The organism is Pontibacillus salipaludis, assembly GCF_014642405.1.
Lineage (GTDB): Bacteria > Bacillota > Bacilli > Bacillales > BH030062 > Pontibacillus > Pontibacillus salipaludis.
The window spans coordinates 1-57,671 of record NZ_BMIN01000004.1; the positions used below are offsets into that span (position 1 = coordinate 1).

The window sequence follows — 57,671 nt, forward strand, 5'->3', positions numbered from 1 at the left end:
CCAAGATCAAACTCTCCATAAAGTTAGAGTTTGCCTAGCATCAAATAAATGATTACTGGCTTTAAAAAAATAATTTAAAGACATTGACGTTACATGTTGTTTCGTTCAGTTTTCAAAGATCAAATGTGGCTTGTCCTCTTGTCGAGGAAAGTAATTATATGTTATCACATGTCTTAACATGGAGTCAATAAAAAATTAACATTTCCTTAATATTTCTTTAACTCGATGCTGACTTCGCTGTGCGTTATCGCGACAGCAAAAACAATATTACAGCATTAACCTGAAAAGGTCAATAATATAATAGCATTTTTTTAATTTTATTTTATTTAATACTACATTATCGTTATTTCATTCAATAACATGGAGTTACTACACCACACGATAAGGGTACCCTATCTCTTAATATCCATCATCACGATTCTAATACACTAGTTTTTTTTCTATTATTCTACATTATATTTAAAGGGTCGCTATCTTTTTACAGATAGCGACCCTTTTGCTTACATAGGTTGAATATAATAAACAGATTGATGTTTCTTCTTTCGGATCATTTTAGCAGCCATTCTAACTCCCCTAAGATCGTCACTAATGAGCACGATCTCTTTAGTACATTCAAATTGCTCCTTCAATGCTCTGGGAAGGTAGGAGAGTGGAATATTTTCCGCTTTCGGATACGGACAACGATGGGCCGACACATAGTCCCTTACATCAATCAAACAATAGTCATCAGAAACAGATTGCTGATCGATTTTCTTCATATAAAGGAGGGGTGCAATAAACTGTTTCATAATAAATAAAGCCAATAGAATAAATAATGCAATAAGACCTATAATTTCCATGCTGTAACCCCCTTGCAATTTATCATTTAACTTCTCCGTTCCAATCTAGCATTCCTCCGGCTAAATTCGTAGCCGTAAAACCATGCTGAGCTAGGAACAAACATGCATTCATACTTCGAACTCCGGCGCGGCATACAATAATATATTCTTCATCTTTACGAAAGTAATCTAATGAATCAGGAATTTGTTGAAGAGGAATATGCTTAGCAGAAGGAATGATACCTTGTGTAACTTCCTCATATTCGCGTACATCTATAATATGTGGTCGATCATTTTGATTTAGCATTTTCTCTAATTCTATTGCTGTAATTTCTTGCACTTCGTACACGGCTAGCTCCCCCTTTTTAACTTATGCACTGCCTTATTTTATATCATTTTTTATTGAAGTCAAGAGATACGTTTATGGGTATTTATCCCGATCAGAATACTATGTTTTAAAGCCTTTTCACAGTTATTTTCTATAAAAAAAATAGAGGCTGCTTATATAAGCAGCCTCTTTCGCAATTAGTTTGCAACGATATTTACAAGTTTGCCAGGAACAGCAATTACTTTGCGGACGGTTTTACCCTGGATCCATTCCTGAATCGTTTCATCTTCCATCGCAAGTTTTTCAAGTTCCTCTTTAGAAGCATCTTTTGGAGCACTTACTTTAGAACGAACTTTACCCATAACTTGAAGGACAATTTCAACTTCATCATCAATTAACTTCGCTTCATCGTGAATCGGCCAGACTTCATAACTAATTGTATCTTCATGGCCTAGTATACTCCATAATTCTTCAGCTAGGTGCGGCGCCACAGGAGAAAGCAGCTTCACAAACCCTTCTGCATATTGTCCAGGGATTTCACTAGCTTTGTATGCATCATTAATGAAGACCATCATCTGTGAAATAGCTGTATTAAAGCGAAGTGCCTCAAAGTTTTCAGTTACTTTTTTAACTGTTTCATGGTAACTACGCTCAAGATCTGTATTCTGACTATCATATTTAACTTTGTCAGAAAGACTACCGTTATCAGTAGCGAAAAGGCGATGCACACGATCTAAGAAGCGTCGAGCTCCATCTAAACCATTTGTAGACCAAGCTACCGATGCTTCTAGTGGACCCATAAACATTTCGTAAAGACGTAATGTATCTGCTCCGTGTGTCTCGACGATATCATCTGGGTTCACAACATTCCCTTTGGACTTACTCATTTTCTCGTTGTTTTCTCCAAGGATCATACCTTGGTTAAATAAACGCTGAAACGGTTCTTTTGTCGGTACAACACCAATGTCGTAAAGGAATTTGTGCCAGAAGCGAGCATATAGAAGGTGAAGAACCGCATGTTCTGCTCCACCGATATACATATCAACCGGTAACCATTCTTTTAGTTTTTCAGGATCTGCTAATTGCTCGCTATTGTCTGGATCAATGTAACGTAGGAAGTACCAACAGCTTCCTGCCCATTGAGGCATTGTATTCGTTTCACGACGACCTTTCATGCCTGTCTCTGGATCTACGACATTCACCCAATCTTCAATGTTCGCAAGCGGGGATTCGCCAGTGCCTGATGGCTTAATATTTTCTGTCTTCGGAAGTTCAAGAGGAAGATTTTCAACTTTCTCAGCCGTTACAGAGCCATCTTCCCAATGAATAACTGGTATTGGTTCTCCCCAATAACGCTGGCGGCTGAATAGCCAGTCACGAAGACGGTACGACGTTTTCTTCTCACCTTTACCTTCTGCTTCAAGCCATTCAATCGCTTTTTGTATTCCTTCTTCTTTATCAAGACCATTGAGGAAATCAGAATTAATATGTTTTCCATCCCCTGTATAGGCTTCTTCTTCCACATTTCCGCCTTCAACAACGGCACGGATTGGAAGATCAAACGTTTTGGCAAATTCATAATCACGTTCATCGTGAGCAGGAACAGCCATAATTGCACCAGAACCGTAAGACATTAGAACATAGTCCGCTACCCATATCTGAATACGTTCTCCATTTACAGGGTTGATCGCATAAGCTCCTGAGAAAACGCCTGATTTCTCTTTCGCAAGGTCCGTACGCTCTAAGTCACTTTTCTTAGTCACTTCATTTATATAAGCTTGAACCGCTTCTTTTTGTTCAGCAGATACAATCCGTTCAACAAATGGGTGTTCGGGTGCTAGGACGGCATACGTTGCACCGAACAAAGTATCTGGACGGGTCGTAAATACGGTGAACGTTTCATCGTGTCCATCTACTTCAAAGTGAACATCTGCCCCTTCAGATTTACCAATCCAGTTTCGCTGCATATCTTTAATACTCTCAGGCCAGTCTAGGTCTTCAAGGTCTTCTAATAAACGATCCGCGTAAGCCGTAATTTTAAGCATCCACTGTTTCATCGGTTTACGAACAACAGGGTGTCCACCACGCTCACTTACACCGTCTACGACTTCTTCATTCGCAAGAACTGTACCAAGTGCAGGGCACCAGTTAACAGCAACTTCATCTACATAGGCTAAGCCTTCTTCATACAGCTTCGTGAAGATCCACTGTGTCCACTTATAATAGTTTGGATCTGTCGTATTTACTTCACGATCCCAGTCATAAGAGAATCCAAGCGCTTGAATTTGACGACGGAAGTTATCGATATTTTGCTGTGTGAAGACAGCCGGGTCATTACCTGTATCAAGTGCATATTGTTCAGCAGGAAGTCCAAATGCATCCCATCCCATTGGATGAAGAACTTCGTACCCTTGCATGCGTTTCATGCGAGAAACAATGTCTGTCGCTGTCATCCCTTCAGGGTGTCCAACGTGAAGACCAGCTCCTGATGGGTATGGAAACATATCTAGTGCATAAAACTTTTCTTTATTACTACTGCTGTCAGCTTTAAATACTTTGTCACCAACCCAGTAATCTTGCCATTTCTTTTCGATCGATTTGTGATCGTATGCCATTGCTTTGACCTCCTAGAACTTGTGCTGAATAACGTGATTTGATTATAAAAAAATAAACCTCTCGCCCCAAACTCTGGGACGAGAGGTTTCGAATACCCGTGGTACCACCCAAATTAACGCCAATTGACGCTCACTCGAATCCTTAACGCGGAGAACGGCGAACCCTACTCTTACGTTCAGGTGCGCAACATCAAAGGTGAGTTCATAAAGGTCAAGGATAGCTTCCACCAGCCGCTATCTCTCTTCTTGCTTGACACTTTTATTACTAGTCCTTATCACAGTTATTCAGACCGTTAGTTATGATAGTAAATTGTAAGCAATTCTTCTAACAATGTCAAGAAGACGGGTACCTGATCAAACCGCTATGTCACGTTTCTTAAAGGAAGTGTACATAAGTACATGAAAAATGACCAAATACACAAAAATGACAATTAGCGAATATAAGGGTGTTACGTCGACAAATGGTTGACTTAGGTGCATTGAAAACTCGTTATGTGCAAACAAGATGTACTTGGCCCATTCATATTTTCTCAACATCATCATTGCAGGTAACGTAGCGAAAGATAAGAACATGGTAATCCCAATTGCCAAACCGCTTGAACGAAATAGTGCCCCTATCACAAAAGCGATCGTCCCCATTACTACAACGTTTACCATCGCATAAAGATAGCTTTGTAAGATCCAGAATATCGCAGGCCACTCTGAAACCGCCTCACCATTCCAAGTTAAATGGGTATAAGAATCATACGGAAAGTATATGAGTGATGCAACTAAAGAGGAAACAAGTAAAAGCAAAGCAATCGCAACAGAGAACAGAAGGACGGTAACATATTTACTGTAAAGCAGTTTCGTACGCGTAGCCGGTCGAATAGCCAGTAATTTAATTGTACCTTTTTGAAATTCATGAGCTAGAATACCTGAGGCCACAATAATGACAAATAAAACGATTAAAGAAAAGAAGTTAGAGGATGTATTCATAACATGCCAGAAACTCCCCACTTCAGCAGGCGCTAGCCCTTCATCAAGACGATATTGGGCAAGTTCAATTTGCTCAACAGCATTCTTATACTCAAGAGATGATGGTTCCGCTTCTGATTTCTGAGCTTCGTATGTGTTAATTTGTTGCTGTAGTCGTTGTTCAGAAGTATTGGCTCCTACTGATTCTTCCCGGTGGCTGTAATCCCATTTCAAAACTCCAAATATACCAAATACAGCAATTATAAGAATAATAGACATAATCCATGTACTCTTTCTTTGCATTAACTTCATCCATTCATTACGAACTAAATTAACAAAACTACCCAACTTGCTCACCACCAGTTACTTTTAAGAATTCGTCTTCTAATGTTGATTTCGTATTTTCAATTCCATAAACAAGAATCCCTTGTTCCACTAACACTTTATTATACTCGGGCACTTCTTCTTGGGAAATTGATATTGAGATAGATTTCTCACCTGTTTCAATGTCTACTCCTTCAAACGATTGCTCTAAAACATCTTTCGCTTGAATAGGCTGATTTACGGTAAATGTCCACTTCGTTTCCTGTGATTCCTCTTTAACCGTACGTATATCAATCAATTTTCCTTTTTGAATGATTCCAACTCGATCACACATTAATTCGATTTCAGATAAAAGGTGACTAGAAACGAGAATACTCACGCCTTCTTCTTGAGCAATTTTACGTAAATATGTACGAAACTCTCGAATTCCTGCAGGGTCTAATCCATTCGTTGGCTCATCCAAAATTAGAAACTTTGGCTTATGCAAGAGTGCCTGCGCTAAACCTAAACGCTGCCTCATACCAAGAGAATAGGTTTTCACTTTCTCACCAATCCGAGAAGTTAACCCAACTTGCTCCACCACTTCTTGAATGCGTTCTTTTGTAATTCCTTTGTGCATTCTAGAGAAATGAATCAGATTCTTGTATCCAGACATGTAATCATACAATTCCGGGTTCTCTACGATTGCCCCCACTTGACTGATTGTTTTCTCATAATTCTCAAGTAAAGAAGTTCCCCCAATAATTACATTTCCGGCAGTAGGTTTCATAAGGCCAACCATCATTCGAATGGTTGTTGTTTTACCCGCTCCATTTGGTCCAAGGAAACCAAACACCTCTCCCTCATACAAGTCCAGATCGAGGTCATGAATAATCGTTTTGTTCTTAATGTCTTTCCTTAACCCTTTAAGTTGCACGACTGATTTAGTCATGTATTTGTACCTCCTCATATAATTGTTCCATCCATCCTACAACGTCCTTCCCATCACACCTTATATCATCTACTAATTGATGACCAAGAACCTTACCATCTCTAATGACAAGCACTTCATCTAATACGGGCTCGATTTCTTTAATTTCATGAGTAGTAATGATTAAAGACTGAGTTTCCAGGTCGACAAAGCGAATAAGACCTTTTACAATCGCACTTCGAACCATTGGATCTAATCCAGAGAACGGTTCATCCAATAAAATATAGGGTACATTTCGAGCTAACGTAATCGTCATTTTTAATCGCCCTTTGTTTCCTTTGGACAATGTTTTTACTTTTTGTTCTTTTTGTAGTTTCATAAATGACAATATTTCTTCTGCTTTCTCTTGATTGAAGTCGTTATATTGGGAGGCAAAAAAGTCAATCGCCTCTCCTACCGTAAAGAAAGGATAAACGTGATCTAATTCTGACATATAGGCAACACTGTAGCTGATTTTTCGATCCACATTACTCTGTCCATCTACTAAAACCTTTCCTTTCGTTGTACGAAGGAGGCCTGCTATTAGTTTCAAAGTTGTGGACTTTCCACTACCGTTTTCACCAACTAATCCAATGACCTTCCCATTTTCAAGGTTAAAGGTCACGTCATTTAGAGCTTTATGCTTAATATATTGTTTAGTTACGTTTTCAAATGAGATCATTTAGTTTCCCTCCTCTTTTGTTTTCGCTTGAAGACCTAGAATCATTTCCTCTTTTGAAAAGCCGAGCTGTTTCATCTCTGTAATGAACCGGTCAATCTGCCGTTCTTTAAGCTCTTCACGTAATTGATTTAAGCGCATACGATCTTCTGTCACGAACGTCCCTTGCCCACGCCTTGATTCCACAATCGTTAATTGCTCCAATTCTCGGTAAACGCGGGATACAGTATTCGGATTAACACCAGTATCAACTGCATATTCTCGAACAGATGGTAATTTGTCTCCAGGCATACGATCTCCCCTTACGATTTCATTTGATAAGCGATCCATGAGTTGTTGATAAATTGGTCTGTCTTGTTGAAACTCAATGGGCATAGGTTACACCTCAACTTTTCGATCAAGAATATAAGCAGCAATAAAGTAATATAAAGTACTGAACAGTATATTCACAACAAATTCACCGTAACTAAAAGGGATCTCATCCATTTCAGTTACGTTATAGTTATCATTCACAAAATTATATATAGAAGGGAAGAGCTCTCTTAAATCAACATTTATTTCCATACTGGAATATAAAGTTACCATGAATCCGGAGTCTAATATCCAAGACTCCACTATCATAAGACCGATAGCGAGCGCCAAGATAAGCAGCAAACCCCACTTTCCTGTGTATTGATTAATTAAACGATAGACACTCCAAAGCAATAAAACAAATACACCAACTAGTATAGCCTGATAAAAGATAAGCCCATTTGCTAACAAAGCTCCCTTTAATAAATCAGCGAAAATAGAGCTTAATTCTTCAGCAGAGAAAAAGAGCAGGATCAAAAGGGTGGTAAAAATAATCATAGAACCTACCATAAACAATGCCCCGTTTAAGAATTTAGCTCCAAGCAGTTTGTGTATGGATTGAGGAGAATGGAGCCAAATATGTAACTTAGCGCCCTCTTTATTTAAAGAAAACAGCAAGTAACCAGCCATATAAAAAATATGAAGCGCAAGAATGATGATGAGCGGGATCGTAATAAACGGCTCCTGACCTTTACCTCTGAGCCACCAATAAATGATCGCAGTCACCAACATTCCTAGTGAAATAACTATTGTATGAAACACCCAGGATAACTTCCATTCCTTTTTCCAAAGTCCTTGAAATGCCGTCATGATAAACTTCCTCCTTTAGCGTCCTTGTGTACTAGTTAAATAGTACACTAGACCATTAAGGTGAGTCAATCTCTAGTTGGAAATTTTTAAAAAATAAAAATCCTGCACAATTGTGCAGGATTTTGAATCTTCATTGCTGCTTATATTCCCCTAGATCCTCGTGATCTAAAATCATATCGTTTAAAACTTGTGTCACTTGCAGATGCAAACGGTGAAGCTCATCTTTCTGTTGATGGTTGGCGCTATGCATAAGCTTTTGAATTTCAGTTTCTGCTTCTTCTAAACCAAGTTGAGCCTGGCTGTACTCATCATTTGGCTGATAACCGACTTGGTTCGCCTGTTCTAATTGTTCTCTGGCAGCTTCCATCTTTCTTTTTGCTACTTCTACCATGTTTTCTATGGAGTCACGTGTCGCCATGATTATCACCTCACTCCTATAATGTGCATCAGACCTATTCCTATGCATTTCAATTCACTTTTGCTATTTGTACAGACATGCTACAATGCTTCATAGGAAAAGCTTCGAAACACATCTCAAGAAGGAGACCTTACCTATGTTGTATCGTATCTTAGATTATGCACACCATTTGTTAGAACAATCGATCCACCCAGGCGAAACAGCCCTTGATGGTACAGCCGGAAACGGGCATGACACTGTCTTTTTAAGTAAACTCGTTGGAGATAAAGGAAATGTGCTATCCTTTGACATTCAGGAACAAGCGATTGAATCGACGCATGACAGACTTGTCGAGAATAACATTCATAATGTCAATCTTATCATGGATAACCATGCACACTTTGAAAAGTATATAGATGAAGAAGCCATTCTAGGCGGGGCAATATTTAACCTTGGATACCTCCCAGGCAGCGATAAAACGATTGTCACTGAATCAGCTTCAACACTTGAAGCCGTTCATGGAATTCTAGAAAGACTCAAGAAAAAAGGCCTATTAATACTCGTTGTATACCACGGTCATGAAGGTGGGCAAGAAGAAAAAGAAGCCTTACTCAAATCCCTTTCAAAGCTAGACCAAAAACAATACAACGTGCTTCGATACGGGTTTTTGAACCAAGTAAATACCCCTCCATTTATTCTGGCAATCGAAAAGAAGTAACACATTAACGCACAAAAGCGTGCCAGACACCCTTTAGCTTGATAAAGGGTATCTGGCACGCTTTACTATAAGAAAGCAAACGAAAACCCGTCCTCTATGCGAGGGCGGTTTTTAGTTTGTGATAAAGTTTTGAGTTCATGTAGAAGAATTTGGCTTTGGTGCCACTTACACTTAATAATTCTTTCACTAACGGACGGGCTCCTTGGAGCTTTTGAACTTTAGAGTCGGCTAAGTAAAGACCGACAAGTCCTTTTTGTACCATATGGTGAAAAGATGCATGAGGTAGCGGATTAACATGGAGCTTTGTTTGATCAATAAAGTACAGGAAGCGTTCTTTCATATGGTCTTCATGATCATAATATGTACAGAAATTTAGGTCTCCTTCTTCGAGGTCTTCCTGCTGATCAATATAGTAATCCAATAATATATGAAGCCCCTGCATATATGGGAAATATCCATTATAGACTTGCGACGCGACTTCCTCAGTCAAATGTTCTCCGTGAGCGTAAGATACGAGGCAAAAGATCCCAAGTGTTGAGCCAGAACAAGCAGAAAACTCATACCAGCTAAGATCTCCCCAGCGCTTCTGGTAGTCATTAAACCAACTCTTCAAACGAGGTACACGTTCATCCATTTTTACATGCTTATGAACTTGCAAATCACAATACAAATCCGCTAATTCATATAGGTAACCCTTTATCTGTGAATAATTAGAAAGTTGTCCAAGTAGATTCTGACACGTTTTCACAAGGTCTTGTAAGTATCCTCCATCATCTTTCTCTTCACGTTCTGCGTAATAATCACCGATAGGATTCCCTGGTGTTAATGCATCCTTCATAGAGGTGTGCAATGTTCGAAAATCCTTAGGATCTAAAGATGTACTTCGATCACACAAGTTATCTAAGTAGTCCGAAATCGTTTGATACGCAACGACAAATTGGATGGCTTTATCACGATTATCCCCTGCCAAAATCGCATAAATCGACCCTCCTTCACAATGGAACGTTTTGTCTTCTATTGAATCGAGAGCTTGTCTACGAAGCTCTTGGTTGGGAATTTGATTTGCTCGTCCCTTCCAGTAACTTAATTCCTTGTGAACCTGGGGGAAAATCTTCCGATATATTGTAGCCATTAAGGGAATGGCCCGTCTTGGTATAGAGCCCAAAAGAAGCAACCTCCTTTTTTTTACACTATTCTATAGATGCATCTCCAGAAATGATTTAGCATACTGAAATACATCGTCTTGTTCGGGATCATTAAAGATCTCATGGTATAATCCTTCCCATTCTTTATAAAACTTTTCATGAATATGAAGTGAATTAAACCATTTTAATGTAGCATCTTTATTTACTATTTTATCATCTCCAGCTTGCATCACAAGCGTCGGTACATCTTGGTACTTGTCGATATGTTTAAAGGCTAGTTCAATTCCTTTCTCAAACTCTTTATACCAGCGTACAGAAACTTTCTTTAACATTAAACGGTCGCCATGATCCCTCTGCAACACACTAGTGTTCCTTGTTACGTGCTCTGGATTTAAATTCCCTTTTAGCTGTAATTTAGGCGCAACTATGTTTAAGCCCTTCGCAACCACCTGAAGAGGCTTAGGAGGAGGGTTTTGAATCCCTAATCCCGGTGAGGAGAGTACTACGGCTTTAATAGGTAACTCCTTCTCCTCTAGTAAACGAATAGTAGCAAGCCCGCCCATACTATGGGCTAGCAAAAATATGGGTAGGTTCGATTTCTGAGCTTCTTCCACCCAAGTGCTGATCTCGTCTAAGTACTCTTCAAAACGATCAATATGGCCTTTAACGCCATCGTATTCACCGTGAGCAGGAAGATCACCATATATAACTTCATATCCTTCATTGACCCACCGATTCGCCAAGGCATTATATCGACCAGAATGTTCAAAAGCCCCGTGAATAATCACAACGAGCCCTCTAGCACCTTTTACTGTAATATGCTTCATACCATCTTCCTCTCTCCTATAGTCTTCTCCCTTTTGTTATACTTATAATATCAACACAATCGAATGGAGGATTCAAATGATCTACCCTTACAAAGGACATATGCCTACTATTCATGACACAGCTTATATCGCAGATGATGTTATTATTACAGGAGATGTGGTCATAGAAGAGGAAGCAAGTATATGGTTTAAAACTGTCATTCGTGGAGATGTAGACCGAGTACATATTGGAAAACGATCCAACATCCAAGATCAGAGCATGCTGCATCAAAGTCCGGGATCCCCCCTACTTATTGAAGATGATGTAACTATAGGACATCAAGTTATGTTGCACTCAAGCATCATACGACGAAATGCTCTTATTGGAATGGGTTCTATTATATTGGATGGAGCTGAAATCGGTGAAGGAGCTTTTATTGGGGCAGGTAGTTTGGTCCCACCAAATAAAAAAATCCCCCCAAAAACACTTGCATTTGGACGTCCTGCTAAAGTTATACGAGAATTAACCGATGAAGACGTTAGAGATATGGAACGAATAAGAAGGGAATATGTTGAAAAGGGGCAATATTATAAAACGGTAACGCCCAGTCGTCCCGATCTCTAAACTTCTCCCGCTGAAGGGTCTCATTTACTAGGAGGGATATGCATTTATGTATATTGTACTTTTCTCAACCTCTGTGGTTATGGCTGTGCTACTTTGGACGTTCAGCCTTAGACCAAATCTACGAAACTCTTATAAGCAATTACTTAAATGGTATAGCGTTCTTTTTATTGCATGCTCTTTATTTACAGGAATAATCACGGCTCAAACACAGAAAACAACGCTTCAAAATTTATGGAACGAACCATCAAACGTGAAACATGTTTCCGCGAACCAGAAAGAAACTGTGGAACAGCCCGGCAATGCACCATTAATCGATGAGTACCATCTAAAACAAGAAGTCCACATAGAAGTCCCTACCGTTAAACAATATCCAGAACTGCCAAGAGGATGCGAAGTCACCTCTTTGAGCATGCTCTTAAACCATTATGGTTTCGATGTTGATAAAATGACGCTAGCTAAAAAAGTGAAGAAGTCTGAACAAGTGTATCAAAATATAGACGGCCAAATTCACTATGGTGACCCTAACGAAGGGTTTGTAGGAAATATGTATAACCTAAATGAACCTGGATTCGGAGTATATCATGAACCCATTGCTTCACTCGCTCGCCAGTTTGCTACAGATCGTGTTCATGACTTCTCAGGCGGAAGCTTTTACGAAATTCTTGAGCATCTCGATAACGGACAACCTGTTTGGATTATAACAAACACCTTGTACAAACATTTGCCTAGTGAATTATTCGAATCTTGGATAACTCCAAACGGTTCACAAAAGATTACGATGAAAGAGCACTCGGTTCTAGTTACGGGGTATGATTCAGAATATATGTATTTTAACGATCCTCTTACGGGCCAACAAAAAAAAGCACCCAGAAACGACTTTAAAGAAGCCTGGGTGCAAATGGGGAAGCAAGCAATTGCCATTAACTAATGGTTAGCTTGCTTTTTGTTTGGTCTTCACTAATTAATTCTTCAAAAGAATATTTCCGCTCAACGAAAATTTGGTGCCATAACATAAACATAAGAACGGTCCAAATCTTTCTAGAGTAGTCGCCTTTTCCTTGAACGTGATCTTCAAGCAACTGAGACACAGCTTTCTTCTCAATCAGATGATCCGTTTCACTTTCTTGGATAAGTGTCTTCGCCCAAGTGTTTAATTCGTCTTTTAACCAATGACGAATTGGAACTGGGAAGCCAAGTTTCTTTCGGTCGAGTACATGATCAGGAACAATCCCTCTCGAAGCTTTACGTAAAATGGATTTCGTCGTACCATCTGCGATCTTCATATCAACCGGAATTTCACGGGCAACATTAAAGACTTCTTTATCCAAGAATGGAACACGAAGTTCAAGAGAGTGAGCCATTGTCATCTTATCTGCCTTCAGTAAGATATCTCCACGCATCCAAGTATGAATATCAACATATTGCATCTGGTTTACAGGATGATAAGCTTCTGCATTTTGATAAAGTGAACGCGTTAATGATTGGTAAGAAGATTTACTATGATAATCCTTAAGTAATTGTTGCTTTTCAGCTTCTTCAAACATCTTTGCATTACCGATGTAACGGTCACGTAAAGGTGTAGTACCTCTCTCTAAGAAACTCTTACCTTTTACACCTTCTGGCATAACCTTAGCTACTCGTTGAAGCAAACTCTTAGCTACACCAGGCATAGAATCAAACATTTTTAACGATTGGGGCTCACGATAAATATTGTAACCACCAAATAATTCATCAGAACCTTCTCCCGATAGCACAACCGTAACGTGTTTACGTGCTTCACGCGCTACAAAATAAAGAGGTACACATGCTGGATCTGCTAAAGGATCATCCATATGCCACATAATTTTCGGAAGCTTTTGGACGTACTCTTCAGGAGTAATGATATAGGAGTGATTCTCAACCCCAAGTTTCTCTGCTGTTTCTTTCGCTACGTCTACTTCAGAGAATCCATCACGTTCAAAACCAACTGAGAAAGTTTTTAAGTTGGGATTAAACTCACGTGCCATAGCAACGATAATGGACGAATCAATTCCTCCAGAAAGGAAAGATCCAACTGGTACATCACTACGCATGTGTTTGTTCACAGAATCATACATGACATCTTGAATACGTTTAATCCATTCACTTTCACTACCAGCCACTTGTGTAAAGGTAGCATGCCAATAACGAGTAAACTTAATGGATTGCCCTGGCTTCTTAACGAAATAATGTCCAGGTTCTACCTTAGAAATCCCATCTGTTAGGGTTAGAGGTTCCGGAACATATTGATAGCTTAAATAATGTTGCAACGCTTCTGTATTGACTAGTTCATTTTCCTGAAGCAACGTAATACTCTTCTTCTCTGAAGCGAAATATGTCCCATTATGTTGTTCACTATAGAATAATGGCTTAATGCCGAATGGATCACGAGCTCCGTAAAATGTTTGCTCTTCTTTATCCCAAATTAAGATCGCGAACATACCGCGTAGATAAGAGAACGCTCCTTCTTGCTTATCCTTGAACAAGGCCGCAATAACCTCTGTATCTGATTCTGTCTCAAATGTATACCCTTGTTTCTGAAGGTCTTCACGTAGTTCTACATAATTGTAAATTTCTCCGTTAAACACCATCCAAATCTTTTCATCATCATAGCTAAGAGGCTGATGGCCACTTTCTATATCAATTATACTTAAACGGCGAAAGCCGAAAGATATGTAATCATCATGATAATACCCTTCATCATCAGGGCCACGATGAGTGATAATATCGTTTCTTCGCTTAAAAGACTGCTTTTGTTCTTCATCTACTGGAGATGGAACATCTCGAATAACACCAATAAAACCGCACATACGAAGATCCTCACTTTCATTCTCACTTTGCTATTTCAGTTTATCACAAAATGGCTGTAATTGGCAGAGCCCCACGGTACCCTTAAGGTGCCGAGCAGGTTCTCTTTAAATTGTTTCTATACTTCACAGATATTCGTTATACCCGCGAATTTAAAGTCGGTAACGTCTAAGTCAAAGAAACATGATTTTGACAGACTATAATAGTTTATCATGTTTTTACATAAGGGAGGACAAGGATTACAATTCATTAAAAAAAATGCCAATGAAACAAAAAAGAGCACGGAGTTGCTATGCAAATCCATGCTCCTACCTATACTTATAAGTTTGCTAGTTGCTTTAATTCTTCTGCTTTATCCGTTTTCTCCCATGGGAACTCAACGTCTGTGCGGCCAAAGTGACCGTAAGCTGCAGTGTCACGGTAGATTGGGCGACGAAGATCAAGCATTTTAATAATGCCAGCTGGACGGAGATCAAATTTCTCACGTACTGCTTCGACTAATGCCTCTTCTGAAACTTTCCCTGTACCAAATGTATTGATTGAAATCGACACAGGTTGCGCAACTCCAATGGCATAGGCTAATTGAACTTCACAAGAATCTGCTAATCCAGCAGCGACAATGTTTTTAGCTACATAACGAGCTGCATAAGCAGCGGAACGGTCAACTTTAGTAGCGTCTTTACCACTGAAGGCTCCCCCGCCGTGACGTGCATATCCGCCGTACGTATCTACAATAATTTTACGGCCTGTTAAACCAGCATCCCCTTGAGGTCCACCGATTACAAAACGACCTGTTGGATTAATAAAGTATTTGGTTTGGTCATCAAGTAGTTCTGTAGGGACAATTGGAGCAATAACTTGCTCTTTTAGATCCTTTTGAATTTGCTCTAGTGTTATTTCTGGGTGATGCTGCGTGGAGATGACAATTGTGTCAATACGAACAGGACGGTCTTGTTCATCATACTCTACAGTAACCTGGGTTTTGCCATCAGGGCGTAGGTAAGGAACTGTTTCATCGTTGCGCACGTCAGATAAACGTTTCGCCAATTTGTGAGCTAAAGAGATCGGAAGGGGCATAAGTTCAGGCGTTTCGTTATTCGCATAACCAAACATGAGACCCTGGTCTCCTGCACCAATATTCTCAATTTCTTTATCAGTCATTTGACCTTCTCGTGCTTCAAGCGCTTCGTTCACCCCTGCTGCAATGTCTGGTGACTGTTCATCAATTGCTGTAAGTACTGCACATGTTTCTGCGTCAAAACCATATTTGGCACGTGTATATCCAATTTCCTTAATGGTATTACGGACGATTGACTGAATATCCACGTACGTATTTGTTGAAATTTCTCCTGATACGAGAACCAACCCTGTTGTAACTGTCGTTTCACATGCTACACGAGCGTTAGGATCATTTTTTAAGATTTCATCTAGTATGGCATCAGAAATTTGGTCACAGATTTTGTCAGGGTGCCCTCCTGTAACTGATTCTGATGTAAACAAGCGGCGGTTTGCAGCCATTCCCTCAAACTCCTCCTTTAAAATACTCTTATCTTTGAGACGGAACTCATCACCCAGCTATCTATTCAGAAAAAAGTAAACCAGAGTTATGTAAATTCTTTTAATACATGAATTTACACCGATCTATTCTATCGACCTGGAACAGTTTCGTATATTGTAAACGAATGAAAAAAATACATGAGAAAACGTCGAAATTCGCTACACCTAGCAAATGCCGATGACTTTCAAAATACCTTAGAAAGCTTTTAGAAACCTTTCGAAAGTATAAAAAATCCCTTCCCATAACGAGCAAAGGGAAAGGGTCCATTCGCTCTTATCGTTCAAGGAGGCCTTCCTTGCATCAGGTTAGCACCTTTTCATCTAAGGATGACGGTTGCTGGGTTTCACAGGGCCTGTCCCTCCACCTTCTCTGGATAAGATAGTTTCCGTTCGCGACTTATCATAACGTTTTAACCCTTTTATGTCAACTGAATATAGCGTTATCATTGCTTTATGAGATGCTACACGAACCACTTTTCCACTTAAGTATAACCATGTGAATGTTAACGCTCAGATTCCTTGATGAACGGGGTTACTAATCATAATTGATTTTAGAAAGAAACAGTAGACCAAGGAAAAAGGTGAGTTGACATCGAAGTAATATATGATAGAAGTAAAGCACTTGTGCATTTTTCTATCTCCCCATCTCAGTAATACTAATCATGATAATATTTCACCTTTTCTTTTACTTTTACAGTCACAATTTTGCCGTAATTTCATTATAAAATAGTATGGACTAATAAAATGAATGTGTTATACTAATGACACATTGAGTCTGGACCTATTCAAAAGACTGTATAGACTATAAACAAAAAGAAACATAAAGGGTTGGATCTCAACTTGGATACGTCATGAAGAATGATTTTGTTATGTTCACTATCAAAGTCAAAAAATATTAAATAAAGGCAGGTTCTTGAGCATGAATACGGTGAATCAAGCGTCCATAATTAAAGAATTAATTGCACAACCTAATGTATTAACCAATTTGTGTGTGGGAGAACTCGTTGAAAAGGTTCTTCAACGTAACGAGGGTACACTCACGGCTACAGGAGCGATCAGAGCCGAAACAGGACGTTACACCGGCCGATCCCCTCAAGATAAGTTCATTGTAAAAGATGAGGTTTCAAAGGACACAGTTGATTGGGGCTCGGTGAACCAACCCATTTCAGAAGAAATCTTTGAAAACCTATATCATAAAGTCGTAGATTACCTGAAAGAAAAAGAAGAAGTATTTGTTTTTAATGGTTTTGCAGGAGCAGATGAACGATACCGTTTACCTATTCAAGTCATCAACGAATTTGCTTGGCATAACTTGTTCGCCCACCAACTTTTCATACGCCCTTCAGAGGACGAATTGGCCGAACATGTAAGCGAATTCACAGTAGTATCCGCTCCTTCCTTTAAAGCAGATCCCGCTCAAGATGGCACACGTTCCGAAGCCTTTATTATGGTGTCATTTAAGCATCGTGTGATCCTGATCGGGGGAACTGAATATGCTGGGGAAATTAAGAAATCAATCTTTTCTGTTATGAACTATCTTCTACCCGAGAGTGATGTTTTACCAATGCATTGTTCAGCTAACGTAGGGAAAGAAGGCGACGTAGCTTTATTCTTCGGACTCTCTGGTACAGGGAAGACTACCCTATCTGCTGATCCAGAGCGTCGATTAATTGGGGATGACGAACATGGTTGGTCTAACCGCGGCGTCTTCAACATTGAAGGTGGATGTTATGCAAAATGCATTAACCTTTCCGAGGAAAACGAGCCTCAAATCTATAAAGCAATTCGGTTTGGGTCTGTACTTGAGAATGTGATCTTGCATCCTGGCACAAGGGAACCCGATTATGAAGATACAAGTCTAACGGAAAACACACGCGCAGCCTATCCAATCCAGAATATCCATAATATTGTAGAACCTAGTATTGCAGGTCACCCTAATACAATTATTTTCTTAACAGCTGATGCTTTTGGTGTTTTGCCACCGATTAGTAAACTCACTAAAGAACAGGCGATGTACCATTTTCTTAGTGGTTACACAAGCAAACTAGCAGGAACGGAACGTGGCGTTACTAGTCCAGAAGCAACGTTCTCTACGTGCTTTGGTTCTCCCTTCCTTCCAAGACATGCTTCAACGTATGCAGAAATGCTTGGAGAGAAAATAGATCAATTTAACTCGAACGTCTTCCTAGTGAATACAGGATGGACCGGTGGAGCGTATGGAGAGGGCCATCGTATGAAACTTAGTCATACTCGCTCTATGATTCATGCTGCACTTGAAGGTGAGCTTAACTCCACAGAAACAGTAATAGACCCTATTTTTGGATTAGAAATACCAGCCCATTGTCCTGGTGTTCCTGACGATGTGTTGATTCCAAAACGCACATGGAAAGATGAAGCACAGTATGAAGAGAAAGCTCATGAACTTGCTACTAAATTTCATGAGAACTTTAAGAAATTCGACGGGGTTAGTGAAGAAATTCGCAATTCAGGCCCTACATTTAGAAAATAACTATTGCTCCCACATCTCCAAACTTATATAAAAAACGGCTATCCCATATTGGGGTAGCCGTTTCTATTTCTTTAACCAATCTGTTAATTGCTTAACAGTATGCCGATTTACTTGGGGCGGAAAGTAATGATCTAAATCATAATAAATCCAGCTTGTATGGGGGAGGTCGTGCTCTTGTAATTCTTTCTCTAAGAGCCTGGCATGGTCAACAGATACGTTTTGATCCTTAGCTCCATGAATAATGCAGACAGGAGTTTCTAATTTATTTATAGACTTTAGTGGTGTTCTGGCCTCAAATCTTTCTGGATATTTATTAGGACTTCCCCCAACTACACGCTTGAGCATCTTTCTCAGATCAACACGTTCTTGGTAAGTTAGAGCCACATCCGTAACACCACCCCAACAAACGACTTTATGAATACCAGAAACCTCAAGAGCCGTCCAGAGACCCATAACTCCACCACGAGAGAAACCGAACACATTCACTTCTTCATTCACCATAGGATGATTAAAAAGGATCCTTGCCCCATTATGTCCGTCTTTACGATCACTTAAGGCAAAATCTTCTCTACCTTCCCCTCCCATATTGCCACGATAACACGGTGCAAAGACAACGAAACCGTGAGACGCAAATTGAACGATTCTACCAATCCGAACTTTACCAACGCCTTTAATACCACCCCGGAGATATAAAAACCCTGGGTATTTCCCACTCTCTTTTGGTTCTACCAAAAAACCTTTTACCTTCAACCCTTCACTCCAGTACGTGACGAGAAATACATTCAATTTAGGGTGCGGAGAAGGGTATCGTTGTTTAGAAATAATTGTTCCATCTTGCATAAAAAAACTCCTTTATAGGCATTCACACTATTTTGACAGCCACATACGATAACGTATCTATTGAGTTTAATCTTACAGGAGGATTACTCGAAATGAAAAAAATTCGTTTTCTTTTATATGTTTCGTTAGTGGCTTTACTTACATTCCCCTTAGCTGCATGTTCTCAATCACCTACAACAATTAAGGTAGCAGAAGTGACTCGTTCTATATTCTATGCCCCGCAGTATGTGGCACTTGAAAAGGGTTTCTTTGAAGATGAAGGCCTTGAGGTGGAGTTAACCACTACTTGGGGCGGAGATAAGACGATGACCACTCTTCTATCTGATGGAGCAGACATTGCCCTTGTAGGCTCTGAAACGTCTATTTACGTTTATGCCAGAGGGGCCTCAGACCCTATTATTAACGTTGCCCAGCTAACTCAAACAGATGGAACATTCCTTGTCGCACGAGAGGAGCAACCAGAATTTAAGTGGGAAGATCTAAACGGAAGCACCTTCCTCGGTCAACGTAAAGGCGGGATGCCGCAAATGGTTGGAGAATACGTTTTGAAAGAACAAGGTATTGACCCAAAAGAAGACCTAACCTTAATTCAAAATGTAGATTTCGCTAACATCCCGAATGCATTTGCTTCCGGCACAGGTGATTATGTACAGTTATTTGAACCAACAGCAAGTATTTTTGAACGAGAAGGAAAAGGTCATATCGTTGCTTCATTTGGCGAAGAGTCAGGGCATGTGCCTTACACAGTCTTTATGACAAAGAACAGTTTCTTAGAAGAGAACCCTGAAGAAATGGAAAAGTTTACTCGTGCTATTTACAAAGCTCAACAGTGGGTTCAGGATCACTCAGCTGGGGAAATTGCTGACGTCATTCAACCCTATTTCGAAGACACGGAAATTGATTTAATTGAAACTGTAGTTGATCGCTATAAAAGCCAAGGCTCTTATGCAGAAAATCCAGTACTCGATGAGGAAGAATGGAACAACTTAAAGGCGATCATGGAAGAAGCAGGAGAACTGCCTGCAGACGTGGACCATAACACGCTTGTAAATACAAAAATCGCAGAAGACGTAATGAAATAAGGAGGAGTATGTAAAATGACTTTCCTCAGCCTAAACCATGTCACCCATCAATACTTTTCTAAACAAGGGTTTACGAAAGCTATTGAAGACGTCTCGCTTTCCATTGAGGAAGGACAGTTTGTTTCCTTCCTCGGCCCTAGCGGCTGTGGAAAGACGACACTTCTATCCATCATAGCAGGACTATTAACTCCCACCGAGGGAACCGTAACCATTCAACGACAGCCTAGTTCAAATACCAACATTGGATACATGCTACAGCAGGATTACTTATTTCCGTGGAAGACGATCCAAGAAAATGTGTTGCTTGGCCCTCACATTCAAGGTAACATCACGGAAATGAAAAAAGAGAAAGCCATTCAAATTTTAGAAGAGATCGGTCTTGCAAGCGTCGTTAAATCTTATCCTAGTCAACTTTCAGGCGGGATGCGTCAAAGGGCTGCTTTAGCAAGGACCTTAATGACAGATCCTAAGTTATTACTCCTTGATGAACCATTTTCCGCATTAGACTATCAAACCAAATTAAAACTCGAGAATTTGGTCTCTCAGATGCTAAAGCAATACGGAAAAACCTCTTTACTTGTTACTCACGATATCGGAGAAGCGATTGCTATGAGTGATACTGTTTACGTCCTTAAAGCGCGTCCAGGTAGAATCGCAAAAACATTCCAAGTTCCTGATCATTTACGTACGTTAACACCTTTTGAAGCAAGGCAGCATGCTGATTTCAATGACTTATTTCAAACCATATGGAAGGAGCTAGATCAGCTTGAATCGGAATCCATCAACTGATGAAACTCGTTTTCAGCAGCATTTAAAGAAACTCCAAAAAGAAAAGCGTTCAATAATGATATGGCAATTGATTATATTTACTAGCTTCTTTAGCCTTTGGGAGATAAGCAGTCGCCTACGGTGGGTTGATCCACTCCTCTTTAGTTCACCAACTAAAATTGGCGATCTGCTTTTAGCTAAAATCACTGATGGCTCAATCTTTATGCATATGCGAGTCACGCTTTTAGAAACAGTAGCAGGCTTCTTGCTTGGAACCGTTCTAGGTATTTTATTAGCTGCTACTTTATGGTGGTTTCCAAAACTATCTAAAATCATTGATCCTTATCTTGTTATTTTAAATGCAATGCCTAAGGTAGCACTAGGACCGATTATTATCGTTGCGCTAGGACCCGGCTATTTCTCTATCATCGCAATGGGAGCTATCATTTCCGTCATCATTACAACTATTGTTGTTTATTCAGCATTTCAAGGGGTCGATAGAAATTACGTTAAAGTCCTTAGAAGCTTTGGTGCGAATAGATTCCAAATCTTCAAAGAAGCTATACTCCCCGCTTCCTTCCCTACGATTATATCGACCTTCAAAGTAAATGTTGGGCTCTCATGGGTTGGAGTAATCGTTGGTGAGTTCCTTGTATCTCAAAAGGGGTTAGGGTACTTGATTATTTATGGCTTCCAAGTATTTGACTTCACACTAGTCCTTGCAAGCCTTATGATTATTGCGATTTTTGCTGCTATCATGTATCAACTGGTGGAACGGTTGGAGCGAAAGTTAATAAGGGGATAAACGCATTAAATGAGTACAGTACAAAAAAACTCAGCATCTCGGAGACTAATCCAAGAGCTGAGTTTTCTTAATGTAATCTAAACTGTGAGGTAGTACCTCATCCTTCATCATAAAGCTAAACTGAGTGTTTCGCTCTAACCCTTTCGGTAAGGTATCTAAGCATACAGGACCTTTCGTTTCGAAATAGGTCTCCTGTTTAGTGAGGTTCGAAATGGTTGCGAAATAAATATTCTTTATTATACAACCGCCTTTACCATCCACATGATACTGACCGATATACGATAAGGCTTCAACCTCTCCCCCAGTCTCCTCCATGACTTCACGAACCGCTGCTTGTTCCGGAGTCTCTCCTTCTTCTACTTTCCCACCAGGAAATTCGATTCCTCGATCTTTATGCTCGGTAAGTAGCCATTTTCCATTATAACGACTAATAACCCATACATGTTTTGGGTGTTCAGAAAAAGGATGATCGGTAAAAGAAAGCTTCACTTCATTATGGTAATAATCATAAAACGTAATCAATAACGATCAACTGCCTTTATTGCTTCATTTCCTATTCACTATGAATGGTTTATTCCATCAATAATCCAACCTTCATTTGTATGAGTAAAGACAAATGAAACCGTGTACTTTCCATAAAGCTCACTTGTATTATGTTGAGTAACAGCTATACGTCCATCCTCTAATGTTTCAGTTGTGTAAGATTCGTTTTCTTGAAACCAAGGTGGTGTATCAGTTGGAAGGATATACAGTCCATTATTATATTCTTTATAATAAAAATCAACATATTCCTTTGCAACAGATTTATTTGCTATGGATGAAAACGACTCAATTAATTCTTCTTTGCTATCATATGCCACTACACGAGAGTCTTGATTGGACTTTTGTACAAGTTGATCCATAAATTCACTAGTGACTGATGTTATAATTTTTTCTGTTAAAACCTCTTTTTGTTGATTTTTATTGGAAGAAGTTGTTAATTCGGGTTTCTGTTGCTGTTTTTGGTGGAAAGTTATCTCTGTATGACCGGTGTGATCAGATCCAGATAATTGGTCCTGCGCATTTAGCGAATTAGGCTGTTGATTTGATATCACTACGAGTAACGCTACCAAAATAATAGGAATGATTGCAATTGACTTACCTAGGTTCATATCTGTTGCCCCCTGTTTCTTATGGTGTGTTAATAACCTATTTCCTTTTTGCAGCACGAAATAAACTCAAATTCAACTAATTTGATTCTAAGGAGAGAGTAATTATGAAAAAACATGTACAAATCTGGTCAGCTTTATGCTTTATACTGGTCATCACGATAGGATGTTCTGGTCAGTCTGAAGAAAGCGGAGCAGAAGGAGAGACCACTGAAGAGAACAAAGACCTTTCTGCTGCAGAAGTTTATGAGAAATCATTAGAAGCTACAGAGGAGCTAAAAAGCTTCTCGTTAGCTACTGATATTAAACAGTCAGTTAGCATGGGCGAACAAGAAGAAGAACAAAAGATAGAGCTGTCTTCAGAAGGCGACTTCACCATGGACCCTCTTTCTTATCACCTAGTAACAGAAGCCATGGGACAAAACATCGAAATGTACTATATTCAGGATGGCCTTTATTTTAAAGATCCAAACAGCGGAAATTGGCTTAAAGGCCCAAAAGACTTAATTAATCAGTTTAGTCAGGCAGGTACAATGCAACAGAGCCCAGAAAAACAACTTGAAATGCTACAGGATTATTCAGATAGTCTAACTATGGATGAAACAGAGGATGGCTATGTTATACATTTAGAAGCCAATGAGGAAGATATGAAGCAGTTCATCGAAAAGGCTTTATCAAACGGTGGGGCTGTCCCCAAAAATACAATAGAACAATTCACAATCGATCATTTGGCCTTTGATCTTACAATAAATAAGGATCAATACTATCCAAAATCATTAGATATGAAAATGGATATCTCATTGGAGCAGCAAGGTAGCACAGTCTCCGTTAAACAAGAGATCAAATCAAATTACGATGAGTACAATGAGATTAAGGAAGTTCGTATTCCAGAAGATGTGAAAGAAAACGCAGAAGACATAAGCAATATGCAGGGAACCACTCCATAACACAGAACAAGAGGTCGCTACTTAGCGACCTCTTGTTTCACATTAAGTTAAGGGGTTCTCTTCTCCATAGATCTTATCAGAATCTTCGTCGTGATCCATTCCTATTGACTTAATGAACTGCTTCGTTTCGTCGTCGCCCAACTCATAAATCATTTTGTAAGCTTCGCGCATGGAGTAATCATAATCATCATTTTGTGAGTCCTCAGAATAATGGCGAAAAGGAATATGTGATCTCCAAAACGATCGCTCATCTGCACTAAATACTTCGTTAAGTACTTGGCGTAGTCTGAACATTTCCTCTTCTGTCGCCTGAATGGTAAATACGTCATTATTACCATCACGAATTTGCGAAATCTCTTGAGAACCCAGGTTAATATAAAACGTTCGCTTCTTATTTTCCATTAACTTCACCCTCCTATTCTTTACTTTTTGCACTTATTTAACGAATTATGAACAACATTTAAAAAAAGCCGCATAAGGTAATGAACAAAGATAGACTTTTGAGATTGAGGGAAAGGAAGTTGATTATGAAATTTGCTGATAGCTTATCTGAACTTTATAAGAAGTATTTCGAAACGGACGATTACTTACCTCTATTTGTCCACTCTATTATTGAGCAGATGGACCACAAAGATTTGCTCCAGATTGTTAAGCAATGCCAAGAAGAGGAGCTCCAGGAATTCGTAGCAAGTTATATTATCGAAAGAATGAAAAAGACTTCTACAAATTCCATCACCCCTCCTTCGCCTTATTCTACTAATAAACCACAGAAGAAAGCTTTATAATTCATCGACTTTTTGAACTTTCTTTAAACTTATAAACTCCTACTCCCCCTTCACGTGTCCCTAAATTCCAAAGCCAGGTGGATGGAATCCTCATCTTTCCATCCACCTCACGTGTTTCATACATAAAAAAAAGCCGCTTCTAGTTTTTTAGAAGCGGACAGACTTTGCAATAGGAATGCTCATTATTTAATTGGTAGGTCAAACAACAGAACCGCCGCTTCTCCTCTCCCCTTTCTTTACGTAAGGCAAGATCAGTAATGGGGTTTTGTTTTTGTTGGAATACAGTTCCTTCTATACTACGTATAGTCTGGTAGTCCTGCAACACAGTATTCGCTTGCTCTTCGTTAACAATTTCATAAGCAAACTGTTCATAAAACCAGTATACATAAGTAGCGAAGTTTTCCCACATTGTCTTCATGGGTAGCTTTGTTACTTCTTGCACTGTAGTGAAAATCGGCAAGACCATTGTTTCAATCATTACGGTGAAATAGTGTGCTACAGACTTTTCTCTTTCCCTATTTTCTATGAGCAGGGTACGACGGGACTCATTGCTCCATTTGGGAAACCAACTTTTTTGGTCATCCAAGCGAATCAACTTCTTATCCTCCACTTCTACTACAGGCAATTTTGAATGAAGAGTCATAGGGGCAAGCATACCCGTTACAAAATAATAACCTAGCCTTTTCGTAATCATAGAAGCAGTAGCGATCGAAGAATCAGACTCTATAAATGAATCAACCTGTTCGAGTATTTCCTTAAATTGCTTCACATCCCTAAAAGCATCTAGTGAAATCTCTTCCAACCGTTGCTCGCCTATATGATAAGTTGGATGATAGTATCGAAAATAATGATGTAATACATCAATTTCATCCAACGTTAGGTTCATTAGACATCACACTTTCCTTAATTAAACAACGACCACGCCCATAAGGAATGCACATTGGTGTTCCAAAGATGGGGTCACTCGTAACGTTACAAGTCATACTGAACACATCTTGAACAAACTTACATGTCACGATCTCTTCTGGTTTGCCTTGAGCGTAAACAGTCTGATCTTTTAAAGCCACAATATTATGAGCATATCGGGAGGCTAGATTCAGATCATGAAGCACCATGACAACGGTTCTTCCTTCTCTTTCATTTAGCTCAAACAATAGGTCCAGTATTTCAATTTGATACGTCATATCCAAGTATGTCGTCGGCTCATCAAGTAAAATGATATCCGTATCCTGAGCAAGGGTCATCGCAATCCAAGCTCGCTGTCGCTGCCCACCTGATAACGAATCAACCGTTCTCTCTTTCAATTCTTCAAGATTCGTGTCTCGAAGAGCTTGCTCTACTGCATCTTCATCATCTTGCGACCATTGCTTGAACCAGTTCTGATATGGATAACGACCTTGTTTAACGAGTTGTAGGACCGTTAATCCTTCTGGGGTCACCGGACTTTGGGGAAGTATAGCAAGTTGCTGCGCTACTGATTTAGTGGACATTTTTGAAATGGCCTTCCCATCCAAAACCACGTTTCCACTGTGAGGTTTCAATAAACGAGCCATTGAACGGAGAAGGGTAGATTTTCCGCAACCGTTTCCTCCAACGAAGACTGTAATCTCTCCCTTTGGTACCTCTATATTTAAATCATTAAGAATTGTCTTCTCTCCATAGCCAAGCGTTACATGATCTGTTTTTAAATTATTCATGTCAACCTCTCCTTTTAAGCCCGCTTATTTGAAAATAATAAAAAGATAAAATAGGGCGCTCCAATTGTAGCTGTAAACACACCAGCAGGAACAATGTTAGGCAAGAAAAGTGTACGCCCAATTAGGTCAGCCCCTATTACTAGAATCGCTCCAATAAGACCTGAAAGGGGTAACAGGGCTCCATACGAAGAGCCTACAAGTCTTCTCGCTATATGCGGGGCCATTAAACCAACAAAGCCAACTCCTCCAGCGAAAGAAACCGCAATACCAGCTAGTGCTGTACTTACTAATAAGAACAGGAAGCGATCCCGTTGCAAGTGAGAACCTACTCCCGCCGCTAGTTCTTCTCCGAGCTCTTGTACGTTAATCCTTCTTGAAAGTAACAAGGATACAAAGACAAGAACAAGAATAGAAGGAACAATGATCTTCACTTGGTCCCAATTTGCTCCATAAACACTTCCGGTTAACCAAACATTGGCTTGTGATGCACGGTAAATAGGACCTACGATCATTAACGTATTCGTTATGGCTTGAGTAAGGGCAGAAAGTCCGATACCGATTAATATGATTCTCATCGGCGAGACACCATTCTTATAAGCTAATAAATAAACAAAGACACCTACTAAGCTCGCACCTATAAATGCCGCAACTGGCATCCAATGAATACTAACTGTTAAAGAATCAGTCTCATCGCTAAATAGCGTTAAGAATAATACAACCGCTACAGCGCCACCACCTGATATCCCGATAATATCAGGGGAAGCAAGAGGGTTTCGAATCATCCCCTGAAGAATAGCACCACTTAAAGCAAGGCCTATCCCGACAAACAGAGCCACAATGATTCGCGGAAGTCTCAATGTTTCAATGATTAAATTCTGTACATCCGTTCCTCCTCCGAAGAATACCGTGACCGCATCAATTGGAGGGATGAATGTTTCCCCTAATGATGCAGACATGATAAACAAAACGCATAACAATCCTAAAAATAGGCTAAAATACGTCAGAGCCCGTTTTTCAAGAAAAAAGGATATTCGATCTTTTTTGGAGCGTATCTTCACATATTTACTCATGTTGATTTCAATCCTTTTCGGGCAATATAAATAAAGAATGGAGTACCGATTATTGCCGTCATAACTCCGACAGGTACTTCTTCTGGCATAATAATATATCTAGCACTAATATCAGCTAACAGTAAGAGAATTCCACCTAATACGGCGCAATAAGGCAAGATCCATCTATGATCATAACCGACAATGTATCTAGCAAAGTGGGGTACAACAATTCCAATAAAACCAATAGGTCCTGCAATAGCTACTGCTCCTCCAGACAGAAGAACAGTAAGTACTCCAGCTGACAGCTTTATGTAGGCTGTCTTTTGCCCTAGACCTTTTGCCAAATCTTCTCCCATTGTTAATATATTTAAATGCTTACCGATTAAAAATGTACCGATCCACCCTACAAGAATGTAAGGGGAAAGTTGTTGCAAATAATCAAGGTTTCTTCCTTGCACACTTCCAGCTAACCAAAAGAGCACTTCATCTAAGGCTTTTTCATTTAATACAAGAATACCTTGAGTTAATGATGAAAATAATGCCGCAATAGCTGCTCCCGCTAATGTTAAGCGCACAGGCGTTAATCCTTCTTTTCCTATTGAACCTATTGCATACACAATAGTCGCAGCAACCGCTGCACCTGCAAATGATACCCAAGCCATCATTCCAAGGGGAAGAGATTGAAAGACAGCAATAGCCATAACCACGAAAAATGAAGCACCTGCATTCACTCCAAAGATTTGAGGAGAAGCGAGTGGGTTTCTGGTTAAAGCTTGAAGTAAAGCACCAGCTAAAGCCAGTGATCCTCCCACACATGCTGCAATAAGAACTCTTGGCAATCGCAATGAACGAATTACGATTAAAGTGTTATTCTGCTCTTGTGTCGTAAAAGCTTTCCAAGCATCGCTGAACGAAACGTCCGTATATCCAAGAACAAGACTTAACCCCATACATATCACTAACAGAACAACACTTACCAAAAAACCGATTCCTTTTGTTCTATTCGACTGCAAAACCATATTCTTCCCCTACCTAACGTAACTTACATACTACTCTTACTTACAAGTGTATGGATTCTTTTAGGTGCTGTCAACGATTATGAGAATCATTGTCATTTATACTTGACTCTGTTACAAAATAAGGCTATGATCAATTTAGTTGTAAATGATAATCATAATCAATTAGGAGGACATAACGATGAACAAAAAGCATTTTATACTTAGTTTTATGTTACTATTGACGATTGGATTACTGGCTGCCTGCGGAACATCTTCAGAAGACTCATCTTCAAATGACGAAGATAATGGCGACAATAGTGACTTCGAACCTTACACAGTTGAACACGCTATGGGAGAAACAACCGTTAAAGAGAAACCTGAAAAAGTTGTAATCTTAACGAACGAAGGAACAGAAGCGCTCCTAGCTCTTGGCGTCACACCAGTTGGAGCAGTTCAATCGTGGACTGGCGATCCATGGTACAAACATATTAGCGATCGCATGGAAGATGTAGAAGTAGTCGGTACCGAATCAGAAGTCAACATTGAGAAAATCATTTCTTTAGATCCTGACTTAATTATCGGAAATAAATTACGCCAAGAAAAAATTTATGACCAGTTAAATGAGGTTGCCCCTACCATCTTCTCGGAAACCCTTAAAGGAGAATGGCAGGATAACTTTAAAACATACGCTAAAGCGTTGAACATGGAAGATAAAGGGGAAGAACTCTTAACAGAATACAATGAGCGCTTAAACGACTTTGCTGACCAGGCAGGGGACAAACTAAATCAAGAAGTTTCTGTAGTTCGCTTCCTCCCTGACCACGCTCGTATTTATCAGAAAGATTCTTTCTCAGGGGTTATTCTAGAACAGATTGGCTTTGAACGTCCGGAATCTCAAGATGTGAACGAATTTATGGAAAAAGCAACGAAAGAACGTATTCCTGCTATGGATGGAGATATCTTATTCTACTTCACATATGAAACCGGTGACGGTGCTGCTACAGAGCTAGCAGAAGAGTGGATGAACGATCCATTATTCCAAAACCTTGGAGTCGTTCAAGAAGGCAACGTTCACGAAGTAAGTGACGCGATTTGGAACACAGCTGGTGGCTACATTGCAGCAAACGAAATGGTAGATGACCTAGAAGAAATTATATTGAATCAATAACATGTATAAACCGCCTTATGACTTGTTAGCACAAACAAGCATAGGCGGTTTTATTTGTTTGTTCATCTCCAACAGTGCATGTAATCCCCCCTTAAAAGTCTTACTATTAGGGAATATTGTAAGGAACAGAATCATAGATTAACCAAACACCTTAAAGAAAGGCGTTGTCGCCATGCCACACCTTCACGTACCTGCAAGTATTGACTATATACAAGTGATATCTAACCCTCATAACGAGCCAGTAACTATAAAAGAAATTCCTCCTAGATTTGAATGCGTAGGAGTCGGGACAGACGCAGCAGTTTTCCGTCATAAAGAACAACCACATCTCGCTTATAAAGTTTATGGCGAGGACAAACTTCATAAAAAGGAAAATGAAGAGAGGGTATACAAAACACTTGGATCCTCCCCTTACTTCTCTATCTTTTATGGATCTGGGGATCGTTACATTGTCCTCAGCTTTGAAGAAGGGTTATCTCTCTACGACTGCCTACTTCGAGGGGTGAATATTCCCCATCAAGCAATAGAAGACGTAGAAAAAGCCCGGATGTTTGTCAAAGAGAAGAGTTTAAATCCAAGAGACATCCATTTAAAAAATATACTCTTACAAGACGGACGCGCCAAAGTAATAGATGTATCAGAATATGTTCATGAAGGAAATGATTTCAGATGGGAATTTTTAAAAAGAGGATACGAGGAATACTACCCTCTTATTAAAGAAAGGCCTATTCCACTCTGGGTCTTAGAAACTTGCCGTAAATGGTACAACCAAACAAAAGATAGCACGTTTCAATTTGAAGACTTTATGCAAAAGATTAAGAAGCTAAATCCTTTTTGGAAGTAACCCTCCCTTCTAAGATAAAGTCTCGAAAAAGAGCCCAGACGTTGTTAACGTCTGGGCTCTTTATTATAGTTTGTCTATCCTAATTGGTGTTTAGTTGAGAAAGGAATCAATTCTTATAAATCATAATTAAAGATTGTAGTTAGGCCATCCATTTAGGAGGGGTATTTTTATCCCAATACAAGTCAGCAATAGCAAAGTGTTTCTCAAACTGATCTTCGCTTACGTGATAATGGAAATTAAACCAATGTCCTTCCCCCGGACGATTGTCACGCCTCACATCAAAGCGGGCCAGTTCAGCATTGGTATTAGTGTTATAAACATGGAAGATTTTCTCCCCATAGCCAGGTGCTGGATCTAATGTAATAGCATAATTTGAAACCTCGTCCTCTTCTACTTTCTCCATGACATGTCTCACTTCATTTTCAATATTGTTTAATATGTCATCCATAAAAATTGGATCGACTTTCTCAACAATACGAGGACCAAGTTTAGCCATCGTTTGTTCTTTAGCGACCTCTCCAAGATTTGAAAGATAATGTTCAGGATCTAACTGAGGAACATCCTCCGATAAATCAGGGAGGTCTAAAAAGTGGTCAGAATCAGTTGCATTTGTCGATGACGCTTTTTTCTCTTCTATATTTTCTTTCGGTGAGAAGGCTTTATTCTTTTCTGTTGCATCTGCATCTAGTGTCGTAGGAGGTACATATAATCCTAGCGTCACAATTGCGGTTAATATTGTAAAGGTTTTCCGAACCCAACGCTTCATAAATAAGCAAACTCCCTTTTATGTACTTTTACACTTTGTTTTTTTACTATTCTATCACGATCTAGCTTATTTTCCATCAAACTTTAATCCTTACTTTTTAAACAATCTGCAAATTGAATGCGCTTTCTATGTATAGAATCTCATATTCTCTTTTTCTTGTCGATAGTAAGATAAACGATCCTCCCTTGTACCAGTATGAAACTCAAATTTATGTCCGTCAGGGTCTGTGAAGTAAACGGATTTCTTGTCTAGATCGTCCCGCTTACGCCCATTTAAAATCCGGACATGTAATGACTCCAAATGAGATACCACCTCTTGGAAATCTTCTTCTCTCACCGAGAACGCTATATGTGTGTAGGATTCTTCTATCTCATTACGCGGAATATTTTCTTCTTTATTTAGAGCGATCCATAACCCATTAAGATCGAAATAAGCAGTCCTTTCTCCCTCTACCAAAAGTGTCGCTCCAAATACCTGTTCATAGAATTCTATAGACCTTTCTAAATTTGAAACAGAAAATGTCATATGGTTAATTCCTTGTAAATTCAAATCGCCACTCCCTTTCTCTTCATACAATTACGATTCAACCTGCATTCCGTTTCATAAAAGTAGCATGTAAAGTGGTGTTTTCAGCATATACTTCCTTCAATAATAGCGTTTATCGTTAAGGAGGGAGTCAAAATGAAAAATCCTGCTTTTATTGCTGTCTTAATCGGGGCAATCGCACAAGCTCTACTAAATATGTATATTATGGCTTGGACTGTAATCGGGTTTTTATTTGCGTTTTTTATAGGCGGATCGTCTTTCTTCATATCTAATGAATATCAGTGGTTTCCCGATCCTGGAGCGAATGAATTTTTGCAATTTGTTAGTACAATGGCGATTTTGTTTATGGTTTTTGCGGCTATATTCCTTGTAATCAGCTTAACCACAAATGTATTGACTTTTCTTGCAGTCCACTACATCAGGACAGCCATACGACACTCTCGTACACTTATCTTCCTCATTATCGCTACCATCACACAAGTTGGCTTTGGATTACTCACCCTATTTGAGCCCATTACATGCACCTTATTCTTCATCACAGCTTTATGTTATTTAACAGGAATCATTCTATTGTACAAAGCGAAACACTCTACAACAGAACCCACTTCATAATAGAAAGTAAAACAGAAACGTTAACCTTAACCGACACATTTTAGAGAGCCAATTGAAAAAGAGGTTCCTTTTGCAGGAACCTCTTTTCATGCTTCATCCCATAATGTGGTAACCAGAATCCACATATATAATTTCTCCTGTCACTCCTCTGGACAAATGACTCAGCAAGGAAAGGGTCATATCGCCCACTTCTTCTTGGGTGACATTTCTCTTTAGAGGAGACTCCTCTTCAATCTTATGTAAGATGTCATTGAAAGATGGCACACCTTTAGCAGCAAGGGTACGGATTGCTCCAGCAGAAACAGCGTTTACTCGAATGTTAAACTCTCCTAAGTCTGATGCCAAATATTTCACAGTTGCTTCTAGAGAGGCTTTCGCAACACCCATCACGTTATACCCCTTCACCACCCTTTCTGCCCCTAAATAACTCATTGCAATAATAGAGCCCCCTTCTGTCATATAAGGTCGACTCGCTTTTGCAACAGCAATTATAGAGTATGCACTTGTATCTTGAGCAAACGCATAGCCACTTCGGCTTGTATCAAGGAAATTTCCTTTTAAATCTTCTGAGTGAGCAAATGCGATGGAATGAACAATACCGTGAATGGTTCCTACCTGCTCTCCAATACTTCGAAACGCTTGATCAATGCTTTCATCGTTATTTATATCACACTGCACAATATGAGTTGCTTCTAGCTTCTGATCACTAAGAATTTTGACTAGTTTTTTATACGATCGTTCTTTTCGATAAGTAAAAATAACATTAGCACCAGCGTCAAAAAGTGACTTTGCAACTCCCCACGCAATACTACGCTCATTTGCTACACCCATTACAACAAAATTTTTGTCTTTAACTTTTAATAAGTCATTCATCACATTCGCTCCCATTTCTATCTATTTTTAGGCTTCCAGAGCCGAAACGTGGAAGTAAGGACAAATCCAATTCCTAATATAATATATAAAGGCTCTCGCGCTGGACCACCTTCACTAATAAGTGCTGATGTAATAAGTCCGATAGCAAAAATAAGCATAAAAGAATGAAAACCTACTTCAAATTTCCTGTAGCTGCTCATATTGTCTCCTCCCTCACCGTTTATGTATGTTCTATAATTTTCCTATAATTCTATTAAACTAGCAAGTCGATCAGTCAGAAAGTATGCATAAAATGCCCTATTATAAATAAGAGCCCTAGAGGAATCATCCCCTGGGCTCTGGTCATTTATTTATAAGCTTTTAAGCTTCTCTACTACTTCAGAAGGTTCAACGCGGTCTTTGTAATCGGCTTTAGTATATTCATAAGTGATTGTTCCGTCTTGTTGGATAATATAGGTGGCTGAGACCGGAAGCGTCCAATTATCATCTCCGTTATGCCTATCTACCTCAAGACCTTTCTCTTTATAAACATCTACAAGATAGTCAGGAAGCTGGTAAACTAAATTAAATTCATCGGCCACTTTATTACCCTCATCACTTAACACCTGGTATTGCAGATCATTTTTTTCTGCAGTAGTCATAGAGTGGTCAGGGGTTTCAGGGCTAATCGCAATTAGTTGAGCCCCTTCAGCGTGGATTTCCTCAATTAATTGCTGGTAAGCACGGAGCTCCATATTACAGTATGGGCACCATCCTCCACGATAGAAAGTAACAATTGCAGGACCAGATTGGAGCTGCTGGTATAGATCTACAGAATCTCCTTTAGCATTTGGCAAGCTAAACGCTGGAGCTTTCTCTCCTACACGTAAACCTTTTCCTTGGTCAGATGATTCAAGTTCTTCAATAGCGCTTTGCATTTTATCTTGAGTATCTTGTGAAGCATTAGATTTAAATTTTTCAATATATTCATTGTATTGCTCTTGCATATTTGTCTTCATTAAAAATCTCTCCTTATTTACCGTTTAGGCTAAGACGCCCAATTTAAAGTATAAGGGAAATGACTAGTAGACCATACTAATTTGCATCACTATCCACTTCTAGCAAGGATATTAGGATAAACAATCCCCAAAAAGATAATAGCAACACCGCACCATTGAATCACCGTAACATGCTCCTCAAGAATCACCATTGATAATAGTACTGCAACGGGTAACTCAGCAGAACCAAGGATGCTGCCAAGTGCTGATCCAATTTTCGGCATACCATAAGCAAAGAGGAGGGGAGGGATCACAACTCCAAAAAGGCCCAGTAAAATTCCAAAATAACCGAAAGATGTGATCACAGTTGGGTCTAGGCCTTTACTAAGAATCGGAGAAAAAATCACAACAACGACAATCATGCTTCCAGTAACCATATAATAACTTCTTTGAATAGGAGGCAGTTTAGGGAGGACAGTGGCGTTGGTTAGTATAAATAAAGCAAAAGAAACCGCCGCCAGCAAACCATATATAACTCCAATTAAACTCGCTCCTGCCTCCTCCCCATTTATCACCCCACTCGCTAGAATCGTTCCAATCATTAAAATGAGCACACTAAAGGTTGTGACCTTATCAGGACTCCGCCTATAGATTAAGAATTCAAGTAAAAATCCAATCCAAACAAACTGAAAAAGTAAAATGATGGCTAGCGAAGCTTCTGTAGTAACTAAAGAAAGGTAATAAAAAACACCAACCAAGCCTGTAGGTATACCTGCAAGCATAAGTTTGATTTTATCTTTTAGTCCGATTTTTTGTTTCCTTTTCGTAAAGAAAAAACAGACGAATAAAACGGACCAACCAATTAGGAATTGTCCCACAGTAACTAGCGATGTGTCTGCACCGGTTCTATATGCAAGCTTTACTATGGTTGATAACACCCCGTACGAGCATGCTCCAATAAAAACAGCTATGATGTACCGCATTCCTTACTACACCTTTCTCCACAAACAGATGCACAACCGCCTCATTCTTGGGGTTGTGCACCTAATTGTACATTTTATTCAATTGCTCCAGTGACGTCATATGGAGTTAAATCAATACCTGATGGACGGCTTAATGCGAGGTTGGCCAATTCAAAACCAAGATAAGGACCACTTGTTAGCCCAGAAGCTCCCAGGCCATTGGCAACAAGAAGGTTATCAAATCCAGGAACATTACCGATGACAGGAAGAAAACCTGGCGTATAAGGGCGAAACCCTACACGACTCTCAACAAATGTTCCGTTCTTTAAACCAGGCGCGATTGGTAATAGCTGCGAGAAAATGTCATGAAGTCCACCTGCTGTGACATGATTGTTAAAGTCTTCATTTTCTTCGTGAGTTGCCCCCATTACAATCCTCCCTCTCTCAAAAGGAAGAACATATTTATTTGTAGGAGGCATAATAACAGGCCACTCGCTTGTATTGGTTTCTGATATAGAGATATGTGCAATCTGAGCTTTTTGAGAAGAAACTAGAAATTGAACGCCAAGAGGCTCTAGCATTTCTTTAGACCAAGCTCCACCGGTCACAATCACTTTCTCTCCAGATAAAAAATCACCATCAACATTGACCCCTGTTACAGTCGTACCTTCAAAGGAAAGGGTCGCATCTCCATACAAGATATGCGCTCCATGTTTTTGCGCACCATTAATTAAAGCGTTACGAAGTGCCCTTCCATCCACGCGAGCTCCTCCGCTAACATAAACAGCTGCATACTCCTCAGAAATAGGAGGGAACATTGCTTTCGTCTCTTCTCGAGTTAATTTTTTAATTTCTCCTATTTCTGGTGCATCCTCCCGACGCTTTTCAGCGAGCGTAACGATTTTATCAAGCTTCGCATCATCCGTATGAAGCTTTAGTGCACCTACACGCTTATACCCTGTATCGGTTTGTCCATCTCCTTCAAGTTCACGAACCAATTCAGGGTAATACCGAGCACCATTTTTCACTAGCTGATACCAAGCTTTGTTCCTTCGCTGAGAAAGCCAGGGACAAACCATACCAGCTGCAGCATCTGTAGCCTGGCCTTCGTCTTGTCGATCAACCACCGTCACCGGGACTCCTTGCTTAGCTAAATGATAAGCTGTGGAAGCCCCCATAATACCCGATCCAACTACTATATATGACTTCATAATAACACCTATTCCTTCATTACTTTGTACGCTGTCATTTTACAAGATAATAACCTCAGACTCAATTTCCCACCAATCGACATATTTCCCGGGTAATCTTTAAATGATCCAAATAATCCCTGGAAGTGGTTAAACGAGCGCTGATATAACTACAAGTTATAGAGTGGTCAAAAATATATATTTCCTCTTTTTTACCTTCCCTCTTATACTTAACACCAAGAAGGACGAAGAAGGTCATACAGCAGATCGAGCACCGGCTTAGTAGATGCATGGAGATACATGTCCCTTTTTAACGGCTCACCTTTAATAGGGACAAAGACTAGCCCTTTGTATTCGATATGTCTGCTCATCATTTTAGGGAGATAAGCAATCCCCACACCAACAGACACGAAACCCGCCATAGCATGATAATGAGTTTCAAAAATATCCGGTGTCATCCCCTGTTCTTCCATTCTTTCTTGAAGTCGATTATAAAATGGAGTCCCTTTAGGCGTCGTAATTTGAGGGTGTTGAAAACACTCTTCAAGAGTTACGCTTTCTTTTGAAGCCAACGAATAACTTAGAGGAATGGCCGCAACAAATCTATCTTCAAATAAGAACCTAGAATATACAGCTTCTGCTGTAGCGATATCCTGAATGATCGCAGCATCAATCTCTCCACTTTGGATCATGGGTAAAAGATCTCGATTATCATCTTGGATAGCTGTTATGTAGATATTTGAGTTCTGTATCTTTTCATAGTGTTCATGCAAGAAATAGGAGCTGAGAATGGGAGTGGATCCGAACCTGATCTCATCATGATTCATATGCTGGTAAACTTTCTGTTCAATCGCAAAAAATAAAGGCTCTATGTCTTGATAAAAGGCATACCCCTTGTGAGTTAATTCAATCCCTTTTGAAGACCGCCTAAACAAGGCGAAACCTATCTCTTCCTCCAACAACTTAATCTGTTTACTTAAAGCAGGTTGAGATATATGGAGCTTATTACTCGCTTTCGTAAAACTTTTTTGTTTGGCCATTTCTATAAAGTATTGAAGCTTTTGTAATTTCAACTACTTCCCTCCAGTCTATATACAAAGGAGTTCATTCTATGATTATTAAACGCACACGCCTATATATACTAGGTATGCTTATTACCCACTTAGGAACTGCCCTTTCAGTTAAGTCTACCATCGGAGCCGGATTTTGGTCAGCTTTCTTTGTAGGAGCTAGTCACTCAATAGGGCTGACACCAGGGATGTGGTTTGCCCTTTCACAAATTACGCTCGTATTTATAAACGCTTTCTTATCTAATAGACAACCTGTTTGGTTAGCATTCATACCTATTATAATTGAAAGTGTCTTTTTTGATTTCTGGCTAACCTTTGCCTTTAACAATGTATCCCTTGCCAACGTACCTCTGGCCTATAGAATCATCACTTTTATAAGCGCCCTTACGATCGCAAGTTTCGGCATAAGTTTATACCTCTACACAAACCTCCCTCGCTCACCGGTGGATCAATTATTTGTAACCATTAGCGAGAGGTTTCGTTTATCCATTGGGTTATCCCAATCCATCATCGCCGCAACGATTACACTATTCGCCTTTTTATTAGGAGGCCCGATCGGAGCCGGGACAGCCATTAGCGTCTTTTTATTAGGACCATTTATACAAACATGGGTTAACATCTTATCTCATTCTAAACACATAAAAAGGATTCAATACTCCTGAACATTTTTCCATTCGCAATATACTCTGAACTAGTTATTGACACCCCTCCTTGTTCGTGATAAAAATTGATTAACTTCATATCAACGAACAGCTTTGAAGGAAAGCAAGTAACTCTCCTGTCCCTGCCTCAGAGAACCGATGATGGTGCGAAATCGGTACAAACAAGAGTAGTGAATTTTCATTTCTGGAGCTTCTTACGCAAGTAACTTTAAGACGGTGACGACCGTTATACGTGTAAAGTCATGAAACACTCGTTTCATAACTAGGGTGGTACCGCGATAAAAGTCGCCCCTACATTTTGTAGGGGCGACTTTTTTTGTTTCAAGAATTATACGTTTGAGAGGAAGATGAGAATGAGTCAGCAAGAACAATGGTCTTCAAAGATTGGATTTATTTTAGCAGCAGCCGGGTCCGCAACAGGACTTGGAGCTATTTGGAAATTCCCCTATATTGCGGGACAAAACGGCGGAGGGGCTTTTTTCATCACCTTTATCGCTTTTACGATTTTATTAGGATTACCATTATTGTTAGCAGAGTTTTCCATAGGCCGTACAGCGCAAAATAATGCTGTCGACTCTTATCGCACGATCGCAAAAGGAACAAAGTGGCACTACGTTGGTATATTAGGGATGGTCACTTCTTTTATCCTATTATCTTTTTATAGCGTTGTTGGCGGATGGATTGTTATCTATCTATTAAAGACTATAACCGGAGGTATGTCAGGGCTTTCTTCAGCTCAATATGGAGAAGTGTTTGGTCAAACGATATCGAACCCTCTACTAAGCATCAGCGTCCAGTTCTTATTTATTTTAATTACAATACTTGTTGTTTCAAGGGGAGTTCAAAAGGGAATTGAGAAAGCTAGTCGTATCATGATGCCTGCTTTATTCGTATTATTCTTAATATTAGTTGCAAGATCTTTAACTTTAGAAGGTGCAGGAGAAGGAATCGCTTTCCTCCTTCAACCTGATTTCTCAAAAGTAACATCCCAAACGGTTTTAGAAGCAATGGGACAATCATTCTTCACATTAAGCGTAGGGGTTTCCGTAATGGTTACTTACAGCTCTTATCTCCCTAAAAATCAAAGTTTACCTAAGGCAGCTTCATCAATCGTAGGGATTAACATATTAATCGTTTTATTAGCAGGTTTGGCCATTTTCCCTGCCGTCTTTTCTTTCGGTCTTGAGCCAGGTTCTGGCCCTGTACTTCTATTTAACGTTCTTCCTACAGTATTCAGCCAAATGCCTTTAGGAATGGGCTTTTTCACAGCCTTTTTACTTCTATTCTTATTTGCAGCTTTAACCTCTGCATTTTCCATGCTAGAGATAATCGTGTCTGTCCTATCAAAAGGGAATGAAAGATTACGCCAGAAATATGCTTGGATCATAGGTCTATCCATCTTTATTGTGGGAACCCCTTCCGCATTATCATTTGGTGTTCTCGGAGATGTAACACTATGGGACAAAACTATTTTCGATCTAGCCGATTATGCAGTCAGCAATATTTTAATGCCTATGGGAGCATTGTTAATCTCTATTTTTGTTCCGTTAAAAATGAAGAAATCTGAACTCTACGAAGAATTAAAGAGAGGGAGCACCTTAAAAAGAGCTATCTTTAATGTATGGTATTCCTTAATACGTTATGTAGCACCTATCCTAATCATCGCAGTTATGATTGATGTTATAACTGGATAATTTCTGAATAGTAAAAAAGATCTATTTTTTTACTATTATGAGCGACTACAATAGGCTTCAGTTAATATGAACGAACAAAAATACATCATGTGAGCTTTCCTAACATGTAACTTTGTGTTAGAATTCCTTACATGATAAATAAAAGGTTAAGCATTCCTGACTTTGAATGCTAGTAATCTACTACAAACTATTAAGGCGAGGGTATTAAATGACTTTTACTAAAGAATCCATTAAGCAAGAAGTTCACGACAAAGGCGTAGAATTTATTCGACTTGAATTCACAGACATGCTTGGAGACACAAAAAACGTTGAGCTCCCTATTGAAGAGCTTGAAAGTGTTCTAGAAAACGAAGCTATGTTCGACAGTTCTTCTATTTCTGGTTTCTCTGATATTCAAGAAAGTGATATGTATCTATATCCAGACTTAAGCACGTTTAAAGTATTACCTTCAACAGTAGATGAAGACCCTGTTGCACGTTTCATTTGCGACATTTATACAACGGACGGAACTCCTTTCGAAGGTGATCCACGTTATATCCTAAAACGAGCAATGGAAGAAGCTGCTGAGATGGGCTATACCGTAAACGTAGGTCCAGAACCAGAGTTCTTCTTGTTCAAACTGAATGACGAAGGTTACCCGATCAAGAAGATGAATGACCGTGGTGGTTATTTCGATGCTTCTCCAATTGACAAGGGTGATAAAGTGCGCCGCGATATCGTACGCACACTTAAGAAATTTGGCTTCGAGATGGAAGCTTCTCACCACGAAGTAGCTATGGGACAACACGAGATCAACTTCCGTTTTGATGACATGCTACGCGCTGCAGATAACATTCAAACATTCAAAAGCGTTGTAAAAGACGTAGCAACAAACCATGATTATCACGCTACGTTCATGCCTAAACCAATTGCTGGAGAAAACGGTTCTGGTATGCACTGTCACCTTTCTCTATTTAAAGATGGCGAGAGCGTATTCTGTGATGAAAAAGACGAAGACGGTATTTCAGTAACAATGAAGCACTTCATGGGTGGTATCTTAAAACACGCTCCTGGTATTGCTGCTATTACGAACCCGAACGTCAACTCTTATAAGCGTTTAGTTCCTGGTTACGAAGCACCTGTAAGCATTGCTTGGTCTCACTCCAACCGTAGTTGTATGATTCGCGTCCCTTCAACTCGCGGTAAAGGAACTCGCTTTGAAGTCCGTAACCCAGACCCTACAGCAAACCCATACCTTGCTTTAGCGGTAACGATTCAAGCAGGACTTGAAGGAATTCGCAATAAAGTTGATCCAGGTGCAGCTGAAACACGTAACCTTTACGAGGTACATGACGACAGCGTACCAACCCTTCCTACAAACCTAAAAGAAGCACTAACAGCGCTTCGCAAAGACAAAGTTCTTATGAACGCTTTAGGTGACCACACTTCAAGCATTTACCTTGAAGAAAAAGGAGAAGAATGGACAGAGTATTCCCTACAAGTAAGTCAGTGGGAAACAGACAAATATATGAACAAGTAAGTTTCAAAAGCACAAGTGCCCGTTTAGCAACGTATAGACTTTAGTCTAAAGCTAGACGATTATACAAAAAAGGAGACGATCCTAAGATCGTCTCCTTTTTTATACTTAATTAGAACGTTTGCGCTGCATCTTTTGCTCTAGCAATCGCATTTGCTTTAATTTCTTCTGCTTTCTCAGGCATGGCTGCATGCCCTTCTACAAATAATCCTTCGAATGATGGCACACCAAACAATTGCATAATCGCATTTAAGTAACGATGCCCCATTTCCAATCCAGCTGCAGGACCTTCAGAATAAACCCCACCGTTCGCTTGAATATGGAAAGCTTTCTTATCTGTGAGAAGGCCAACAGGACCTTGCTCTGTATATTTAAACGATTTCCCAGCAACGGCTACTGAATCAATATATGCCTTCATCACAGGTGGGAAAGAGAAGTTCCACATTGGGTTTACGAAAACATATTTATCAGCATTAACAAATTGATCGCTAAGTTCGCCTAGGCGATCTACTTTCGCTTGCTCAGCGTCACTTAATTGATCACCTGATTGTAATTTCCCCCAACCACTGAAGATATCTGCATCAATTTGAGGAATATCTTCTTTGTAAAGGTCAACATGGACGACCTCATCATTAGGGTTTGCCTCTTTATATGCGTCAATAAATTCCTTGCCTACACTCATACTGAAAGAAGTTGTTTCATCATGCGGATGAGCGGTTACGTATAATACTTTAGCCAATTCTAATCTCACCTTTCAGATTTTTTCGTAGACATAGTTTATACTATATCTACATTCCTAGTATTTATTTCGAAAATGAGTATCTTTAATTCGAGATTAATTGTAATATTTTTTTCTCATTTTCGCAAGGTATCTGCATAAAATAGTTATCTTCAACCTTTCTTTGATTATTAATATTTTGAGATAAGTGGCACTACTTATTCAGTAACCGTTGTAATAAATTTAAAACATAAAAAGAAAGACGAAAATCAAATTGATTTCCGTCTTCTTCTCTTCTCATTATTCTGTTTCATCCATGTAATGTGTATATGGGTTTGCCGAAATTTGCTTTCTCATTTCATCAGTTAGTTCAACCTTATCGTGTTCGACTAATTCACCACTTACCGGTGCACTTCCATCATAATGCATTGGCTTGCCTTCCATAAAAGCCCTCCCTTTGTATTAGAAGTAGTATATGTACAATAATATGGACAAATGATAACCGATTCATGTGTCCTATGATTATTTTACTATATAAAATACATACACACACCCTAATACTTACACTTTTAACATTAAATATCATTTAATGAATGGTATGGAATCTACTATTAAGAGAGACATTAAAAGAACGAGCTCAGAAGTTCCCTTTTTATTCAATTGTAAAATTCATCTGTACTGCTTGTTTTAAACCTATCCCTTGCTCACTTGTAATATCTTTCGCAATAAATAATGTATACGTCTCACCTGAATTGTATGATTTTTCAGGGGCCAAGGACACAGTTTTACTTACTTCATCGTAAGAAACTTGAACTGGCACAACTTTCATTTCATCATTAAAGACTATGAAATTCAGCTGATCAACTGCCTGTGCTGAAAGGTCTGCGTTAAATTGGATATTCCATACCTTATCTGAATTAATGTTCTCTTTAGATCCAAAATCCTCCTTCTCCCCATCCTCCACTTTCTCTGTTACTTCTTTTTCCCTCTTCTCAAGCTCCTCTTCCATTTCATTCACAGATTGACGCAACTCTGCTAATTCGTCATACAATTCATTAAGTTGGTCTGTATAACTGTGATTTAAGCCTAATCTCTTTTCTGACCAATCTGATAGATGATTTATGTATCGTTCCACTGCATCTAATTTATTGTGCTGAGCTTGAAGTTTCCCACTAAAGCTATCCGCTTGATCATCATAATTTTCTAATTCTTCTTCCTCTTCTTGCTCTTTTACATCTGTTACAACTTCTTCATATGTTATCTCTTCTTGCTCTTCTTCTTCATATGCTATCTCTTCTTCTTGCTTTTCTTCTTCACCTGCTACCTCTTCTTCTTGTTCTTCTTTATCTGGTAACTCTTCATCCTCCTCTCCTTTTTCTTTAACCCCATCAAAAAACTCTTCCATCCTGTCACTTATCTTTTGGTTTTGGACGGTTATTCGGTTCAGACGGTTTTCAAGATTTTCGATTCGTTTATTTACCGCTTTTTCCTGAGCTATTTTCTTCTTTTCCTTAGAATCTTGCTCAAAACTTCCTCTCTCATTCTTTTCTTTTTGTTGCTCTTTTGCAATCTTCACATAGTTAGATTCCTTCATTTGAGGTTCAGCACTCGTAACAACAGGCATTGTACTTAGTAAAGCAACTGTAGTTAGAGTAGCAAAAACTTTTTTTACATGGCGGTTCATATTAAAATTCCTCCCATTAAAAGCTTAGTTTCTTTTTATTTCGGATTAAATCCATAAAATAAAAGTCCTTTAACAATAAGGAGGATAAATGAACCACTTTTAATCCTATAATTGGATATATATTGAAGTGCTACCAAGATCTACTTCACTAACAGCAGCCTAGGAAAGAGAATAAGCCTCCCCCGAACAATCACCAACTAAATAGCCCCATGTCTCAAAAGATATATTTGTGTGTAGTTTCTTTTCGTAAAACTATACATCTATCCCGTGATGAATCTTTTCTCCAATAAGTCCTTCAAAGGAGTCATACATCGATAGCTCTGGATTCTCACACTGTATTGTATAAGCTAAAAAAACACCGCTAACCCCTGCACTAATAATCTTTACATCATCTTGTCACTCTTCCTCTTAAGCCATCCATTCTGGAAATAGCGAAAAGGCACTTTTAATCTATTGTAGACAAAAGCGCCTCTTAGAAAATGCCCCGTTATTGTGTAGCTAGAAAACGATCAAGTTCCAGCACCCTATATCCATCCTTTTCATAGAACGAAGTAAGCTGCAGCAAAAAGCGTGCGTCATCATTCGTCATGTGGGGCTGGATCTCTTTGAAATAAGCAAGCATACCTGATACTGAGCCCGCCGCAAAACTCGTCCCGGTTTTTCTAACTACTTCACCACCAAGACTAGCACCTTCGATCAGTACTCCCGGAGCCAAGAATTCTATATCAGCACTCCTGTTTCCATTCTCATAGAGATGATCGCTGTAGGTGTTATACCCACCGACTGCAATGACCTCACCTAGGCTAGCAGGGAAGCTAATGCGATCGGTTCTTCCATCATTTCCACTAGCTCCAACGAAAACGACTCCTTTACGTTCCCCAAAGCGAATAACCCAAGACGTAAAAGGGTTCGCCACTTCGGACATACTCAAATTTACAATATCCGCCCCTTTTACTACGCTATAAAAAATACCTATAAAAGACGTACCAATACCCGCACCATCTTTTCCCAATGTTTTCACTGGCAATAACGTTGCATTAGGTGCCACTGAATGAACAACACTGGCAATATGTGTACCATGACCATGATCATCCATAGCATCTCCATCCCAGTTAAAGAAGTCATATCCCTTTTCAACATGTCCTTCAAGCAAAGGGTGAGTTGGATCAATACCAGTATCAACTATAGCCACAATCGTCTCTTTCGTATCAAACTCAGCTAGTTCTATATAAATGAAAAAACCAGTTATAAGAAAGACATAAAACAAAAAGACTTGTTTCATGCAAATCCCTCCATATTTATATATATGAAGAAATCGTTACGTTGATATGTTTAATTTTACAAAATATTTAGAATATTTACCATACCTTAATGTTTTAATTTTCCATCCCTCTTGCACGGATAACTTGAGGTTAAGAGATTTTTATGTGGATAGGGCCGATACGTTTGTTGAGGGCGTGGGATGTCAGGGGAACGACTCGCTTTCCGCGGCCCCACACGATGTGGGATCGTTCGACGTTGGCTATTGACGTGACGGTCTTAGTCGAACTTCTCCTATTCTTGAATGATTTTTTTAAATATATAGCGTCACTCAACTTAAAACCAAAAAAATGAGCACCCTTAGGGAGCTCATTTTTAATGTTATTGACTATTCTTCCAAGCCGTATAGTTATGGATGGCAATGCCCTTAAAGCCTGGTTGAGCTTCTTCCATAAAGTATGTTCTTACTTTAGCAATTTCGCCTTCTGTGTAGTTTAGAGACTTCCCGTCAAAAGATACATAATCAATCTTATACGGATTCAGTTCTACCCCTACTTCAACTTTTGGGGATTTGGCATGCAATACTTCATTTTGGGCTAATGAGGTAATACTGTTTGATCCAAGTGCTGTATTACGATACGACATGATCGACACATAGTCTTGCATATCAATCATTTCCTTATAAAAATCTGCATCATAATCATTTACTGAACTGTTATCAGTCCAAAATGGCATAGCGCTTCCGACGATGAAACCGTAATCCTTTGCATATTTCACGTAAGATTCCGCCGATTGCTTCCATTCCTTTACAGCTTGTTGTCTATTATCATCCCACATTGGGAGAGAGTATGGTTCAACGTCAAAGTGGATCCCAATAAATTTTTGATTCTGTTCCACTTTTTGATTATACGCATGGACTAGATCAACTCGTTTAAGAGCATCACTTGCATGGGCGTCTTGCCCCCACAAGGGACTTCCAATTAGTGCGTGGACTTTAATTCCATGTTTAGCGGCATTTTCAATAAAATATTGATATGTTTTTACATCCACCTTTGGATAAAAACGCATATAAAGTTGATCTACCTGTTGATTTGCCAAGAATTCTATGGTCTCATCTGGTTTGTCTACAAAGGGTTCAGACTTCCACATCCACACGCTTTTCTGAGTATTGTATTCATTTATAGCGTCTTGTATGGCTGCAACATACTGAAAATAGGTTTCAGATTTAGACGCTTCATTTTTAAATGTGGAGCTTGTATAATCTCCACCTTCAAAGAATGCTGACCACTGTGCATCTGTAATGAGAAGGTTTAGTCCAGGTGAGGATGTCTGAATTACCGCAGAATCTTCAGAAGCTGCTAGTCCATCTCGTACGGTAAATCCTAGTCGACTTAAATGCTTTTTCACTAAGTATTTTAGTTCTTCATCAAGACCTGACAAAGTAGTCATGGGGATCGTTCCTGAACTGCCTTGGATGGAAATTCGTGCTGAAGGGGTTTGATCGAGTTCAAATATATTGGATGTGTCAGATTGAATAAACAAATCGGATCGAGCATCCAATTCTCGAGTCATGGAGTAATAATTATGTGTGGAACCCGCTATTTCTTCTACTAGTAAAGACGTCGCTTGAAGATATTCTTCTCCTGGTAAGTCAATGTTAACTAGTGTATTGGAGTTTGTTTGATTTAAAAGCAATTCCCAGCAACTTACCTCACAGTAAGTGGTCGTCTTAGTTCCTTCTGCAGTAACCACTTTACTAGGTAATAGTGCAAGGGCAAAAATAAGGGCAAACGCTACTTTCATCATTATCTTCATTGATTTCATGACCTATTCTCCTATATTTTAATGTGATTTTATACCCATTCCTCTATTAATATCGTACAAAGTTCAAAAAGGTTAAGCTTTTTTTACTATTCAATAAGATAAATATACTAGTCAAATCGACACAATTAGATCCTTAAGACTCAGACCTTATGTCATGGTTACTCATGCACGCATGAACGTTTACTATTTGCCAAAAGAAGGAACCTACCTTTATATAAAGACCAGACAGAAAGGACGATGATTCAGCCATGGAAAAAAAAGTAGAATACTTAACAAATTGGATTAAAGAAAAGGTTGAGGAAGCAGGTGCTAATGGGGCACTTGTTGGAATAAGTGGAGGTATTGACTCTGCGGTTGTGTCTTCCTTAATAAAACGCGCTTTCCCTGAACAATCCTTAGGTGTCATACTACCTATTGACCAAGAAGTGGAAGATCAAGAGGATGCGGTAACTCTTGTAGAACAAATTGGATTAAATTATATAGGGATCAATTTAACCACCCCCTATCAAACCACTCATGCAACTATAAGAGAAAAACTTAAGGAAAAAGGTGATTGGCAAGAAGAACGTTCTCAGTTAGGAGGAGCTAATTTACAGGCTCGACTACGTATGAGCACTCTATATGCCGTAGCTAACCATTATGGGTATTTAGTGATAGGAACTGATAATGCAGCAGAAGATTTCACTGGCTATTTCACAAAGTACGGAGATGGTGGGGTCGACCTAGTCCCCCTAATTAATCTTCGCAAAGAAGAAGTAAGAGAACTAGCTGAGTATTTAGAAGTGCCTGATTCCATCATTCACAAGAAACCTAGTGCTGAATTATGGGAAGGACAATCTGATGAAGACGAGCTTGGAGTTTCTTACGACTCTATTGATGACTACCTTCGCGGAGAATCTATATCTAAAAAAGATGAAGAACGAATCCAACAACTTCATAAGAACACTCAGCATAAAAGACAGGTTCCCGCTGGTCCTGCACCATATGAAGGAGAGTAATCGTATGAGGCAACACCAGACGGCCTTGATTCTTATAGATATGGTAAACAAGATGGACTTTGAAGGTGGAGAGGATTTACTAGAAAATACCTTAAATATCGTAGAACCCCTTAAGAGTTTGAAAAATCAAGCTAAAGAGCAAGGCCTGCCTACTATTTATGTAAATGATAACTTCGGATTATGGCAAGAAAATGTTTCCGACCTGATTGAAGAATGCAAGGAGGGAAGAGGAGAATCGGTTATTAAACATATTTCCCCAAAAGATGATGACTATTTTATAATTAAACCGAAGCATTCGGGTTTCTTCGGAACTCAACTAAGCATCTTACTCAACAAACTAAGGGTAAATAACCTAATTTTAACGGGGATTGCAGGGGATATATGTGTCCTCTTTACAGCTAATGATGCCTACATGAGGGAATATAACATCTGGATACCAGAAGATTGTGTAGCTTCAGAGCAGCTAGAAGATAACCAAAATGCATTAAGAATCATGGAACGCTCGCTATCAGCTAACACGACAAAATCGAACCAATCCAGCATTCAAGAAGCATTTCTACCATAATTTATTCAATACAAGAGATAGATGTCTAGCTTTTAAAAGAGTAGGAGGAATTATTATGAGCGAAACCAAAAGACGTCCCGTCGTAGCTCTAACCGGAGCAAGTGGGTATATTGGTCAAAACCTATTAAAGAAGCTGACGAAATATGCCGATGTCATTGCTCTTTCAAGGAATGGAGATCATAAACAAGATACAGAACACGTCACTTGGCGTTCATGTGATCTATATTCGATGGCTGATGCGGAGAAAGGGTTAGAAGGAGCAGATTTCGCGGTCTATCTGGTTCATTCTATGCTACCTTCAGCTAAACTCACACAAGGATCGTTCGAAGATATGGATGTTATTCTAGCAGATAATTTCGCTCAAGCTGCCAAGAAACAAGGTTTACACCAAATTGTTTATTTAAGCGGCATTATACCGGAGTCAGAGAAGTTATCTAGGCATCTAAGAAGTCGTTTAGAAGTAGAAGAGATTTTAAGAGCCTATGGAGTACCTGTCACTACAATTAGAGCCGGTTTAATTGTAGGACCCAAAGGCTCATCCTTCCCCATCCTTAAGAAACTTGTTAAACGACTACCTTTTATGGCTCTACCAAAATGGACAAGAACGAAGACTCACCCTATCGCTCTAAAAGAAGTCTTACACGCTTTAAATAAAAGCATTGGAAATGACCGGCTATCAAATAGAGCAATCGATGTTGGCGGACCTGAAATTATGACCTACCAGGATATGATGGTTCAAACAGCAGAATCGTTAGGGAAAAACCCTCGTATTCTTCCTGTTCCATTTATGACGGTCAATTTATCCAGGCTATGGGTCAGCCTGACGACCGGAACGCCAAAAGAAATGGTCTATCCACTAGTAGAAAGTCTTGTTCACCCTATGACCGCCAAGCCTGAGAATATGGATCCTGAAGTCAGCTATGGTCAAATGAGCTTCAAAGATGCTGTCCAAACTGCAATTGAAGATGAGAAACAAGAAGAAGAAAATCAAAAACCATCCAAAAACACTCAGGGAATAAAGATGCCCGCTGTTCAACATGATGTTCGGTCAGTTCAGCGAATTCTACTACCTGAAGGTAAAAACGCTGATTGGGCTGCTCAATATTATGTTCATTGGTTATCTACTACCCTAGATCCTTTCGTCCATACAGAGACAGATCATGAAGACAATACTCAAATATGCCTTCGCCTTAGTCGAACACCTTTATTAGAACTCAGTTATTCACATGAGAGAAGCACATCGGATCGAGCGCTTTTCTATATTACGGGTGGATCTTTCCAAAACACTAAACGAAATGTAAGAGGCCGCCTCGAGTTTCGAAAGATTCCGGGAAAGCAAGAATGTATCGTAGCCATCCACGATTATATGCCATCACTACCTTGGTTCGTTTATAAATATACGCAAGCTAAAGCCCATCTAATCGTCATGTACTGGTTCCGTAAACACATCGAGAAAATGATTGAGCAATCACGCGTCCCCCATTCCGTTTAACGAAAGGCTCTGTTAATGTTTATAGTTTTTTTATTTGTTTCATATAAGTATCCTTATATGGGAGACTCGAGGCTTAGACACTTTTGTGTAGATAGGCCCGTTACGTTTGGTGAGTGCTTGGGGTGTCTGGGGAACGACTCGCTTTCCGCGGGCGAGCTGTCGAGCCTCCTCGGGAAACCCACCCTGCGGGGTCTCGTCGACCTCTTTCTCCCGCAGGAGTCTCCCCGTTCCCCAGACACCCCTGCTTCGTTTTACGAACGGCCCCACATCTTAAGTATGATGAGAGTTGCGAGGTATCTCCCCATAAAGCATGTTTCCGTTACACCATATTTGGAAGAGGTGGTTCGGGAAATTGCGAGACTCCTGCGGCAGTAGGAGCCTAGGGGAGACCCCGGAGGGAGCGAATGCGACTGAGGAGGCTCCCCAGCTCGCCGCGGAAAGCGAGTGATTTCCCGAACCACCTCCTGCTCTAATAACGCAAACGGAAACACTCTCTCAGCTTCGAGTCTTCAACAATCCTTCCCTATTCTTGAACAAACCTATTATAAAAAAACAACCGCAAACTTTAACAGAGCCTAACGAAAAAGCCCCTTACCTTAAATAAAGGTAAGGGACTTTTTATATGAAGGAGGAATGTAAATACTGAATAGATTCAGTAGTATTACCATTAATTTAAACGAATGCAATCCATATAACACAGGTGGAAATGACGATAGCTATCACCTTTCCCCATAAAGGAATGTCTTCATTCCCCTTTTCATTCACTTTTTCTTCTTGCTTTTCGACTTCCTTATTAAAGTTCGGACTACAACATCCCATTATGCTGTCGTCTTCCACTCTTCTTCAAGTGGAATATTTTTATTGAGTCCACGTCGGGCTGCGGTAAAGAAGGAGGCAACTATACTAACCGTTATGATGGCAGCGAGAACATAAGATAGGTTGAGAGATAATCCAAAACCAATCTGAGCATTAAGAATATAAGTGAATGTTGCCATAGTCATGAATGTTGCAGGCACTGCCGCAATCCAGTAATTTTTACGAGATAAGAACAAGTACATTGCGCCAACCCATAATGCAATAACCGCTGTAGACTGATTCGCCCAGGAGAAGTATCTCCAAAGAAGTGTAAAGTCAACACGCGTCAGTACAAAGGAAATGACAAATAACGGAACAGCAATCCATATTCTGCTTACAATTTTCTTCTGAGAAACATTAATGTAATCTGCAATAATCATACGAGCACTACGGAACGCTGTGTCCCCAGAAGTAATTGGAAGAACAATAACACCTAAGACTGCCAACGTACCACCAACTGCTCCAAGCATCATAACAGACACTTCACTTACTACTGCAGCTGGTCCTCCATTTGCAAGAACTTCGTTTAGACCTTCTGAACCATTAAATAGGCTCATAGCGGCGGCTGCCCATATCATTGCAATAATTCCTTCAGCAATCATCATTCCGTAGAAGATGCGACGCCCTTGTTTCTCTTGCTGTGTCGTCCGAGAAATAATTGGTGTCTGAGTTGCGTGGAATCCAGATAAAGCACCACATGAAATCGTTAAGAATAATAGCGGGAAAATTGGCGCATTGTCTGGGTGCATGTTCGTTAGTTCAATTTCAGGAACAGGTGCTCCTGTAAATACAAGTGAAAGTCCTACTCCAACAGCACTAATCACTAAGAATGCACCAAAGATTGGATAGAAGCGTCCGATAATCTTATCAATCGGAAGCATCGTGGCAAGTAAATAATAAGCAAATATCGCTAACAGAATAACAGGCAACGAAAGCCAACTGCTCGCCATATTATGAATTAAATCTGCGGGTGCCGTAACAAACACGGTACCTACAAGAATAAGAAGTAAAATCGTAAATGCATTAACAACATGTTTCATAACTTTTCCGAGGAACTTCCCTGCAAGTTCAGGTAAGTGAGCACCACGGTTACGAATGGAAATCATGCCCGTTAAATAATCGTGTACAGCACCTGCAAATATGGCTCCAAATACGATCCACAGGAAAGCAACAGGTCCATAGAGAGCTCCTAAAATCGGACCAAAGATGGGACCAACTCCTGCGATATTTAGTAATTGAATTAATGAGTTTCTTTTTTCGCCCATAGGCAAGTAATCCACACCGTCTTCATTTGTATAAGCTGGTGTCTGACGATCAGTATTAACTCCAAAGACTTTTTCTACATACTTTCCGTACGTCAAGTAACCAACAATTAATAGAACAATACTAACTAGAAATGTAATCATAGAACGATTCCTCCCTCACCTTTTCTGTAATCGCTTACAAAAAGTATAACAAGTAACCGTTTACAATTAAGGGATTTTTGTTTATCATGTCAGGATTTTTGATTAAGATGTTGTAATGTGAACCTAAGATGTATCCTTACTCTCGATTAAATCACACTGAAGAGTGACCGTTAAACACAATTAGGCTCCTTGTTACCAAGAGAGCTAATTGACTTTCTGTAAAAACCCTATCATTATAGTTCTAAGTGCTTCCTTAACTCTTTTACGTAGTTCCGACTGACCGATAACTGCTCTTTCCTTCCTCTTAGTTCTAGTTGGAAAGCTCCATTAAACCACGGAACAAGTCGCTCAACGTACTGTAAGTTCACGAGATAACTCTTGTGAATTCGGAAGAAAGAGAAAGGCTCTAACCGTTTCTCCACCTCTTTTAAAGACCATTTTGTTTCATAAGTCCTCATTTGGTCTACTATTTTCGTTACACGTCCGTCACGAAAAACGTACATAATATCCGCTGGATTTAAGTAAGTGATTTCTTCCTCCTCTTCAACTGCAAGTTTAGAAGGAACAGAGCTCTTCTCCACCATTGGTTCAGTTCTTAGTCTTCGTTCTAAACGAGTTACTGTCTGATTGATTTGCTCTTCCTCAAATGGCTTCAGTATATAATCGACCGCTTCATGACGAAAAGCTTCTACTGCGAAATCTGGGTAAGCCGTAGCAAATACAATCTCAGGCACTTTTTTCAGTTCATGTACTGATTTTGCCACCTCAAGACCATCCATCTTCGGCATTTCAATATCTAAGAACAATACATCTGGTTGCAATTGCAATGTTTTCATAACAGCTGCTTCCCCTGATTCCGCTTCTCCAATCACTTCTAAAATCTCATATTCCTTTAGCAAAAACACAAGTTCCTCACGACTAAAGCGCTCATCGTCTACAACGAGTACTGTTATACGTTTCCTCATAACTGTCCCTCCTTCCTTGGGAGTATGAAGGAAATAGTTGTCCCTTCTCCCCACGTACTCTCAATATGTAACCGAGCATCATCCCCATACATGTGAACGAGTCGCTCATTCACATTAAACAAGCCAAGCCCAGTTCCTTTATCCGACTCTACTTGAGTTAGACCTAGGTCTCTTAACTTTTCTGGAGCAATCCCTTGTCCATTATCTGTTACAGATATAAGCACGCCTTCTGTATGATTGTGAAGCGTTACATAAATTTCAGCTTGCGCTTCCTGATTTTTCACTCCGTGTTTAATACAATTTTCTACTAAAGGTTGTAATGATAAAGGAGGTATATGAGCATCGAGTGCTTCTTCATCCACATCGTAGTTCACATGAAGCTGATCCACAAACCGGGTTTCTTCTATTAACAAATAAGCCTTAACATGCTGAAGTTCCTCTTCTAAGGTGATCCACTTACGTGTGGTGGCGCTTAAGTTTTGCCTGAAGTATCTGGATAACGCTATTAATACAGATCGGGCTCTTTTAGGTTCAGTTCGTATGAGCGAAACGATGACATTTAAAGAATTAAATAGAAAATGAGGATTGACCTGCGCTTGTAAAGCTTTCACTTCTGCTTCTCGCGCTAATTCTTGTGCTTTCTCCGCTTCTGCAATCTCAAGCTGTTGACCTAAAAGGGCGCTAAGTCCTTGAATCAGTTCAAGCATAACATTTGAAATTTCCTTTTCAGATCGAACGTAAAACTTTAACGTACCGACCACATCATTCTTCCTTTTTAAAGGGGCAATAACAGCAGCGCCTAAAGGACAATCGGGCTCTGTACAATGAATATCTTCATGTTTGACGATTTTTCGCTCCCCGGTTTGAATCACATCTCTAGTAGCCGAAGTTTGAATGGCTTCACCCGTCTTATGATGATCATCTGCGAGCCCCACATGCGCCAGAATAACCTCATGATTTGTCATGGAGATGGCGCTTACGCCCACTTCCTTATAAATAATTTCACATGCTTTTTTAGCTGAGGATTCATTCAAACCTTTCCTCATATAAGCAATGGTTGATTCCGCCAGTTTTAACGCCTTTTGAGCTTGAAGCGCTCCTACTTTTTCTTCCTCATTTAGAACATTTCGAATAATTAATAGAAATAGAGCTGATCCTACTCCATTAGCTACGATCATAGGCAAACCAATCTCTTGCACTAACTCAAAGGCCTGGTTAAATGGCTTTGAAACCCCAAGAATAATCATCATTTGAACTGTTTCAGCCAGGGCTCCTACAAACAATGCAGTCTTTAGACGTAAAGGCTTATTCTTTTTATAAAAGGCTCCAGCTAAACACCCCGCTACAACAGCTGAGATCCCACAAGCAAGCCCAGTGAATCCACCTAATGAGAATCTATGCAGCCCTGCAATAAGTCCAGCTCCGATTCCAATCTGATAACCTCCAAATAATCCAGCTGCTACGATTCCAATAACCCTTGAGTTAGCAATCGCTTCATCCCCACTAACCTGATAAGCAAAGGAACCGTACTCAAAAGATAACGTATCATATGTAATGCCTGTATAGGTTCCGATCATTCCAAATACGCCGAAAAACGCAATCGCTACGTATCGTTGCTTAGAGGTAAGAGTTTTCTTATCTACTAACTCTCTAAAGAAGCGAAACCTTGTGATGACAAAAGCGACTGTTACAATAATGCCCAACCGCTCTAACATCGGTAGAAATAATTCAAGCACGCTCCCCACCCCTCTCTTGTAAAGATAAACCTATTGTAGCATGCATAGCTCTAAAATATAAAAGCAGCTTTAAGATCCTTTAATGGAACCTCAAAGCTGCTTAAAAACTTACACAAGAACTTCTTTTTCGATTTGTTTCATTCGATAAAAATACCCTTCATGCTTCAATAATTCTTGATAAGATCCTGATTCTACAATTTCACCTTGATCAAAAACAATGATTTGGTCCATGTGTTCAAGACCGACAAGTCTGTGGCTAATGAGAAGAAGCGTATCATCCTGCGCTTCGCGAAAAACGCGCTCTAGAACCGCTTGTTCGGTTACAGCATCAAGTGAAGAAGTTGGCTCATCAAGCAACCACAGCCGCTCCTTCTTCAATAGAGCTCTAGCAATGGCTAACCGCTGTTTCTCACCTCCGGATAAGTTGTCACCCTTCTCTAAGATTGTCTGATCCAAATCAAAGTTTTGCATGTGTACGTACTCAAGTACTCCGTGAAGTTCTTCATCTGTAGCTTCTTCTTTAGCTATTAGAAGGTTTTCTCGCAACGAACCATAGAAGTAGTGATTCTCTTGTTGAACCACATTTGTACGAGCCCAAATGTCTTCCTGGCTATAGGAATCTTGAGATATCTCATCATACAATACCGTTCCGCTTGTAGGGGTATAAAATTTTAAAAGCAACTGGAAAAATGTAGATTTCCCAGAACCACTAGCTCCTACAATTGCAGTCTTCGATCCAGCCGGTATATGAAGATCTACATCCTGAAGAGAACTCCTTTTCTCCTCTGGAAAAGCAAACGATACACTTTTCATAGTCAATGAAAAAGGCTTGTTACTAGGTAGACTTTTCGTAGGCTCACCTATCTCTGGTTTATCCTGAACGACTTCATGAAGTCGCTTGGCTGCTCTACGACTATCTTCAAAGTGAGCAGGTACTAATGCCATCGGTACAGCATTCTCGAACACCGTTAAAGAAATCATAATCAGCATAGCTAAGAACACACCGTCTAATTCATTGTTTGAAACAAGATAGGCCCCAAATGCAATCACAAGCCAAGATACAAGCAGTGTAACCATACTATTCATCGATTGATGGTAAGTAGCCATTTTCCCTTCTTTCTCTTGCTCATCAATATAACGAGCAGATGCTTGCTCTAATTCCTCTTTCTTGGTTCCTAGTTGTTGATATAACTTCAAATCCATAAAACCATATAAGAACTCTGTGACTTCACTAGATAAAGCCCCACGTTCTTCTCGCAGGCGTGTTTCGATTCTTCTTTGCTTAAAAGCAAACCACGCTGGTAATAAAAATCCCGTTACAAAGAGACCGACTAGTAACAAGACAGCAACGGTAACTGAATAAAATACAGTAAAGAAAATAGTAGCAAGAAAGATAAACCCAAGAACGATAGGGGGATAATAAACTCTCAAAAAGAAATTTTGCAACCGATCAATATCCCCAACGATCCTCGATAACAAGTCTCCAGATTTGTACTTCTGAAAAATCGCTGGTGCCAAAGGCTCTAACTTTTCATAGAAATGAACACGCAATTGGCTAAGCATAGTAAATGTAGCTCGGTGTGAATATAAACGTTCTAGATAACGACCAAAGGCACGCGCAAACCCCATAATTTTTAAAAAAGCAATCATAAGAGAAAGGGTATAGATAGGAGGTAGCAGGGCTGCTTTTGAAATAAGGTAGCCACTCGAAGCAAACAGCGCAACTGCTGTAATACCAGCTAAAAAGCCAAATAAAACAGATAAATAGATATCTCTCTTCTCAACCATCATATCCTTCATTACCGCTCTAAGTTCATTCATGTCGTCATACCTCCCTGCTGCGTCTTCACCATCGCACGATAGAAAGGATTATTCTCTTCAAGCTCTATGTGAGTCCCCTTTTGAACAATCGCTCCATTATCCATATATATAATCTGATCTGCATGTTTAATCGTATGGAGTCGATGGGCAACAGTAATGATTGTTGCACTTCGACTAAGCTCTTGAATAGAGGACTGCAAAATCCGTTCTGTCTGCAAATCTAGCCCTGTGGTCGGTTCATCAAACAAGATGATAGACGGTTGTTTTAAGAAAGCACGAGCTATGGCCACACGCTGTTTCTCTCCACCTGAAAGACCACGTCCTCCTTCTCCGACAAGTGTATCGTACCCATGTTCTAAAGACTCTACTAGTGGCGCAATTCCTGCTTTTATAGCAGCCTGCTCAACAGCTTCCCTCGAAACCTCTCCTTTTTTACCCACTGCTATATTTTCAGCAATCGTTCCTGAAAAAAGAAACGGGTTCTGAGATATATAACTGACTTTGTCAAACCACTGTTCCTCTTTTATATCAGAACGCTCTAAATCATCTACCCAGACAGATCCTCCAGATAGTGGGAGAAGACCCGCTAGCACATGAAGAAGTGTCGTCTTCCCTGAACCACTCTTCCCCACTATAGCTGTTTGACTGTATGGTGGAATGTCTGCTTGAATATCTCTCAATTCAAATCCTTCAGCCTCATACGCAAAACGAACATCATGCAATCGTATATAAGGAGGAATGTCCTTTCGTCCTAGAGAGCCATCTCCCCACTCTACTTCTCGATCCTCTGTATTTAGTACATCGGCAATTTTTTGAGCTGCCCCCATACTGCCACGTCCTGTATGAAAAGCCTGGCCAAGATTTTTTAGAAACAAATAGAATTCGGGTGCTAATATAAGTACAAAAAAGGCTGTGGAAAACGTGATTGATT

Annotated in this window: 57 protein-coding genes, 1 riboswitch and 2 other annotated features (1 of these 60 running past the window's edge); of the genes, 18 read left to right on the forward strand and 39 right to left on the reverse strand. The window is 39.7% G+C overall.

Annotation, left to right across the window (positions count from 1 at the left end):
- Positions 1-500 precede the first annotated feature (500 nt).
- The 9 genes from IEW76_RS05665 to IEW76_RS05705 all read right to left on the reverse strand — a co-directional run bounded on the left by IEW76_RS05665 (position 501) and on the right by IEW76_RS05705 (position 8,249).
- Complete coding sequence (locus tag IEW76_RS05665; RefSeq protein WP_188651727.1) at positions 501-839, reverse strand: rhodanese-like domain-containing protein; 339 nt, start codon at positions 837-839, stop codon at positions 501-503.
- A gap of 22 nt (positions 840-861) precedes the next feature.
- On the reverse strand, positions 862-1,167 hold the full coding sequence (locus IEW76_RS05670) for a rhodanese-like domain-containing protein (RefSeq protein WP_188651729.1): 306 nt from the start codon (positions 1,165-1,167) through the stop codon (positions 862-864).
- A gap of 176 nt (positions 1,168-1,343) precedes the next feature.
- On the reverse strand, positions 1,344-3,761 hold the full coding sequence (gene leuS, locus IEW76_RS05675) for a leucine--tRNA ligase (RefSeq protein WP_188651730.1): 2,418 nt from the start codon (positions 3,759-3,761) through the stop codon (positions 1,344-1,346).
- 71 nt (positions 3,762-3,832) lie between these two features.
- Positions 3,833-4,049: a binding site (T-box leader), on the reverse strand.
- Between the two features lie 66 nt (positions 4,050-4,115).
- Positions 4,116-5,066 (reverse strand): ABC transporter permease, encoded by a 951-nt coding sequence (locus IEW76_RS05680; protein WP_188651732.1) that lies wholly within the window; start codon positions 5,064-5,066, stop codon positions 4,116-4,118.
- Positions 5,059-5,973 (reverse strand): ABC transporter ATP-binding protein, encoded by a 915-nt coding sequence (locus IEW76_RS05685; RefSeq protein ID WP_188651733.1) that lies wholly within the window; start codon positions 5,971-5,973, stop codon positions 5,059-5,061. The genes IEW76_RS05680 and IEW76_RS05685 overlap by 8 nt, the downstream gene beginning before the upstream one ends.
- Positions 5,966-6,673, reverse strand: coding sequence for an ABC transporter ATP-binding protein (locus IEW76_RS05690; protein WP_188651735.1), 708 nt, complete (start codon positions 6,671-6,673; stop codon positions 5,966-5,968). The genes IEW76_RS05685 and IEW76_RS05690 overlap by 8 nt, the downstream gene beginning before the upstream one ends.
- Complete coding sequence (locus tag IEW76_RS05695; protein ID WP_188651741.1) at positions 6,674-7,045, reverse strand: GntR family transcriptional regulator; 372 nt, start codon at positions 7,043-7,045, stop codon at positions 6,674-6,676.
- A 3-nt stretch (positions 7,046-7,048) separates the two neighbouring features.
- Complete coding sequence (locus tag IEW76_RS05700) at positions 7,049-7,831, reverse strand: hypothetical protein (RefSeq protein ID WP_188651742.1); 783 nt, start codon at positions 7,829-7,831, stop codon at positions 7,049-7,051.
- 130 nt (positions 7,832-7,961) lie between these two features.
- The gene (locus tag IEW76_RS05705; protein ID WP_188651743.1) at positions 7,962-8,249 is read right to left on the reverse strand and encodes a DUF2524 family protein; all 288 of its coding nucleotides are present in this window, start codon (positions 8,247-8,249) and stop codon (positions 7,962-7,964) included.
- A 136-nt stretch (positions 8,250-8,385) separates the two neighbouring features.
- Between IEW76_RS05705 and mnmM the strand changes: the two genes are divergently transcribed.
- On the forward strand, positions 8,386-8,946 hold the full coding sequence (gene mnmM / locus IEW76_RS05710) for a tRNA 5-(aminomethyl)-2-thiouridylate-methyltransferase MnmM (RefSeq protein ID WP_188651744.1): 561 nt from the start codon (positions 8,386-8,388) through the stop codon (positions 8,944-8,946).
- Positions 8,947-9,040: 94 nt separating this feature from the next.
- Here mnmM and tbcS read toward each other — a convergent pair whose 3' ends face one another.
- Positions 9,041-10,111 (reverse strand): tetraprenyl-beta-curcumene synthase, encoded by a 1,071-nt coding sequence (gene tbcS, locus IEW76_RS05715; RefSeq protein WP_373285951.1) that lies wholly within the window; start codon positions 10,109-10,111, stop codon positions 9,041-9,043.
- 30 nt (positions 10,112-10,141) lie between these two features.
- Entirely contained in the window at positions 10,142-10,918 is a 777-nt protein-coding gene (locus IEW76_RS05720) for an alpha/beta hydrolase (protein WP_188651745.1), read from the reverse strand.
- Positions 10,919-10,994: 76 nt separating this feature from the next.
- Between IEW76_RS05720 and IEW76_RS05725 the strand changes: the two genes are divergently transcribed.
- Together IEW76_RS05725 and IEW76_RS05730 are read left to right on the forward strand one after the other, a co-directional pair.
- On the forward strand, positions 10,995-11,522 hold the full coding sequence (locus tag IEW76_RS05725) for a gamma carbonic anhydrase (protein WP_188651750.1): 528 nt from the start codon (positions 10,995-10,997) through the stop codon (positions 11,520-11,522).
- 46 nt (positions 11,523-11,568) lie between these two features.
- Positions 11,569-12,450: a C39 family peptidase gene (locus IEW76_RS05730; protein WP_188651752.1), complete on the forward strand. Its 882-nt coding sequence runs from the start codon at positions 11,569-11,571 to the stop codon at positions 12,448-12,450.
- On the opposite strand, the gene asnB is transcribed toward IEW76_RS05730, so the two are convergent.
- Complete coding sequence (gene asnB, locus IEW76_RS05735) at positions 12,443-14,350, reverse strand: asparagine synthase (glutamine-hydrolyzing) (protein ID WP_188651754.1); 1,908 nt, start codon at positions 14,348-14,350, stop codon at positions 12,443-12,445. The genes IEW76_RS05730 and asnB overlap by 8 nt on opposite strands.
- A 316-nt stretch (positions 14,351-14,666) precedes the next feature.
- On the reverse strand, positions 14,667-15,866 hold the full coding sequence (metK, locus tag IEW76_RS05740; protein WP_188651755.1) for a methionine adenosyltransferase: 1,200 nt from the start codon (positions 15,864-15,866) through the stop codon (positions 14,667-14,669).
- A gap of 310 nt (positions 15,867-16,176) precedes the next feature.
- A riboswitch (SAM riboswitch) is annotated at positions 16,177-16,286 on the reverse strand.
- Between the two features lie 538 nt (positions 16,287-16,824).
- Between metK and pckA the strand changes: the two genes are divergently transcribed.
- Complete coding sequence (gene pckA, locus IEW76_RS05745) at positions 16,825-18,414, forward strand: phosphoenolpyruvate carboxykinase (ATP) (RefSeq protein WP_188651757.1); 1,590 nt, start codon at positions 16,825-16,827, stop codon at positions 18,412-18,414.
- Between the two features lie 63 nt (positions 18,415-18,477).
- Here pckA and IEW76_RS05750 read toward each other — a convergent pair whose 3' ends face one another.
- Positions 18,478-19,254, reverse strand: a complete 777-nt coding sequence (locus IEW76_RS05750) for an alpha/beta hydrolase family protein (RefSeq protein WP_188651759.1) — start codon at positions 19,252-19,254, stop codon at positions 18,478-18,480.
- Positions 19,255-19,346: 92 nt separating this feature from the next.
- Between IEW76_RS05750 and IEW76_RS05755 the strand changes: the two genes are divergently transcribed.
- The 3 genes from IEW76_RS05755 to IEW76_RS05765 are packed head-to-tail and all read left to right on the forward strand — an operon-like array spanning position 19,347 to position 21,909.
- Complete coding sequence (locus IEW76_RS05755; protein ID WP_188651761.1) at positions 19,347-20,336, forward strand: ABC transporter substrate-binding protein; 990 nt, start codon at positions 19,347-19,349, stop codon at positions 20,334-20,336.
- Between the two features lie 15 nt (positions 20,337-20,351).
- Positions 20,352-21,125, forward strand: coding sequence for an ABC transporter ATP-binding protein (locus IEW76_RS05760; RefSeq protein WP_188651779.1), 774 nt, complete (start codon positions 20,352-20,354; stop codon positions 21,123-21,125).
- Positions 21,126-21,180: 55 nt separating this feature from the next.
- A complete protein-coding gene (locus IEW76_RS05765; protein ID WP_188652275.1) occupies positions 21,181-21,909 on the forward strand; it encodes an ABC transporter permease in 729 nt (242 codons plus the stop codon).
- A 45-nt stretch (positions 21,910-21,954) separates the two neighbouring features.
- Here IEW76_RS05765 and ytkD read toward each other — a convergent pair whose 3' ends face one another.
- Both ytkD and IEW76_RS05775 read right to left on the reverse strand, forming a co-directional pair.
- Positions 21,955-22,431 (reverse strand): RNA deprotection pyrophosphohydrolase, encoded by a 477-nt coding sequence (gene ytkD / locus IEW76_RS05770; protein WP_188651781.1) that lies wholly within the window; start codon positions 22,429-22,431, stop codon positions 21,955-21,957.
- 38 nt (positions 22,432-22,469) lie between these two features.
- Positions 22,470-23,060, reverse strand: a complete 591-nt coding sequence (locus IEW76_RS05775; RefSeq protein WP_188651783.1) for a hypothetical protein — start codon at positions 23,058-23,060, stop codon at positions 22,470-22,472.
- A 104-nt stretch (positions 23,061-23,164) separates the two neighbouring features.
- Here IEW76_RS05775 and IEW76_RS05780 point away from each other — a divergent pair, with 104 nt between their 5' ends.
- The gene (locus IEW76_RS05780; protein ID WP_188651785.1) at positions 23,165-24,004 is read left to right on the forward strand and encodes a DUF6612 family protein; all 840 of its coding nucleotides are present in this window, start codon (positions 23,165-23,167) and stop codon (positions 24,002-24,004) included.
- A gap of 42 nt (positions 24,005-24,046) precedes the next feature.
- Here IEW76_RS05780 and IEW76_RS05785 read toward each other — a convergent pair whose 3' ends face one another.
- Complete coding sequence (locus IEW76_RS05785) at positions 24,047-24,406, reverse strand: hydrolase (protein WP_188651787.1); 360 nt, start codon at positions 24,404-24,406, stop codon at positions 24,047-24,049.
- Positions 24,407-24,531: 125 nt separating this feature from the next.
- Between IEW76_RS05785 and IEW76_RS05790 the strand changes: the two genes are divergently transcribed.
- Entirely contained in the window at positions 24,532-24,789 is a 258-nt protein-coding gene (locus tag IEW76_RS05790) for a DUF6154 family protein (RefSeq protein ID WP_188651789.1), read from the forward strand.
- A gap of 139 nt (positions 24,790-24,928) precedes the next feature.
- On the opposite strand, the gene IEW76_RS05795 is transcribed toward IEW76_RS05790, so the two are convergent.
- From IEW76_RS05795 to IEW76_RS05810, 4 genes are read right to left on the reverse strand one after another with little or no spacing between them, the layout of a single operon-like run.
- Positions 24,929-25,675 (reverse strand): hypothetical protein, encoded by a 747-nt coding sequence (locus IEW76_RS05795; RefSeq protein WP_188651791.1) that lies wholly within the window; start codon positions 25,673-25,675, stop codon positions 24,929-24,931.
- Complete coding sequence (locus IEW76_RS05800) at positions 25,656-26,486, reverse strand: ABC transporter ATP-binding protein (protein ID WP_188651793.1); 831 nt, start codon at positions 26,484-26,486, stop codon at positions 25,656-25,658. The genes IEW76_RS05795 and IEW76_RS05800 overlap by 20 nt, the downstream gene beginning before the upstream one ends.
- Before the next feature lie 14 nt (positions 26,487-26,500).
- Positions 26,501-27,556 (reverse strand): FecCD family ABC transporter permease, encoded by a 1,056-nt coding sequence (locus IEW76_RS05805; RefSeq protein ID WP_188651795.1) that lies wholly within the window; start codon positions 27,554-27,556, stop codon positions 26,501-26,503.
- Complete coding sequence (locus IEW76_RS05810) at positions 27,553-28,557, reverse strand: FecCD family ABC transporter permease (RefSeq protein ID WP_036787521.1); 1,005 nt, start codon at positions 28,555-28,557, stop codon at positions 27,553-27,555. Before IEW76_RS05810 ends, IEW76_RS05805 begins: the two co-directional genes overlap by 4 nt.
- Before the next feature lie 178 nt (positions 28,558-28,735).
- Here IEW76_RS05810 and IEW76_RS05815 point away from each other — a divergent pair, with 178 nt between their 5' ends.
- Together IEW76_RS05815 and IEW76_RS05820 are read left to right on the forward strand one after the other, a co-directional pair.
- The gene (locus IEW76_RS05815) at positions 28,736-29,704 is read left to right on the forward strand and encodes an ABC transporter substrate-binding protein (RefSeq protein WP_188651797.1); all 969 of its coding nucleotides are present in this window, start codon (positions 28,736-28,738) and stop codon (positions 29,702-29,704) included.
- A gap of 172 nt (positions 29,705-29,876) precedes the next feature.
- Complete coding sequence (locus IEW76_RS05820; RefSeq protein WP_188651799.1) at positions 29,877-30,548, forward strand: serine/threonine protein kinase; 672 nt, start codon at positions 29,877-29,879, stop codon at positions 30,546-30,548.
- A 139-nt stretch (positions 30,549-30,687) separates the two neighbouring features.
- On the opposite strand, the gene IEW76_RS05825 is transcribed toward IEW76_RS05820, so the two are convergent.
- Together IEW76_RS05825 and fosB are read right to left on the reverse strand one after the other, a co-directional pair.
- Positions 30,688-31,314, reverse strand: a complete 627-nt coding sequence (locus tag IEW76_RS05825; protein ID WP_188651801.1) for a YpjP family protein — start codon at positions 31,312-31,314, stop codon at positions 30,688-30,690.
- Positions 31,315-31,440: 126 nt separating this feature from the next.
- Positions 31,441-31,863: a metallothiol transferase FosB gene (fosB, locus tag IEW76_RS05830; protein ID WP_188651803.1), complete on the reverse strand. Its 423-nt coding sequence runs from the start codon at positions 31,861-31,863 to the stop codon at positions 31,441-31,443.
- A gap of 132 nt (positions 31,864-31,995) precedes the next feature.
- Between fosB and IEW76_RS05835 the strand changes: the two genes are divergently transcribed.
- Entirely contained in the window at positions 31,996-32,472 is a 477-nt protein-coding gene (locus IEW76_RS05835; protein ID WP_188651806.1) for a hypothetical protein, read from the forward strand.
- Positions 32,473-32,565: 93 nt separating this feature from the next.
- Here IEW76_RS05835 and fabI read toward each other — a convergent pair whose 3' ends face one another.
- The 6 genes from fabI to IEW76_RS05865 all read right to left on the reverse strand — a co-directional run bounded on the left by fabI (position 32,566) and on the right by IEW76_RS05865 (position 37,547).
- Positions 32,566-33,345 carry an enoyl-ACP reductase FabI gene (gene fabI / locus IEW76_RS05840; protein WP_188651808.1) on the reverse strand — a complete coding sequence of 260 codons (780 nt, stop codon included), beginning with the start codon at positions 33,343-33,345 and terminating at the stop codon, positions 32,566-32,568.
- 17 nt (positions 33,346-33,362) lie between these two features.
- Positions 33,363-33,545 (reverse strand): hypothetical protein, encoded by a 183-nt coding sequence (locus tag IEW76_RS05845; protein ID WP_188651810.1) that lies wholly within the window; start codon positions 33,543-33,545, stop codon positions 33,363-33,365.
- Positions 33,546-33,695: 150 nt separating this feature from the next.
- Positions 33,696-34,343 carry a redoxin domain-containing protein gene (locus tag IEW76_RS05850; protein ID WP_188651813.1) on the reverse strand — a complete coding sequence of 216 codons (648 nt, stop codon included), beginning with the start codon at positions 34,341-34,343 and terminating at the stop codon, positions 33,696-33,698.
- An 89-nt stretch (positions 34,344-34,432) separates the two neighbouring features.
- On the reverse strand, positions 34,433-35,305 hold the full coding sequence (locus IEW76_RS05855) for an EamA family transporter (RefSeq protein WP_188651815.1): 873 nt from the start codon (positions 35,303-35,305) through the stop codon (positions 34,433-34,435).
- Between the two features lie 74 nt (positions 35,306-35,379).
- The gene (locus IEW76_RS05860; protein ID WP_188651816.1) at positions 35,380-36,495 is read right to left on the reverse strand and encodes an NAD(P)/FAD-dependent oxidoreductase; all 1,116 of its coding nucleotides are present in this window, start codon (positions 36,493-36,495) and stop codon (positions 35,380-35,382) included.
- 209 nt (positions 36,496-36,704) lie between these two features.
- A complete protein-coding gene (locus IEW76_RS05865; RefSeq protein WP_188651818.1) occupies positions 36,705-37,547 on the reverse strand; it encodes a LysR family transcriptional regulator in 843 nt (280 codons plus the stop codon).
- Between the two features lie 38 nt (positions 37,548-37,585).
- Between IEW76_RS05865 and IEW76_RS05870 the strand changes: the two genes are divergently transcribed.
- The 3 genes from IEW76_RS05870 (at position 37,586) to glnA (ending at position 41,419) form a co-directional block, all read left to right on the forward strand.
- The gene (locus IEW76_RS05870; protein WP_188651820.1) at positions 37,586-38,206 is read left to right on the forward strand and encodes a YczE/YyaS/YitT family protein; all 621 of its coding nucleotides are present in this window, start codon (positions 37,586-37,588) and stop codon (positions 38,204-38,206) included.
- Between the two features lie 84 nt (positions 38,207-38,290).
- Positions 38,291-38,502: a binding site (T-box leader), on the forward strand.
- A 57-nt stretch (positions 38,503-38,559) separates the two neighbouring features.
- Positions 38,560-39,900: a sodium-dependent transporter gene (locus tag IEW76_RS05875; RefSeq protein WP_188651822.1), complete on the forward strand. Its 1,341-nt coding sequence runs from the start codon at positions 38,560-38,562 to the stop codon at positions 39,898-39,900.
- Positions 39,901-40,108: 208 nt separating this feature from the next.
- A complete protein-coding gene (glnA, locus tag IEW76_RS05880; RefSeq protein ID WP_188651824.1) occupies positions 40,109-41,419 on the forward strand; it encodes a type I glutamate--ammonia ligase in 1,311 nt (436 codons plus the stop codon).
- A 109-nt stretch (positions 41,420-41,528) separates the two neighbouring features.
- On the opposite strand, the gene IEW76_RS05885 is transcribed toward glnA, so the two are convergent.
- From IEW76_RS05885 to IEW76_RS05905, 5 genes are all read right to left on the reverse strand, one after another.
- A complete protein-coding gene (locus IEW76_RS05885) occupies positions 41,529-42,155 on the reverse strand; it encodes an FMN-dependent NADH-azoreductase (RefSeq protein ID WP_188651826.1) in 627 nt (208 codons plus the stop codon).
- 279 nt (positions 42,156-42,434) lie between these two features.
- Positions 42,435-42,578 carry a hypothetical protein gene (locus IEW76_RS05890; protein ID WP_188651828.1) on the reverse strand — a complete coding sequence of 48 codons (144 nt, stop codon included), beginning with the start codon at positions 42,576-42,578 and terminating at the stop codon, positions 42,435-42,437.
- 208 nt (positions 42,579-42,786) lie between these two features.
- Entirely contained in the window at positions 42,787-43,818 is a 1,032-nt protein-coding gene (locus tag IEW76_RS05895) for an Ig-like domain-containing domain (protein ID WP_188651830.1), read from the reverse strand.
- A 487-nt stretch (positions 43,819-44,305) separates the two neighbouring features.
- Positions 44,306-45,100, reverse strand: coding sequence for a S8 family peptidase (locus tag IEW76_RS05900; protein ID WP_188651832.1), 795 nt, complete (start codon positions 45,098-45,100; stop codon positions 44,306-44,308).
- A 359-nt stretch (positions 45,101-45,459) separates the two neighbouring features.
- Positions 45,460-46,902, reverse strand: coding sequence for a poly-gamma-glutamate hydrolase family protein (locus tag IEW76_RS05905; protein WP_188651834.1), 1,443 nt, complete (start codon positions 46,900-46,902; stop codon positions 45,460-45,462).
- Positions 46,903-47,150: 248 nt separating this feature from the next.
- Here IEW76_RS05905 and nadE point away from each other — a divergent pair, with 248 nt between their 5' ends.
- Genes nadE through IEW76_RS05920 form a run of 3 tightly spaced genes read left to right on the forward strand, consistent with a single transcriptional unit; the run spans position 47,151 to position 49,957 of the window.
- Positions 47,151-47,900, forward strand: coding sequence for an NAD(+) synthase (gene nadE / locus IEW76_RS05910; protein ID WP_188651836.1), 750 nt, complete (start codon positions 47,151-47,153; stop codon positions 47,898-47,900).
- A 4-nt stretch (positions 47,901-47,904) separates the two neighbouring features.
- Positions 47,905-48,465 (forward strand): cysteine hydrolase family protein, encoded by a 561-nt coding sequence (locus tag IEW76_RS05915; RefSeq protein ID WP_188651838.1) that lies wholly within the window; start codon positions 47,905-47,907, stop codon positions 48,463-48,465.
- Between the two features lie 55 nt (positions 48,466-48,520).
- The gene (locus IEW76_RS05920) at positions 48,521-49,957 is read left to right on the forward strand and encodes an NAD(P)H-binding protein (protein WP_188651840.1); all 1,437 of its coding nucleotides are present in this window, start codon (positions 48,521-48,523) and stop codon (positions 49,955-49,957) included.
- Between the two features lie 818 nt (positions 49,958-50,775).
- Here the strand turns inward: IEW76_RS05920 and IEW76_RS05925 are convergent.
- The 5 genes from IEW76_RS05925 to cydD all read right to left on the reverse strand — a co-directional run.
- The gene (locus IEW76_RS05925; protein WP_188651842.1) at positions 50,776-52,218 is read right to left on the reverse strand and encodes a carbon starvation CstA family protein; all 1,443 of its coding nucleotides are present in this window, start codon (positions 52,216-52,218) and stop codon (positions 50,776-50,778) included.
- A gap of 233 nt (positions 52,219-52,451) precedes the next feature.
- On the reverse strand, positions 52,452-53,183 hold the full coding sequence (locus IEW76_RS05930; protein ID WP_188651844.1) for a LytR/AlgR family response regulator transcription factor: 732 nt from the start codon (positions 53,181-53,183) through the stop codon (positions 52,452-52,454).
- Positions 53,180-54,919 (reverse strand): sensor histidine kinase, encoded by a 1,740-nt coding sequence (locus IEW76_RS05935; RefSeq protein ID WP_188651846.1) that lies wholly within the window; start codon positions 54,917-54,919, stop codon positions 53,180-53,182. Before IEW76_RS05935 ends, IEW76_RS05930 begins: the two co-directional genes overlap by 4 nt.
- A gap of 108 nt (positions 54,920-55,027) precedes the next feature.
- Positions 55,028-56,740, reverse strand: a complete 1,713-nt coding sequence (gene cydC / locus IEW76_RS05940; RefSeq protein ID WP_188651848.1) for a thiol reductant ABC exporter subunit CydC — start codon at positions 56,738-56,740, stop codon at positions 55,028-55,030.
- A protein-coding gene (cydD, locus tag IEW76_RS05945; protein ID WP_188651850.1) for a thiol reductant ABC exporter subunit CydD crosses the window boundary here: on the reverse strand, positions 56,737-57,671 show its 3' portion. It continues 799 nt past the right edge of the window; the window shows 935 of its 1,734 coding nt (coding positions 800-1,734); its start codon lies beyond the right edge, outside the window — the gene reads right to left on this strand; its stop codon occupies positions 56,737-56,739. Before cydD ends, cydC begins: the two co-directional genes overlap by 4 nt.

Excerpts from the sequence above, each read along its gene's own strand:
- IEW76_RS05665 (WP_188651727.1), bottom strand. The coding sequence starts at position 839 with ATGGAAATTATAGGTCTTATTGCATTATTTATTCTATTGGCTTTATTT.
- leuS (WP_188651730.1), bottom strand. The coding sequence starts at position 3,761 with ATGGCATACGATCACAAATCGATCGAAAAGAAATGGCAAGATTACTGG.
- IEW76_RS05685 (WP_188651733.1), bottom strand. The coding sequence starts at position 5,973 with ATGACTAAATCAGTCGTGCAACTTAAAGGGTTAAGGAAAGACATTAAG.
- IEW76_RS05690 (WP_188651735.1), bottom strand. The coding sequence starts at position 6,673 with ATGATCTCATTTGAAAACGTAACTAAACAATATATTAAGCATAAAGCT.
- IEW76_RS05695 (WP_188651741.1), bottom strand. The coding sequence starts at position 7,045 with ATGCCCATTGAGTTTCAACAAGACAGACCAATTTATCAACAACTCATG.
- IEW76_RS05700 (WP_188651742.1), bottom strand. The coding sequence starts at position 7,831 with ATGACGGCATTTCAAGGACTTTGGAAAAAGGAATGGAAGTTATCCTGG.
- IEW76_RS05705 (WP_188651743.1), bottom strand. The coding sequence starts at position 8,249 with ATGGCGACACGTGACTCCATAGAAAACATGGTAGAAGTAGCAAAAAGA.
- mnmM (WP_188651744.1), top strand. The coding sequence starts at position 8,386 with ATGTTGTATCGTATCTTAGATTATGCACACCATTTGTTAGAACAATCG.
- IEW76_RS05720 (WP_188651745.1), bottom strand. The coding sequence starts at position 10,918 with ATGAAGCATATTACAGTAAAAGGTGCTAGAGGGCTCGTTGTGATTATT.
- IEW76_RS05725 (WP_188651750.1), top strand. The coding sequence starts at position 10,995 with ATGATCTACCCTTACAAAGGACATATGCCTACTATTCATGACACAGCT.
- IEW76_RS05730 (WP_188651752.1), top strand. The coding sequence starts at position 11,569 with ATGTATATTGTACTTTTCTCAACCTCTGTGGTTATGGCTGTGCTACTT.
- asnB (WP_188651754.1), bottom strand. The coding sequence starts at position 14,350 with ATGTGCGGTTTTATTGGTGTTATTCGAGATGTTCCATCTCCAGTAGAT.
- metK (WP_188651755.1), bottom strand. The coding sequence starts at position 15,866 with ATGGCTGCAAACCGCCGCTTGTTTACATCAGAATCAGTTACAGGAGGG.
- pckA (WP_188651757.1), top strand. The coding sequence starts at position 16,825 with ATGAATACGGTGAATCAAGCGTCCATAATTAAAGAATTAATTGCACAA.
- IEW76_RS05750 (WP_188651759.1), bottom strand. The coding sequence starts at position 19,254 with ATGCAAGATGGAACAATTATTTCTAAACAACGATACCCTTCTCCGCAC.
- IEW76_RS05755 (WP_188651761.1), top strand. The coding sequence starts at position 19,347 with ATGAAAAAAATTCGTTTTCTTTTATATGTTTCGTTAGTGGCTTTACTT.
- IEW76_RS05760 (WP_188651779.1), top strand. The coding sequence starts at position 20,352 with ATGACTTTCCTCAGCCTAAACCATGTCACCCATCAATACTTTTCTAAA.
- IEW76_RS05765 (WP_188652275.1), top strand. The coding sequence starts at position 21,181 with ATGATATGGCAATTGATTATATTTACTAGCTTCTTTAGCCTTTGGGAG.
- IEW76_RS05775 (WP_188651783.1), bottom strand. The coding sequence starts at position 23,060 with ATGAACCTAGGTAAGTCAATTGCAATCATTCCTATTATTTTGGTAGCG.
- IEW76_RS05780 (WP_188651785.1), top strand. The coding sequence starts at position 23,165 with ATGAAAAAACATGTACAAATCTGGTCAGCTTTATGCTTTATACTGGTC.
- IEW76_RS05785 (WP_188651787.1), bottom strand. The coding sequence starts at position 24,406 with ATGGAAAATAAGAAGCGAACGTTTTATATTAACCTGGGTTCTCAAGAG.
- IEW76_RS05790 (WP_188651789.1), top strand. The coding sequence starts at position 24,532 with ATGAAATTTGCTGATAGCTTATCTGAACTTTATAAGAAGTATTTCGAA.
- IEW76_RS05795 (WP_188651791.1), bottom strand. The coding sequence starts at position 25,675 with ATGAACCTAACGTTGGATGAAATTGATGTATTACATCATTATTTTCGA.
- IEW76_RS05800 (WP_188651793.1), bottom strand. The coding sequence starts at position 26,486 with ATGAATAATTTAAAAACAGATCATGTAACGCTTGGCTATGGAGAGAAG.
- IEW76_RS05805 (WP_188651795.1), bottom strand. The coding sequence starts at position 27,556 with ATGAGTAAATATGTGAAGATACGCTCCAAAAAAGATCGAATATCCTTT.
- IEW76_RS05810 (WP_036787521.1), bottom strand. The coding sequence starts at position 28,557 with ATGGTTTTGCAGTCGAATAGAACAAAAGGAATCGGTTTTTTGGTAAGT.
- IEW76_RS05815 (WP_188651797.1), top strand. The coding sequence starts at position 28,736 with ATGAACAAAAAGCATTTTATACTTAGTTTTATGTTACTATTGACGATT.
- IEW76_RS05820 (WP_188651799.1), top strand. The coding sequence starts at position 29,877 with ATGCCACACCTTCACGTACCTGCAAGTATTGACTATATACAAGTGATA.
- IEW76_RS05825 (WP_188651801.1), bottom strand. The coding sequence starts at position 31,314 with ATGAAGCGTTGGGTTCGGAAAACCTTTACAATATTAACCGCAATTGTG.
- IEW76_RS05835 (WP_188651806.1), top strand. The coding sequence starts at position 31,996 with ATGAAAAATCCTGCTTTTATTGCTGTCTTAATCGGGGCAATCGCACAA.
- fabI (WP_188651808.1), bottom strand. The coding sequence starts at position 33,345 with ATGAATGACTTATTAAAAGTTAAAGACAAAAATTTTGTTGTAATGGGT.
- IEW76_RS05845 (WP_188651810.1), bottom strand. The coding sequence starts at position 33,545 with ATGAGCAGCTACAGGAAATTTGAAGTAGGTTTTCATTCTTTTATGCTT.
- IEW76_RS05850 (WP_188651813.1), bottom strand. The coding sequence starts at position 34,343 with ATGAAGACAAATATGCAAGAGCAATACAATGAATATATTGAAAAATTT.
- IEW76_RS05855 (WP_188651815.1), bottom strand. The coding sequence starts at position 35,305 with ATGCGGTACATCATAGCTGTTTTTATTGGAGCATGCTCGTACGGGGTG.
- IEW76_RS05860 (WP_188651816.1), bottom strand. The coding sequence starts at position 36,495 with ATGAAGTCATATATAGTAGTTGGATCGGGTATTATGGGGGCTTCCACA.
- IEW76_RS05870 (WP_188651820.1), top strand. The coding sequence starts at position 37,586 with ATGATTATTAAACGCACACGCCTATATATACTAGGTATGCTTATTACC.
- IEW76_RS05875 (WP_188651822.1), top strand. The coding sequence starts at position 38,560 with ATGAGTCAGCAAGAACAATGGTCTTCAAAGATTGGATTTATTTTAGCA.
- glnA (WP_188651824.1), top strand. The coding sequence starts at position 40,109 with ATGACTTTTACTAAAGAATCCATTAAGCAAGAAGTTCACGACAAAGGC.
- IEW76_RS05890 (WP_188651828.1), bottom strand. The coding sequence starts at position 42,578 with ATGGAAGGCAAGCCAATGCATTATGATGGAAGTGCACCGGTAAGTGGT.
- IEW76_RS05895 (WP_188651830.1), bottom strand. The coding sequence starts at position 43,818 with ATGAACCGCCATGTAAAAAAAGTTTTTGCTACTCTAACTACAGTTGCT.
- IEW76_RS05900 (WP_188651832.1), bottom strand. The coding sequence starts at position 45,100 with ATGAAACAAGTCTTTTTGTTTTATGTCTTTCTTATAACTGGTTTTTTC.
- IEW76_RS05905 (WP_188651834.1), bottom strand. The coding sequence starts at position 46,902 with ATGAAATCAATGAAGATAATGATGAAAGTAGCGTTTGCCCTTATTTTT.
- nadE (WP_188651836.1), top strand. The coding sequence starts at position 47,151 with ATGGAAAAAAAAGTAGAATACTTAACAAATTGGATTAAAGAAAAGGTT.
- IEW76_RS05915 (WP_188651838.1), top strand. The coding sequence starts at position 47,905 with ATGAGGCAACACCAGACGGCCTTGATTCTTATAGATATGGTAAACAAG.
- IEW76_RS05920 (WP_188651840.1), top strand. The coding sequence starts at position 48,521 with ATGAGCGAAACCAAAAGACGTCCCGTCGTAGCTCTAACCGGAGCAAGT.
- IEW76_RS05925 (WP_188651842.1), bottom strand. The coding sequence starts at position 52,218 with ATGATTACATTTCTAGTTAGTATTGTTCTATTAATTGTTGGTTACTTG.
- IEW76_RS05930 (WP_188651844.1), bottom strand. The coding sequence starts at position 53,183 with ATGAGGAAACGTATAACAGTACTCGTTGTAGACGATGAGCGCTTTAGT.
- cydC (WP_188651848.1), bottom strand. The coding sequence starts at position 56,740 with ATGAATGAACTTAGAGCGGTAATGAAGGATATGATGGTTGAGAAGAGA.